Here is a 57,671-nt window from a genome sequence, read left to right as displayed (position 1 = left end):
GGATGCTCAACGCCGCCAGTAAAACTGGCCAAATAAACCCTCTCATTATTAGTCCTGCCTCCGATGAGCCTGATCTGTTTTGCCTCATTGCGCCCCCGGCGCCCTGGCGTTGAACATCAGCACCACATTGCCGTAGTAATCGCCTGAGCGATAACCACCCGCCGGCTCGATCGGGTCGATCTTTAACGCCACACGCTTGCCTCCGGCGGCCTCTTCCTCGGACAGCACCTGGCGCGGAGTGGCGTGCGAACTCAGCTCGACATCATTGAACGCGACCCGCAGATCGATCACTTCACCGGGCCGACCGTTCTCCAGGTACGGGTCGTAGGCCAGACGCGCTTCGATCGCGCTGCTGTCATGGTGCACATCGAAATTGCGCATCAGCCCGCTGAGGGTCGAGCGCTGATAGTCCCACTCAAGCCGCTGTGGCCGGTGAATCCAGCCCGGTTCTGCCGGAATGATATAGAACGGCCGGCTGGGAATGGTCAGGGACACTTCGAAGGTGTGCTCTTCGCGCGCGGCCCACGCCCCGGCGCCGGTCAGCGCAGTGGCGGCCAGCAGCGCGGCGGCGGTGCATTGCTTGATCATGTTGGTTACCCGATGCGTCAATGGAAAACAAACCTAGCGACTGGCGATCTTCATGGTTTTCTTCTCGCTGCCCTCGACCAGAAAGAAGCTGTACTGACGGCCCTTTTCCTTATCGAAGGCAAAGGTCTTGCCCGCCAGCACATGATGTTTGGTGGTCGCGCCGCAGTCGCTTTCCTTGCTCAGTGAGCAGCTCTTGAACTCATCGACAATCAGCACGGTGTTGCCATCGTTACGCAGTTCATAGCGTTTTTCGGTGTCATTGATGACGGTGGCAAAACGCGCGTCCTTCGGCCGCACAAAGAAGATCGTGCCGAAACCGGTCATCACGTTGACCCCGGCTGAAAGCGAGTTTTTGTAGTCTTCGCGCTCCTCGCTGCTGACCACGAAGTCGTCTTCCTTTTCCGGTACCACGGGGACGAAGCGCACGCGGAAATAGCGCTCGCGATCGCGCTCGCCCATGTACAGCAAACGCGTACCCTGCATGCCCTGCGCGGGCACGATCAGCCGCGCCGGACTGGCCATCACACCATTGCGTGAAGCGCCGTCGGCAGCGTTTTGCACGGGCACTTCCTGCGGCACGCCATCGGCGCCGTAGATGATCTCCAGCACATTGACCTTGACGAAGGCTGTAGCATCGCCGCTGTTGAATACGCGTTTCAGATAAGTACTTTTATCGGCGTCGAGATAGTCGTACACGGTGCCGACATTGATTTGCGGACCGGCCTGCGCCGTCAGGCAAAACACGCTGAGCACGCCCAGCAGAAAACCACGTTTCATCGCGTTCAACTCCATGAAAATCGAAAAGGGCCGGACTGGAGCGCTCACGCATCCGAGTCCCAGATAATGGTGATGTTGCCGCGCAGCCGGTCGTTCTTGCCGGGGCGCAGGAGAAAGTCGATGTCCCGGGGTTCCAGCTCGAAATGCAGCGCACCAGCCTTGCGTTCTACATACATGCTTGGCTGGAACGGCCCCCTCCAAGTGTTGAATTGCAGTGGAATTCTGTTGACCGGGGCGCCGGGGCCGCCGGGGCCGTCGATTCCCGCAGGCAAGGACATCGAGACCTTGACCGGAACGGAATCGCCCAAGGGGCTGGTGAGATAGCAGTAAGGCCCGCCCAGGGAACCACACAGCAGCATCACCTTGAAGCGCGAAGACGCCGAGATGAAGAACGGTTGGTCGCGGAAGATCCGCGACGGCTTGCGCCCGCTCTCGATCCACGGCGCCCATCCGCCTTCGGGTTCCAGCGAGACTTTATTGCCACCCGGCGGGAGATCGACTTTTAGGGTGTGCTGAACGTCCAGTACGAAGTCGAGGGTCAGGTTGTTGTCGTCCGGTTGGAAACTTTGCCCAAAATGGAAATCGCCGCCATTGCCCAGGCTGTAGTTCAGTGAGCCGGTGTACAGGCCCGATGACATTCCCAACGGATTGGGCGTGCGCAGTTCATAAGCGAAGTCGAGGGTATCGAAATACATTGACGGAATGGTCGCCAGGGTCTTTTTGACACAGTAGTCTTCGACGGGGGTTTTCCAGAAAAACCGGTAGGAGGCCGGGGAGAAAACGCCGACCCCGCTGTACCGGCAAGGGGGCGGCGCATACACCCAACTGCTGCCTTCCCACAGCCGTTGATGGCCGACCAATGGGTCGCTCACCCCGACCAGCTCGTGCGCCGGCTGACTCAAGACATAATTTGAGCCGACACCGGTGATGCGCACTTCAACGATTTCCGTTTCCATTGTGTCGGTGTTGGTCACCGTCAATCGCCGCCAGTTGGCGGGCACCCTTATGCCGACGCCCCAATTGGGCGGGAGGGTCAGTGTTGAGTTGAACCGTACCGGCACCTGAATGCTGAACATCGAGTTTTCCGCGCATTGATCCGGAAAAGTCGCGCAGTAACCACTGTTGGGGGTCTGGTTGACGAACACGTTCTTGCCCGGCTGCGAAGAGTCCGGCTGAAACAACGCGCGGATCTCCTGATTGATTGCCTGGACCGGCGACATGCTCAGCGCCAACACCAATGCGCAGCCGCCTGTAATTATCTTCATCGGATCAACCTGCTTTCTGTTCGGTGAGGTTAACGTCGGCCAGAGTGTCCGGCGTGCAGCGCAGATCGCCGATCATCAGCACGTTGTTTTCGCTGCGATGGCTGCCGGCATCGAGGCGGAACTGGCACAGCAACTGGTTGCCCTGACGCACTTCCAAAGTCGGCGAGCCGGCGTTCATTTCCATCGAGAAGAACCCGTCGACTTCGGTCACCCCACGGCTGGCGTGGTTGATCACGTGGTGGCCCTTGAGCGGCCGCCCTTGGCCATCCACCAGCCGGCCGAGCACGGTCAGGGTTTTCATCACGCGGACCTTGCGGTACTCCACGCCGCCCTTGTTCAGGTGATAGCGGCTGCGCGACGGTTCGATGGTCGCCGCCGGCACGTGATTGCCCTCGAAGTCGAAACTCACCGAACTGTTCTGGTACGCGGTAATCGGGATGAAATTGCGCCCCGGCTTCAACACCGCACCACCACCGGTGTAGTCGTCGGCGCGCAGGACGATGTCCTCGATGTCTGACTCGACGTCGACGATCAGCCCGGCGCCGCGTACCTCGGTCTGGCTGGTCATGAGCATCTGTTGCCCGCCGACCACCAGCGTGCTGTCGAGGTTGAGGCCGCCGGTGAAGTTGCCGTTATAGGAGGAGCGTTGAACGAAGCCGTCGCCGTTGACCGCATCGGTGCGGAAATTGGCCAGGCTGGATACGCCCACGCCATACGTGTCGGTGAGCGCGGTAAGCGAGACGTTTTGCAGGACGTGATCCTGAAAATCCTTGCGCCAGCCAAGGGACGCGTTGTTGTCACGCGTGCCGTCGCGGGCCGTGCGAGAGCCGATGCTGCCGGTGATCTGCTGGCCGGGGGCACCAAGCGCCATATTGATGCTCAGGTCCACCCCGCGATTGCGCGCATCGCCGCTGCTGAAACTGCCCGGCCGATCGAAAATCGACAGGCGCCAACTGGCATCGCTGCCCAGCACCATCGTGCGTTGGGTCCAGCCCAGATCGACGCCCATGCCTTCGACATTGCCCTCGCTGTGCGAGACCCGCACGTTGACCGAACTCTTGCTGCTGAGGCGATGGTTGAGCGCCAGCGAGGAATTGCTGGTCTGGCCGACGAACACATTGCGCGGGCGCACCCGGGTGCCATCCGGCAACGTGTCGTAGGTATTGGTGGTGTCGAGCCAGCTGCGGTTGTGGCTGACGACAAGACTGCCGGCGCCGTAGTTGTAGAGGCTTTGCAGGTCGAGACCGGTGCCGTAATCCTCGGTCTTGTAGACGTTGGCGTAGAGGCTGATGTGATTGGCCAGGGTCCAGTCGATGGACGTGCCGTATTGCAGTTTTTCGCGAATCTGCCGCGCCGACAATCCGAGAATCACCCGGGGATGCAGCAGGTAATTCACCGACGCGCCCGCCGTCGGGCTGCCGCTGGCCTGGGTGTCCCAGTTGCTCAGCAGTTTCTGTTCTTCGCCGGCGAAGACGTTGTAGCGCCAGCGCTCGTCGAGGTTGCGCCAGTTGTTGGGCTTGTACACCAACTCCTGAGTAGTGGAGGTGATCTGGCCGTCCTCGATCAGCCGGACTTCCACTTCATAAATGCCACCGGGCAGCGGCCGGGTGTCGAGGGTCTGCAAACCGGCCGGCACCGACTGCGTATTGATCAGCAGACCGTCGCGCCAGATCTCCACCGAGCCCTGGCGGTTGGCGGTGACATAAATCGGATAAACACTGGGCATCGGACTGTTGATGGCCAGGCTGTCGGAGCTGCCGTACATCACACCGACAGCGGTGTCGGGACTGCTGCCGAACGTGCGCGGCTGGCGCGTCAGCCCTTCGGAATTGGGGGTGAAATAGCCCAGGCGGAAAAAACTGCCTTGCAGTTCGCGCTGGGTGTGCAGCTCTTGAACGGAGTGATAAAGCTTGTCGTCCGGACCGCCGAGACGGGCCAATTGCAGATTCAGCGTCTGACTCCAGCTGCCCAGACTTGAGCTGGCTTCGAGGCCGAAACGCCCGCCGAGATCCTGATCCTGACCGCCATTGAGATTGAGCTGGTTACGCACCATCAAACCGTGACTGCCGCTTTCAGGCTGATCGTAGTAACGCTTGGCCTCAACATCGCGCTCGGCGTTTTCAGTGAGAATCGAGACCAGCGAGTTTTCCAGGTTGTAATGCACCGCCAGAAACTGGTCCGGGCAGGAACCGCTGCACGCACCCAAGGGCACGCCGGGTTTCAGATAGCTCGCCCATTTTTCCCGCTCGGCGGGGCCAAAACGATTTTCGCTGGTGTCAGTGAATTCGAGCAGGGTGATGCGATCGTCACGGGACAACACCACCATGGCCTCACCCAACGGTTGCTGATCGACTTCGACCCGTACCGCCAGAGGCACATCAAAGAAATGCTCTTCGAAATCCGCCGGCAAACCCTTGGCCTGCGCCAGCAGACTGCGGGGTGTAGTTCCGGTGGAGTTGGACGCCACGGCTGCGCTGGCACAAAACAACAGCGCAAGCGCAGCCGCGATGGGTGTCATCGGGAACATGAACTCGTACTCTGATTTACAAACAAGGAAAGTCCGCCGGGGCAAACACTACGGCCTGCCCCGTCGGTGAGCGTCACTTGTATAAGTGCACGCTTAGTGCCCGATCAATGCGATCAGTTACCACCAACCGGTGGCACGGCATCAAAGATCATCGCCACGGAACCGGTGTAATCACCCGGCTGGAAGTTGCTGCCACGGGCGGTGATTTTCAGCGGTGCGCGGTAGTTGACGTCGGACTCCGACTCACCCACAACCATTTGCGGAGTCAGAGTCAGTTCCTTGTTGTTAAGCATGACTTGCAGGTCGATCGAAGTGTTACCGGCGATCAGTTTCGGCTGGCTTTCCAGGCTGGCGTGTACCGAACCGTTGTTGTTACGCACATCGAAGAAACCATTGACGTCGCGCATCTTGCCGGTGGTCGGCTGATAGCTCATGTCCTGGTCCTTGTTGACCAGATCCGGATCGGTCGGCACCACATAGAAACCGTTGGTCGGCACATGCGCGACAAGGCTGATCGAGTGCGACGCTTCACCAGCGGCGAATGCGCCAGTGGAACCCAGAGCCAGAAGAGCCAGTGGAGCGGCGATTGCGAGTTTCTTGAACATCGTTATGTACCTGTTTTCTTGATAGGGGGATGAACATTGAAAGTTCAGGTAAATCATTGCTCGAGTTGAGCCAGATCAACTTGAACGTTCAACGCCTAGGCATCATCGACTGTTGCCTCCGGAAAGTAAGCAAGCAACTTCCGATAACCTCGTAGTTAAACAGCCCCATGACCCGCCAGAAAAAAGAACAAAATAACGATATTCCAAACAGTAACTGTAAGTTATCCCCTACAGACAGTTTAAATTAAAAAACCATACAGCAACTTCGCCCCGACAGTACGGCAACTTAGCGCCATTTAGAACATATACTCTACATCAATAGAGTGATGACTTTAACTTTCAAGTTATCGCCGACTTACATCCTGCTGAAAAATCAGCGCTTGCATTGGCGGGTCGGCTGCCGCTCGTCAGCCGAGGTCGCGGCGCGGGGAAAAACGTCTTGCGCAGAGATTAAGATATATCTTAAGTTGTATCTAAACACGACGAGAGAAGACTGAAATGAGAGACCATCATTCCCCCCACCGCGAACACGGCGACGGCCGTGACGGCTTCGAGAAGCGCCCCGGACGTGAGCGCGGCGGCCGTGGCCCCCGGGTGTTCGCCCCCGGTGATCTGAAACTGCTGTTGCTGGCGCTGGTCGCCGAACAGCCGTGCCACGGCTACGACCTGATCCGCCAGATCGAAGGCATGTTCGACGGTGCGTACAGCCCGAGCCCCGGGGTGATCTACCCGACCCTGACCTTTCTCGAAGAGAGCGAACTGATCACCGGCGACGCCGAGGGCGGCAAAAAACGTTACAGCGTCACCGAGGCCGGTCGTTTATCACTTAGCGAACAAGCGGTCGCGCTGGACGGTGTGCGTATGCGCATCGACGTCAGCAAACGCTCGTTGCGCGGCCATGACCGGCCGCCGGAAATCCACGAAGCCGTACACAACCTGCGCCATGCCCTGCAAATGCACCACGGCCGCTGGAGCGCCGCAGAAATCCTGCGCGTGCGTGACCTGCTCAACGACACCGCCAAAGCCATCGTCGACGGCCCTGCCGTTCAACCTGCCCCGGAGAAAGCCGAATGACTGCAGTCGATACCCAAACCATTCACCGCGTGATGCACGAAATCAAACGCCGCAAGCTTGAGGTGTTGCGTGTGGTCGATCTGACGCCGCGCATGCGCCGCATTACCCTCGGCGGGCCGGAGCTGGCCGGGTTTATCAGCCTCGGCACGGACGATCACGTCAAACTGCTGTTCCCGCAGAATGCCGAACAAGCCGCCGCGCTGGAGACCATGGTGCTCGGCGCCGGCAAGGACGATGGACCAAAACCGGAAATGCGTGATTACACGCCGCGTCGCTACGACCTCGATGCGCTGGAACTGGACATCGATTTTGTTCTGCACGGTGACGGCCCTGCTTCGACCTGGGCCGAGCAAGCCAAGCCAGGACAATTCCTGCACATCGGCGGCCCACGCGGCTCGATGATCGTCCCGGATATTTTCGACAGCTACTTGCTGATCGGTGATGAAACCGCCCTGCCCGCCATCGCTCGCCGCCTCGAAGGCCTGGCGGCCAACCGCAAGGCCTTGGTGGTGATCGAAGTGGAAAACGGCGCCGAACAGCAAGTGCTGGAGAGTGCAGCGCAGGTCAATGTGATCTGGGTGCTGCGTGAAGGTGGCAAGGACAACCTGCTGGCGACGGTCAAGCAATTGCAGGTGCCCACGGGCAATCTGTATGCCTGGGTCGCGACCGAAACGAAAGTTTCACGGCAGATCCGCCGGGTGCTGATTGATGAGCACGGGTTCGATGAGCAACTGATCAAAGCGGTCGGCTACTGGCGCGCCGAAGGCACCTCCGAAGAGGAGTAAATCCCCAGATCAAAAGATCGCAGCCTTCGGCAGCTCCTACATTGGAATGCGTACACCTGTAGGAGCTGCCGAAGGCTGCGATCTTTTGATTTTCATCGCCGTAATCGGTCCAAGCCAATGACCAACAACCCAATCAGCACAAATCCCACCAAAATCCCCCCGGCATTGAGCAGCACCTGTGGATAACCCAACACCGCCACGTCAATGAACGGATACGCATAGGCGCCGAGTAAATGCCCGCGCAGCAAGGCGTAGATGAAATACACCAGCGGATAGATCAGCCACACCGGCAGATGCCACAACCGCAGCGTGCCTTTCGGTACGCAGAGCCACCAATAAGCAAGAAACAGCAGCGGCATCACGTCGTGCAGCAACTCGTCAGCAATAAACTGCCAGCCTTGCGGGTGCCACAAATGCCGCAGCAAAAGGCTATAGGCAAGCCCGACCACAGCAATGCTCACGGTAATCCCGCTACTCACCCACGGCAGCAAAAACCAGCGGCGCGCGGCGGATTCACGCGCGGTCACGGCGCAGGTCAGCACCGTCGCCACCAGCGTGTTGGTCAGAATCGTGAAGTAGCTGAAAAAGCTCACCAGCCCGCCCAACAGGCTGGCGCCGACGCTTAAACGTGCGAAGAAAATCAGATAAAGCTGAATGCCCAACCCCGCCCAGCCCAATATGGCTGCGCAGGTGATCAGGCGGCGGCGCCAACAACCGGCATGCATTTCAGAGCGGTCGCTTGGTGCGCATCAATTTCACGTACAGACGCTCGACCTTCTCGCGCGCCCATGGCGTTTTACGCAGGAACGTCAGGCTCGACTTGATGCTCGGATCACTCTTGAAGCAGCGAATATCGATGCGCTCGGCCAGTCCCGACCATTCGTAATGGCTCACCAGTGCATTGAGGATCTGTTCAAGGGTGACGCCGTGCAGCGGATCGGGAGTTTGTTCGTTCATGCCAGGCCTTTGGGCGAAGTGAAAATGCGGAAGCCGCGCACCTTAGCCGAGGGGCTGACCGGGTGGAAGGCCTGACTTCAAATGTAGGCCAACCTGGAAAGATCGCAGGCCACGACCCGGCCCACAATGCGCCCGTTTGCCGCACTGTTACCGAATCCGAAACGCTGCATGTTCACAAAAGGCCTTTGTCTTTTTGTAACAGATCTTTATCCTGCCGCCCTTCCGCTGAATCGCTTCACTGCCTGCGACATATTGAAGCGCTCGAATTGCACCCCGAAAACACCAAAAAAAGACTGAGCCATGCCCGATTTTTCCTTCTCCCGAGACAGCGCTATCTCAACCTTGCGCAACCTTGGCGGCTTGACCGCCCTCGGCCTCGCCACTTGCGTTCAAGCGGCGCCCGCGTTCGACAGTGAATCACCGTACATGCTCGGTGACTGGAACGGCACGCGCACCGAACTCTCGGAAAAAGGCTACGACTTCAAGCTCGATTACACCGGCGAAATGGGCAGCAATCTGCACGGTGGCTACGACCACGACCGCACTGCGCGCTATAGCGATCAGTTCGGCCTGGGCACGCACCTGGATTTGCAAAAGATCCTCGGCTGGGACGACGCCGAATTTCAACTGACCATCACCAAGCGCAGCGGCAACAACATCAGCAACGACCGCATCAACGATCCGCGCGTTGGCGGCTTCACCTCGGCCCAGGAAGTCTGGGGCCGTGGCCAGACCACGCGCCTGACGCAGATGTGGTATCAGCAGAAGTTCTTCGATCAAAAACTCGACATCAAAGTCGGCCGTTTCGGCGAAGGCGAAGACTTCAACAGCTTCCCGTGCGACTTCCAGAACCTGGCGTTCTGCGGTTCGCAGGTCGGCAACTGGGTCGGCGGCATCTGGTACAACTGGCCGGTCAGCCAATGGGCGCTGCGCGTCAAATATCACCTGACCCCGGAGCTGTACGCACAGGTCGGCGCTTACGAGCAGAACCCGTCGAACCTCGATCGCGGCAACGGTTTCAAACTCAGCGGCAGCGGCACCCAGGGCGCGATCCTGCCGATCGAACTGGTGTGGACGCCGAAACTCAACGGCCTGCCGGGCGAATACCGCGCCGGTTACTACTACAGCAACGCCAACGCCAGCGACGTCTATAAAGACAGCCACGGCCAACCGGCGGCCCTGAGCGGCGAAGCCTATCGCAGCGCATCGAGCAAACACGGCGTGTGGCTGGGTATTCAGCAGCAGATCACCAGCATGGCCAGCGATAACAGTCGCGGCTTGAGCGTGTTCGCCAACGGCACGATGCACGACAAGAAAACCAACGCCATCGACAACTACGTGCAGGCCGGCATCACCTACAAAGGCCCGTTCGATGCGCGCGCCAAGGATGACATCGGCTTCGCCCTCGCCCGCGTGCACGTCAACCCGGCGTTTCGCAAAAATGCCGAAGCCAGCAACCGCGCCAACGCCGTGTACGACTACGACGATCCATCGTTCCTGCCGCCGCAAGACACCGAATACAGCGCCGAGCTGTATTACGGCGTGCACGTGACCAACTGGCTGACCGTACGCCCGAACCTGCAATACATCCGCCACCCGGGTGGCGTGGACAAGGTTGATGACGCCCTGATCGCGGGACTGAAGATCCAGTCGTCGTTCTAACCAACACCGCAAATCCCCTACACAAATGAATTTCGTTAGCTAGACAAGTTTTTATCTGAACCATGCCTGTGCCAAATCGTCATCTAAAGTGACTACAGCGCGGGACTACATAAACGTCACGGAGAATCACACTATGAGCACCGTAAGTGCTTCGAGTCGGGGCCGTCTGCTACCGAGCCTGCTCGGCATTCTGCTTCTACTGATGGGCCTGGCCATGTTGGCCGGTGGGGTCAAGCTGAGCATGCTCGGCGGCTCGCTGTACTACCTGCTGGCCGGTATCGGCATCGCGCTGTCCGGCATTCTGATGCTGATGCGCCGTCGCGCGGCGCTGGGCCTGTACGCCATCGTTTTGTTCGCCAGCACCGTTTGGGCGCTGTGGGAAGTCGGTCTGGACTGGTGGCAACTGGTGCCACGTCTGGCCCTGTGGTTCGTCCTCGGCTTCGTCATGCTGCTGCCGTGGTTCCGTCGTCCACTGCTGCTTAACGGCCCGGCGCCAATGGGCACTGGCGGTCTGACCGTCGCTGTGGTGCTGGCCGGCGTCACCGCTCTGGCCAGCCTGTTCACCCACCCGGGCGAAACCTTCGGCGAACTGGGCCGCGACACCGCGGACACCACCAGCACCGCGCCAGCCATGCCCGATGGCGACTGGCAGGCCTACGGCCGCACTGAATTCGGTGACCGTTACTCGCCGCTGAAGCAGATCACCCCGGCCAACGTCGGCAAGCTGCAAGAAGCCTGGCGCATCCAGACCGGCGACCTGCCGACCGCGGATGACCCGGTCGAGCTGACCAACGAAAACACCCCGCTGAAAGCCAACGGCATGATCTACGCCTGCACCGCGCACAGCAAAGTGTTGGCCCTGGACCCGGACACCGGCAAAGAACTGTGGCGCTTCGACCCGCAGATCAAGAGCCCGGTCGGCTTCAAAGGCTTCGCCCACATGACCTGCCGTGGCGTGTCGTACTACGACGAAGCCGCTTACGCCAAGTCTGAAAACGCCGCCTCGGCGGTGATTTCCGAAGCCGGCAAAGCCGTTGCTCAGGCCTGCCCGCGTCGTCTGTACCTGCCAACCGCTGATGCTCGCCTGATCGCACTGAATGCCGACACCGGCAAAATCTGCGAAGGCTTCGGCAACAAAGGCGTGGTTGACCTGACCCAAGGCATCGGCCCGTTCACCGCTGGCGGCTACTACTCCACCTCGCCGGCCGCGATCACTCGTGATCTGGTGATCATGGGCGGTCACGTGACCGACAACGAATCGACCAACGAGCCATCGGGCGTGATCCGCGCTTTCGACGTGCGCGACGGTCACCTCGTATGGAACTGGGACAGCGACAAGCCAGACGCCACCGAGCCTTTGGCACCGGGTGAAACCTACAGCCGCAACTCGGCGAACATGTGGTCGCTGGCCAGTGTCGACGAAAAACTCGGCATGGTTTACCTGCCACTGGGCAACCAGACCCCAGACCAGTGGGGCGCTGACCGCACCCCGGGCGCCGAGAAATTCAGCGCCGGCGTTGTAGCCCTGGACCTGGCCACCGGTAAAGTGCGCTGGAACTACCAGTTCACTCACCACGACCTGTGGGACATGGACGTTGGCAGCCAGCCAACCCTGCTCGACATGAAAACCGCCGATGGCGTGAAACCTGCGCTGATCGCCCCGACCAAGCAGGGCAGCCTGTACGTCCTCGACCGTCGTGACGGCACGCCGATCATTCCGATCAAGGAAATCCCGGTACCGCAAGGCGCCGTGAAAGGCGACCACACCGCACCGACCCAGGCCCGTTCGGACCTCAACCTGCTGGCCCCGGAACTGACCGAAAAAGCCATGTGGGGCGCGAGCCCGTTCGACCAGATGCTGTGCCGCATCCAGTTCAAGGAACTGCGTTATGAAGGCCAGTACACCCCGCCGTCGGAACAGGGCAGCCTGATCTACCCGGGTAACGTTGGTGTGTTCAACTGGGGCGGCGTCTCGGTCGACCCGGTTCGCCAAATGCTGTTCACCAGCCCGAACTACATGGCTTTCGTTTCGAAAATGGTGCCACGCGAGCAAGTCGCCGCCGGCAGCAAACGCGAAAGCGAGACCGCTGGCGTGCAGCCAAACACCGGCGCGCCGTACGCGGTGATCATGCACCCGTTCATGTCGCCATTCGGCGTACCGTGCCAGGCCCCGGCCTGGGGCTACGTTGCCGGTATCGACCTGACCACCGGCAAAGTCGTGTGGAAACGTAAAAACGGCACCAGCCGCGACAGCTCGCCCATCCCGATCGGCTTCACCCTGGGTGTGCCGAGCATGGGCGGTTCGATGGTCACGGCTGGCGGCGTCGGCTTCCTCAGCGGCACCCTCGACCAGTACCTGCGCGCGTACGACGTCAACTCCGGTAAAGAGTTGTGGAAATCGCGTCTGCCGGCTGGCGGCCAGGCAACTCCGATGACCTACACCGGCAAGGACGGCAAGCAATACGTGCTGTTGGTTGTCGGCGGTCACGGCTCACTGGGCACCAAAATGGGTGACTATGTGATTGCGTACAAACTGCCGGAATAAGTTTTAACGGCGGTAAAACAAAGGCGATGCCCCGCAAGGGACATCGCCTTTTTTGTGCACGCCATTCCTGAACCCACCACAAACCCTGTAGGAGTGAGCCTGCTCGCGAAGGCGGTATGTCAGTCAACATCTTCGGTGACTAATTTACCGCTATCGCGAGCAGGCTCACTCCTACAAAGGACGGTGTTCGTCCTACAGAAGCGCATTGTCAGCGAGAGTTTTCCGACAAGTCGCGTCGGTTGTGCCTCGGAAATCGGCTGGATAGGCTCGGGGGGTCGCTGCAAATTCAGCGGACGGGCGTCGCGGCCCGAGCAGTTCATTCGATTTGATGCATAATCGCCAGCCCAAACTGAAGCGCTCAGGTGCTTGTTGTCTGGTTTGATGGTGGCTGTGCGCGGGATACCTTCGGGTATGCCGAGATTGCCGAATGGCTCGGTCCGCGAACCCGCGTACAGCTGCCACCCTCCGTCGCGTCGCGGTGATTGAGAGTGACAGCCCCACTTATCATTCGGAGCTTCACCATGAAAAAGCCAACACCCAATCCGCCCGAAACCGAAGACACCACCCCCTACGAATTCCCCGGCTCAAAAAGATTCCACGAAGCCGCCGAACGCGCCCTCGACCACTACCTCAAACCCAACACCTTGACCCTGCGCTTTCACAAACCCAGCACCATGTTCCAGGTCGCCCCCGAGCAGGACAGCGAAAGCCTGCTGGTCCACGCCTGCGAATCGCTGGCCCAGGCCAGCGTGATGAGCAGCGACATCGCCGCCTACATCGACCTGCCGCAGCGGCGCACGATTCTGGCCATCCAGCAAATCATCATGCTCGCCGAACTGGCGGTGAACCGCGTGCTGGATAACCACGAAATCCCCAAAACCTGACAACTCACCTTGTGCAGGAACTGCCGCAGCTCCTGCACAAGGTGAGCGTTAGCCCATCTGACTCAAAACGCTTTCCCTCCAGTTTTCATCCGCTCCAATCGATCAATGATCAATTGCTCGGCGTGTTTGCGGGTCTCAAGCAACAAACTCTCTTCTGTCGCGCCATAGATCACCCGAAAATGCAGTCCCGGAGTGTCGGAGGAATATTCGCGAATGATGTAATCCTTGTACTTCGAATCTGTATAACTCACGGTTTGATTCCTTGAAGTCGATAGATTGGCATGCAGCATTCTGACGCCCAAGGGCGCCTGCTTAATCTCGGGGCGACTGCCAAATATGTCTACTGTCAGAAATTACAGAGGCTCAAGACTGGTTCGAAATAAACCGCAATGAATTTGATTTATGAGTGATGCGTCAGATTGAAGATGCCCCTCTAGAGGCATCGCCTTTTTTGTGCACGCCATTCCTGCATCCACAGGAGAACCCTGTGGGAGCGAGCTTGCTCGCGAAGGCGTCAGCACATTCAACATCTACGGTGCCTGACACACCGCTTTCGCGAGCAAGCTCGCTCCCACAGGTTGAAAAGTGTTTGTCTGTGGGAAATATGCTCGTCCTACAGACGTTGAAAGTGGCGCGGAGTTTTCCGACAAGTCGCGTCGGTTGTGCCTCGGAAATCGGCTGGATAGGCTCGGGGGGTCGCTGCAAATTCAGCGAACGGGCGTCGCGGCCCGACTTCTGGGGCATAATTGCCACCGCTTAACAGCAGCACCCCGAGTGCTTGTTTTATGGTGGCTGTACGCGGGATGCCTTCGGGTATGCCGAATGCCTCAGGTCGGTCCGCGAACCCGCGTACAGCTGCCACCCCTCTTTTTGCGTCGCGGCAATTAGAGGAATGGCCCAATTCCTGAGGAGCAACAAATGAAAAAGCCAACACCCAATCCGCCCGAAACCGAAGACACCACCCCCTACGAATTCCCCGGCTCAAAAAGATTCCACGAAGCCGCCGAACGCGCCCTCGACCACTACCTCAAACCCAACACCTTGACCCTGCGCTTTCACAAACCCAGCACCATGTTCCAGGTCGCCCCCGAGCAGGACAGCGAAAGCCTGCTGGTCCACGCCTGCGAATCCCTGGCCCAGGCCAGCGTGATGAGCAGCGACATCGCCGCCTACATCGACCTGCCGCAGCGGCGCACGATCCTGGCCATTCAGCAGATCATCATGCTCGCCGAACTGGCGGTGAACCGCGTGCTGGATAACCACGAAATATCTCAATCTCCACCACACAGCTAACCCTCTGTGGGAGCGAGCCTGCTCGCGAAGGCGTCAGCGCATTCGGCAGTTGGACTGACTGACACGGCGCTTTCGCGAGCAAGCCTGCCCCGCACTTGATCAATACCGTGCCTGCTATATAACTCCTATCAAGAAGGCTAATCGCGAACACGTATAAAAACCTGTCAGATATGACAGTTCACTGTCTTCACCCGTCCAATCAGACTTCCTTCTCCAACCAAAATCAGACGAAGGAAGCACTCCATGACTCATCCAAAGGCATCCCGAGCAGTTTGGGTAGACGGTATTCTCAACGTTAATGTAAAAGGCACCATTGGCGGTACGCCGGTCAATCTGACCAGCTTCTCGACAACCAGCATTTCCATCTCTGTCAGCGAGCTCGGCGGTTACAATTTTTCTTTCGAAGATAACCACGGCTCATCGAGCCGACGATCACTCTCCATCTCGCTTCGCAAACTGCTGGATCCTTCAATCGCTGACTACTTTGAATATGTCGTTACCGAACGAGGTATTCATCCTTATGACTATGAAGTGACATCCTCTTCCGGCATTTCTGTAAGTCAACTCAATAGCGGCCTGTACTTATACTCTCTCGATAATTTGCAACTTTCCGCCAAGGCAGTCCACGGTGATGAAACGCGTGAACTCACCGGTAGCGGATACTTTTTTCTCCAAGAGCTGACTTACCCTGTCTAACAAACAGGTCAGGATTTCACTCGTCGGGTTAAACGTGCGTCTGCCGTTCCGTCACAGGTCTAGGGCAGACGCATGCCGACGTGAAATACCGAGTCGAACCCAAGCTCCACATCGACAGACCAATACCCCCCCATACATATATACCACCTGCCCCCCACTGCCCCTCGCCATGCTGGCCGCTCACCCTCAGCATGGAAAAATGCCCATGAACCTCGCCACAACCCCCACCTCCGAAGAGGTCAAAAACGATCTCAACGCGATCGCCCATCACCTGTTCAATACATCAACCCCGCTCCTTCCCGAACAAAAACCGAGTACCGAACAGGCCTTTCTGAAACGCCTCGACGAACAACTGAAAACCTATCGCACCAGCTACCTGCAACGCAGCCGCGAGCTGTATCAGGCGCTGGAAAACAGCGATCTGCAAAGCGACGAAGGCAAACAACTGATCGCCACCCTGAAAGTCAGGCTGGCCACCCAACTGATCAACATGGATCAACGCGACCGGATCGACGATAAACCGGCGAAAACCTTCCTCAAATATGACGCGGGCTTCACCGCCATCGGCCACGAAGCCAGACAGGCCGTCACCGACCGCCTGCTGCACCCGCAAGCCGGCGAACTGCTGCAAAAACTCGATGCGGTGCCGATGCTGCGTCCGGCCATGTACGCGCTGCAGTTCAGCTATCAAGACACCACCGTTGAGCTGGCTGGCGCCTTTGTGGTCACGGAAAAGGACACTCGCCGAGTCAAGGACCTGCAGACCGACCAGAGCATGGGTTTCGCCCTGCTGTTTACCCCCACAAGAGGCATCGAATTCTTCAACTCCCTTGCTGATCTCGACAGCCAACTGCGCACATCGCTGAACCACCCCAGCGGTAGCGAGGAGTTCATGTCCATGTTGCCGACGCGCTATCACGCCGTGGGCGCAGCAGGGATCTGGCCGCTGCTGCTCGCGCCAATCGACAGCAGACCGTTGTTCGAACACACCTACGACGCGCTGATCGAAAAACGCACGCAGGATATCGAGCGCGCCTTGAGCTTCGCCGATAACCCGCAGCAAGACCTCAAACGATTGCTCACCGCGCTGGACCGCGCCATTGCCGCTGCCCTGCCGGATCTCACGCCGCGCCTGGCATTGCGTGCGCAAACCTTGTTCGAACGGCATCTGCGCTACAGCGCACCGGACTGGTTTCGAAGCGCCAGCACCGCGCAAAAAGACGCACTCGCGCAACATCTGCACAACTACCAGCAGGCACGGCAAGAACTGCTCGACTTGATGGAGCCGGCCGGCAGCCTGACGGCATTGGCCCGCCAGCAATGGCTGGAGCGTCTGAGCGAAGACCTGGAAATCGACGACCTCGAGCCGGCAAAGTTAAGCATTGCGACCGATCGCCGAGTGCCGGGCTACGGCGTTTATGTGCATCAATCCAGTCTGCTCGAGCTGTCCTTGCGCGGCCCGCACACCGGCGATGAATTACCGGGTTCGGAGTTTTTGAAGTACACCACCCTCACCTACGATGACGCGCCTTTGCCGCCAGACTACGCGGACGTGACGCCGGCGTGGCTGATCAGGCAAGCCGTGGAACTGCAGCCTCGGATTGACTTCAATCACTTGCAAAATGAGCTGCAGGCCAGGCCCGCAATCAAACCCGCCATCGAGCAGATGCTCGATAAACGTATCGTCGCCCTCGCTCACACGGCGGTGCTGCAAGGGCACTTGCTCGACAGTGACCTGCAACTGATCGAGCGCCTGCGTGACGGTAGCGATGCGCGCCTGCGCGCCGCCACCCTGTCGCTGCACGGCGCGCAGTTGCAGGATTTGTGGGTGCTGCGCCAGAACGATGACGGCGGCGCGCTCAAACGGCTGTTGCTGTGCACGCCACAGGCGCCGCGAGCGCAACAATTCCAGGCCTTCGACAGTGAGCGCGAATGCCAGACCCACCTGCTGGGCTGGGCCAAACACAGTGATGCCGCCGACAGCATGGCCGGCTACCTGATCAGCCGTGCGCCCATGCGCTTTCGCGCAAAGCTGCGCCACGTGTTGGCCGGGCTGAGTTTCAAACCTGAGGCGCTGGAGCATCAAAAGGTCACGTTCGCTCACACCGGCAGTCATCCCGATTGCCTGCGCGCGATGGCTGAACATGTGCTCGCCACTCGGATCGACGACTACGATTTCTGTACACCACTGTGGTATCGCTCCACCACGGCTGCCAACCGCCGAAAGCTGACGACCCTGAGTGAAGACGCCGAAGGCGCCTTGCGCGCGTTCAACAAGCATGCCTTGTCGGGCAGCCGCTTTCCGGCGTTCGATGACTACGTGCACGAGCAAGCCAAAATCAGCTTGAACCGCTTGCTCAAGCGCACCACCAACGATGTCGATCCGGATACCGTCTGGGCGTACTCGCCGAGTTCCGTCGTGCGCTCGTGGACGCCAAAACCTCTGAACTACACCACGCTGTATCGCGACGGCTACGCCGACGGCGTCGGTTTTCTCGATGAAAAATTTTCCCGCTCGGCGCGCTTCAGAGGCCCGCAGGGCATCGACCTCAGCAACCTGACCGCACAGAATGTCGCGCGCTCGGTCACCGGTGTGTGGATCGGCCAACGCTACATCGACAAGGTCAAGGCCGAACTGCAAGGTTCGACGAGCGAAGGCTACGACTTCAGACGCAACGCGACCCTGGCCATTACCCAGCGCCAGATGAAAAGCGCCGCGCTGGAATGCCAGCTGCAAGGCCATATCGCCAGCCGTGATCTGCAATGGCTGGAGCAGAGTATCGACAGCATGGCTGAGACGTCCGGCTCTATCCGCACGAAATATCCGCTCCACCGTTTGATGATCGACGGCGAGTGGGTACTCGATGCGTGGCTGTTCAGCCATGGCGACAACCCGGCCCTGCTCTACACCCCCGAGGCGCCTGACGGCGTCGCTTTCCGTGAAGCGCTGCTGTTCAATTACCTGCTTCAACAGCAGTCCGGCATGCTCGAATACCTGACGTTGCGCGTCGGCGTCAGCGCCCGGACCCGGGTTCGCACGCACCTTGAAAATATCAAGAAAGGGTTGCCCAAAGACCTCAATAAAACCACACCCAGCCCTGCACGTTACGACTCGACCCGCGCGGTCGCGGCGGTCAGTGATCTGCGCACCGTCCTTTACGACATGAGGCTGCAACGTCGTATCGACGACGTTAACGCCACCACCACCAGCCGTGCCGAGATGATCGCCGGTCTGGTCTGGACCAGTGTCGAATGGATCGCCGCCATTGCCACGGCGCCGTTCCCGCTGCTGAGCCTGAGCACCGGCCTGTTACTGGCTTTCAAGGACGCCATGCTCGCCCTGCATGCGTACCGTCAGGGTGACCACGGCGAAGCCTTCCAGCATCTGCTCGGCTATCTGTTCAACAGTGCCGGTGCGGTGCTGACCGACCTGCGTCCGACGCTGCGTTCACTGAAACTCGCGCGCCGGCCTTTGCGACAGAGCATCGCCAGCGCCCGCAACGAACAACAGAATGCAATGGCCGTGATCGATCAAGTGTCATCCGGCCCCGAACGGGATGAAATGAGTGCGGTGATTTTCAGAGGCCAGGTGTACTACATCCGGGAAAATGCCGACTCAATCGGTCGTCATGTGCTCTATCTGAACAATCCGGAGTTCGGCGATCCCCTCTCGAGCGGCATTCTCGCCGTGCGCAATGCCGATGGGGTGATGGTGCGCGCAGGCGTGCCCGGCGGTGCGCCGAAGTACGAGGCCGTGCCAGAGCCAGACGGTCCGCACAAGATCTATGGCGTCGAGCCCAAGTACCGCCAGCGCATCGAAGCGGTGATGAATCCGCAAACCCGGGAAACCATCCTCATCAGCAGTCAAGACTACATGGGCACCGATCCCCACTTGATCCTTGTCGGGGTCGTGGAAAATCTCGCCTCGACACGCACCGCTTACCTGAAGCAGGTCGAAAAGCTCAGCACAGACGCCGCGGCGCATTTCGCTGACCTTGCCGCGCTGCCAGCCCGCGCCGAAGTCCCGCCGATCGCCGACGACTTGTCATTTAAACAGTTGATCGCCAGTGACGCGGTCAAAGGGAAGAATCTGGTGATCGGCGCCCAGCCTGGTTCGATCGCCAGCAAACAACTGCTGATCAATCATCTGGACACCCTCGTTGAAAGTGGCTTCAAGCGACTTTACGTGGAATACCTGGCAGCGGATGTCTTCAACGCCAAGCTGGAAAAAATGAACAAGGGAAAATCATGGAGACACATCAAAAAACATCTTGAAGCCGTCGACCGTGCGCTGGGCCATGAGAAGGACGCGCCATTCTCTTACCTGGCACTGGTGCGTACCGCTCGCGAAAAGGGCTTGAAAATCCATGCGCTGGATGCTTCGACCAGCTACAAACTGGAAGGCGCTCTGGTACTGGACGACGTCTCGCCATTGACCCCTCGCAGCAACAGCCTGAGGAATTTCTATTCGCACAAGACGCTGGCCGCCGATATCTCCGACGCGTCTGAAGAGCGCTGGGTGATCCTCACCGAACAATCACGCATGTGCACCTTCGACAACACCCCCGGACTGGCCGACCTGCACGCGGCTGTCGCCGTGCGCGTGGAAGATGTCGCACAGGATCAGGCGGCACGCATCAGCCTCGATTCAGCCGGAGCAATCGCCGGGGATTCGGCCGCCAAGGGCGATTATCGCGTGCAGTGGCCGACGGCGTACAAGGCGCCTCAGCCCGTCTCCAGGCCGGCAGCGATTGCCCCCGTTGTCGAGCATTTCAGCGAGTACGATATCCCGCCCTCGATGCGCGACGATATTGCGCAAATGTTGCATCAACCCTACGCCATGGACTCACGCTATACCCCGACCGTACCGAAAGAACAACAGGCGCACGATGCGTTCATCGCCAACCGCAAACGTCTGGAGAAAAAGGCCAGGGACGCATTTACTCAGTACACGCCCCCCGAAGCGGCCACGCTGCCGACGCTCACCTCAGACACCACGTTCGAGGCGTTTTTGCAGCGGCTGGCCGACGGACGCTTGAACCTGCTGATCGGCGAGGCCCATAGCCACGTATCGAGCAAAGCGCTGCTGAAAAAGTACATGAAGGCGCTCAAGCAAGCCGGGTATGACACGCTCTACGTGGAACATCTGTTCACCGATTTGCACCAGGCCGATCTGGATACTTTTTTTCGGACACAGCGCATGCCGGACAGACTGAAGAATTACCTGCTCGTTCAGGACCGTGGCCAAATGCCGACCTATAACGGTAACGATACCTACACAGAGGTCCTCCAGGCGGCGGCCAAGTACAAAGTCCGTATCAGGGCCCTGGATTGCACGGCGTCTTACCACCTAAAGGGTGTGTTTAACGAAGATATCTCGCGAAACGAGATGTTCAGCTATTTCGCCACCCAAGTGATTGAAGCCGACCAACTGGCACACGGACCACATAAGTGGGTGGCCTTCATCGGCAATGCCCACACTAACTACAACCTGGGTGTGCCGGGTCTGGCGGATACCCTCTCGGCGGTCAGTCTCCACGTACGCGACAGCGCTCCGGAACTGGCCAGAGATATCCATCGCGGGACCTGGAGAGCGGTGGCCAGCGAGCGCGGAACCAATAGCCGGGCCTTGCGCAGCGATTTCCTGCTGGAAGTGGCCGTCGCCGGAAAGAAAAAACCAGCCCTGACGTCGGCCGTCGAGCGCAGCAAACTGACCCGGTCCGGGATGTTCATGATCGAAAATACGGATACGGGCGAGCTGCGCCTGGTGCATCAATCCAGGTCCGGCGACATCGTTGAGACACCGATTCAGGTCGATGACCACGGCTTGTTTTTCATTGATCGCTGGGAGAAAAAAGAGGAGCGTTTCAAATACCTGGGGACCTTGATCGATATGCTGGTCAGTGATCTGAAATTGACCGAGGTGAAATAACCGTCAGGTCTGACCTGCGCATTGCCAACAACCACCGGGCTTGACGGCCCGGTGGTTGTTTATGGCCCGGCGTTTTTCAGGTGGCGTTCAGATGCAAAACGAAGATCGCCCAGTGTAGAGAAACCCTGTCAAAACCCTGAACACACACGCAGAAACATCGCCCCCCATTGAAACCACCCAAGGCCTGCCCCATCTAAGACCCATACCCCATTGCGCAGGTGCCCCATGAGCGACCAGCAAGAATTCCCGGAAAACCCCGACGACTACACCGAAGCCGAACACATCGAACACACCTCCAGCGGCAAAGGCCTCGCCCTGCCCGGCCAGAACCTGCCGGACAAGGTCTACATCATCCCGATCCACAATCGCCCGTTCTTCCCGGCGCAAGTCCTGCCAGTCATCGTCAACGAAGAGCCCTGGGCTGAAACCCTCGAACTGGTCAGCAAATCCGAACACCATTCCCTGGCCCTGTTCTTCATGGACACGCCCCAGGAAGACCCGCGCCACTTCGACACCGGCGCCCTGCCGCAATACGGCACCCTGGTCAAAGTCCACCACGCCAGCCGCGAGAACGGCAAACTGCAATTCGTCGCCCAAGGCCTGAGCCGTGTGCGCATCAAGACCTGGCTGAAACACCACCGCCCGCCGTATCTGGTGGAGGTCGAATACCCGCACCAGCCCACCGAGCCGACCGACGAGGTCAAGGCTTACGGCATGGCGCTGATCAACGCGATCAAGGAACTGCTGCCGCTCAACCCGCTGTACAGCGAAGAGCTGAAAAACTACCTCAACCGCTTCAGCCCCAACGACCCGTCGCCGCTGACCGACTTCGCCGCCGCGCTGACCTCGGCCACCGGCCCCGAACTGCAAGAAGTGCTCGACTGCGTGCCGATGCTCAAGCGCATGGAAAAAGTCCTGCCGATGCTGCGCAAGGAAGTCGAAGTCGCGCGCTTGCAAAAAGAGATTTCGGCGGAAGTTAATCGCAAGATCGGCGAGCATCAGCGCGAGTTCTTCCTTAAAGAGCAACTCAAGGTCATCCAGCAGGAACTCGGCCTGACCAAGGACGACCGCAGCGCCGACCTTGAACAGTTCGAGCAACGTCTGGAAGGCAAAGTCCTGCCGGCGCAGGTGCAGAAACGCCTCGAAGAAGAAATGAACAAACTGTCGATCCTCGAGACCGGTTCGCCCGAGTACGCGGTGACCCGCAACTACCTCGACTGGGCGACCTCGGTGCCGTGGGGCGTCTACGGCGACGACAAACTCGACCTCAAGCACGCGCGCAAAGTCCTCGACAAACACCACGCCGGCCTCGACGACATCAAGGATCGCATCCTCGAATTCCTCGCCGTCGGTGCTTATAAAGGCGAAATCAGCGGTTCCATCGTGTTGCTGGTCGGCCCGCCGGGCGTGGGTAAAACCAGCGTTGGTAAATCCATCGCCGAATCCCTCGGCCGGCCGTTCTACCGCTTCAGCCTCGGCGGTATGCGCGACGAAGCCGAGATCAAGGGCCACCGTCGCACCTACATCGGCGCGCAGCCGGGCAAACTGGTGCAGGCGTTGAAAGACGTCGAGGTGATGAACCCGGTGATCATGCTCGACGAGATCGACAAGATGGGCCAGAGCTACCAGGGCGACCCGGCCTCGGCGCTGCTGGAAACCCTCGACCCGGAGCAGAACGTCGAATTCCTCGACCACTACCTCGACCTGCGCATGGACCTGTCGAAAGTCCTGTTCGTCTGCACCGCCAACACCCTCGATTCGATCCCCGGCCCACTGCTGGACCGGATGGAAGTGATTCGCCTGTCGGGCTACATCACTGAAGAGAAAGTCGCCATCGCCAAGCGTCACCTGTGGCCGAAATTGCTGGACAAGGCCGGCGTGTCCAAGGGCAGCCTGAGCATCAGCGACAGCGCGCTCAAAGCCTTGATCGACGGTTACGCCCGTGAAGCCGGCGTGCGCCAGTTGGAAAAACAAATGGGCAAACTGGTGCGCAAAGCGGTGATGAAGCTTATTGATGACCCGAAAGCGGTGATCAAGCTCGGCCCGAAAGACCTCGAAGCGTCACTCGGTCATCCGGTGTTCCGCAACGAGCAAGTGCTGTCCGGCACCGGTGTCATTACTGGCCTGGCCTGGACCAGCATGGGCGGCGCCACGTTGCCGATCGAAGCCACGCGGATTCACACGCTTAACCGTGGCTTCAAACTTACCGGGCAACTGGGCGATGTGATGAAGGAATCGGCGGAGATCGCCTACAGCTACGTCAGTTCGCACCTGAAACAGTTCGGCGGTGACGCGAAGTTCTTCGACGAAGCCTTCGTTCACCTGCACGTCCCCGAGGGTGCAACGCCGAAAGACGGCCCGAGCGCCGGCGTGACCATGGCCAGCGCCCTGCTCTCCCTCGCACGCAATCAACCGCCGAAGAAAGGCGTGGCGATGACCGGCGAACTGACCCTGACCGGGCATGTGCTGCCGATCGGCGGGGTGCGCGAGAAGGTGATCGCGGCGCGGCGGCAGAAGATTTTCGAGCTGATTCTGCCGGAACCGAACCGGGGCAACTTCGAGGAATTGCCGGATTATCTTAAGGAAGGGATTACTGTGCATTTTGCGAAGAAGTTTGCGGATGTGGCGAAAATATTGTTCTAACACGGTGCAACAAGGGCATTGTCTCAAGCGACAATGCCCTGTTTTCTATATAACAAAAAAAATGAACGTTATCGCAAGAAACGATAAAAACCTGTCAACTCTTACAGTAGCCCGTCACTACATCTCCCCTCAAACTTCCCTCTCGAATTTTCTGATTCAGGGGATCCATCATGTCAGAGCTATTGGAGGCTTCCGGTTATTTCATTGCAACACAGAACGGCAACAAGCTATTCGAAACCGAACGCATCACGATAGAGCACGGTGAAACATACATAACAATTCAAGGCTCTAAAGAACTGGGCTTTCCAAATGGAGAAGCAATCGACCTTACAATTGACTCGTCAACGCCTAACGGCGAGCACGAATTCAAGAGGGGTGAAAAACTACGAGAGGTTTTCTACCTCAACAGAAATGGAACACAATACGCCAATAAGGGAACCTTCAACTCCCATCTAGACAACACCAACCGGAAATATCGAATTAACTTTGATCTTTATTTTCACGGCCATACTGATCCTATCAAGGTCGAACTCGACGTTAGCGAATAACGGCGCCCCAGACTCACACTAACGTCGCCGCGTAGCTTTAGCCTGCGCGGCTTTGGTCACACTTTGTCTCATCTTCAGTTATGCTCGACGTTCGTCGTTAACGCCCGGAGCCGCTGACCCTATGTCCCCCACTCGCCTGTTTCTTCCCATCGCCCTCTCGTTGCTGGCCGCTTGCGCCACGCAACCGAAACACAACGTGACCGTGGAAAAACAAAGCGAATGCCCCGTGAAACTCACCAATGGGCAAAACCTGATCATCACACTGCCAAGCAACCCGACCACCGGTTATCGCTGGGCCATTCAGGATTCCGCCGGCGGTGTGTTGCGCGCCCTCAGCCCCGAGGTTTACAGCAATCCGGAAGATGCTGGCGTGGTCGGCGCGGCCGGGATTTCCACTTGGCGCTTCCAGGCCTTTGCCCCCGGCACCGGCCGCCTGCGCCTGACTTCGCAACAGCCATGGGCACCGGAAGTACTCCCGGTGGAAACCTTTGACTGCGCCATTTCGGTGAACTGATCGTGGGCTGGCTGATTCTGGCGCTGATGGGCGCGGTGACGTTTCTCTACGGTGTCAGCACCCACGCGGCGTTACTGTGTCTGTTGGTCAAACCGTTGCCGGTGCTGGCGCTGCTCGGCTGGTTGCACGATGCGCCGCCCAGCGACTATCGGCGCTGGATCAGTCTGGGTCTGATTTTCTCGCTGCTCGGTGATGTGTTGCTGGCGTGGCCGGGGGACCTGTTTGTATTCGGCCTCGGTGCGTTTCTGGTTGCGCATCTGGCTTATCTGAAAGCTTATCTGAGTGACTGCAAGCGTCTGGCGGTGTTGCCGTTGGTGCTCGCCCTCGGAGTTGGCGCGGTATTGCTGGGACTTCTGATTTCCAGCGGCTTAGGTCCGTTGCTGGTGCCGGTGGTTGTCTATGCCACGGCGATCAGCGCGATGCTCTGGCGCGCGCTTGCTCGTCTCGGCACCGATGTGCCGAAACGCTCGGCGTTGCTGGCGGCCGGTGGTGCAGTGGCATTCGTGTTCTCTGACAGCGTGATCGGTATCGACCGTTTCGTCGCCCCTTTCCACGCCGCCCCTTACGTCATCATCCTCAGCTACTGGCTGGGCCAATGGGGCATCGCCGCCTCCGCTTTCTCCCAGACTAAACGGATCTGATCGTTCCCACGCTCCGCGTGGGAATGCATCCTGTGACGCTCAGCGTCACTTACGCAGGGACGCAGAGCGTCCGGGGCGGCATTCCCACGCAGAGCGTGGGAACGATCACTGGCAAAAAAAGCGCTTTATCAGACAACCCAAGCATCCCCGCGCCACTTTGGCTAAAATGCCGGCCTTTTCCACCGACACCGCCGGAACCGCCGTGAGCAAAGAACCCGATCGTATTTTCGCCAAGCCTTTGGCCCAGGTGCCTGACTTCGCCTTCAATGAAGACGTGGTGCGAGTGTTCCCGGACATGATCAAGCGCTCGGTGCCGGGTTACCCGACCATCGTCGAAAACCTCGGCGTGCTCGCCGCGCAGTTCGCCCAGCCGAACAGCGTGCTCTACGACCTCGGCTCGTCCTTGGGCGCTGTCACTCAAGCCCTGCGTCGCCACGTGCGCACCGACGGTTGCCGGGTAATCGCTGTGGATAACTCGGCAGCGATGGTTGAGCGCTGCCGCGAATACCTCAACGGTCAGGACTCGATGTTCCAGGAGTTGCTGCCGGTCGAAGTGATCGAAGGTGACATTCTCGCCCTCGATTTCCAGCCAGCTTCGGTGGTGGCGCTGAACTTCACCCTGCAATTCATCGCCCCCGATCAGCGCACGGCGTTGCTCTCGCGCATTCGCCAATCGCTGCTGCCGGGCGGCGCGCTGATACTCTCGGAGAAGCTACGCTTCAACGATGCCGAAGAACACGCGCTGCTCACCGATCTGCATGTCGCCTTCAAACGCGCCAACGGCTACAGCGAACTGGAAATCGCCCAGAAGCGCAGCGCCATCGAAAACGTCATGAAGCCCGACAGCCTCGAAGAACACCGCGAACGCCTGCTGGCCGCCGGGTTCTCGAAAGTCGTGCCGTGGTTCCAGTGTCTTAACTTTGCCTCGTTGATTGCCTTGCCATGATTGATCTGTCCCCCCTCGCCCGCCGTCTGGCCGGCACCCCGCTGGCCGAATGGGCCAACACCCTGCAAGCGCAACTCGACAAGAAAATGGAGAAAGGTCACGGCGACCTGGAGCGCTGGCAAAGTGCGCTGGATGCCCTGCCGAAAATCCAGCCGAGCGAAGTCGACCTGCTCAACGGCCTGAAACTCGACACCGACTGCGACGAGGAAACCCGCGCGCAGATGCGTACCGCGCTGATGGGCCTGTCGCCCTGGCGCAAAGGCCCGTTTGATCTGTTTGGGGTGCACGTCGACACCGAATGGCGTTCGGACTGGAAGTGGTCGCGTGTCTCTCCGCACCTCGACTTGAAGGGCAAACGCATCCTCGATGTCGGTTGTGGCAACGGTTATTACATGTGGCGCATGCTCGGTGCCGGCGCGAACAGTGTGATCGGTGTTGACCCGAACTGGCTGTTCTTCTGCCAGTTCCAGGCCGTGCAGCGTTATCTGTCAGAACCCAATGCCTGGCACTTGCCCTTTCCGTTCGAAGACCTGCCGCCAAACCTAGAAGGCTTCGACACGGTATTTTCCATGGGCGTGTTCTACCACCGTCGCTCGCCGATCGAGCATTTGCTGGCGCTGAAGGATTGCCTGGTCAAGGGCGGCGAACTGGTGCTGGAAACGCTGGTGGTCGAAGGCGACAAGTATCAGGTGCTGGTGCCGGAAGATCGTTATGCGCAGATGCGTAATGTGTGGTTCCTGCCGTCGGTGCCGGCGCTGGAGTTGTGGCTGCGCCGTGCCGGGTTCACCGATATTCGTTGCGTGGACGTGAGCACAACCACGGTTGAAGAACAGCGCGGGACTGAGTGGATGAAGTATCAGTCGCTGAGCGACTTCCTTGATCCCGAGGACCACAGCAAAACCATCGAAGGATTGCCGGCGCCGATGCGCGCGGTGATTGTCGCTCGTAAATAATCAAATCGCCCAAACACCGCGGTGAGCCCACCCCTCACCCCAGCCCTCTCCCCAAGGAGAGGGAGCTGATCATTGAGCTTTTCAACACTTGAGTTCGACTCGGAATCTCAGGTCGACGGACCTCGCCCATCCATCTCGGTCAGTCCCCTCTCCCTCTGGGAGAGGGTTAGGGTGAGGGGCTTTTTGCTCGGCGAGCACGGAAGAATTCGGTCAGCACGGCGCCACACTCTTCGGCCAAAACCCCGCCTTCATACAGCACTCGATGGTTGAGAAAGCCCTGAGTGAAGAACTGCCCCTGACTCTGCACAATCCCCGCTTTCGGTTCCAGCGCGCCATACACCACCCGCGCCACCCGCGAATGCACGATCAGCCCGGCGCACATGCTGCACGGCTCCAGCGTCACATACAGCGTGCTACCCGGCAGACGATAGTTATCCACCGCCTGCGCGGCTTCGCGAATGGCGACCATTTCCGCGTGGGCACTCGGGTCGCTGGTGCTGATCGGGCAGTTGAAACCGCGACCGATGATCTCGCCGTCCTGCACCAGCACCGCGCCCACCGGCACTTCGCCGAGGGCCGCGCCTTGTGCGGCGAGAAGCAACGCTTCGCGCATGAAATCGCGATCACGGCTGCGGTCGATAATTGCCGCAGGGCGAATCTGGCGCATCACTTCACCTCGATGGCGGCCATCAGGCCGGTTTCCATGTGATCGATCACGTGACAGTGGAACATCCACACCCCCGGATTATCGGCCACCAGCGCCACTTGCGCGCGCTCGTTCTTGCCCAGCAGATAGGTGTCGGTGAAGTACGGAATGATCTTGTGCCGGTTCGACGCGATCACCTTGAAACTCATGCCGTGCAGGTGGATCGGGTGCTGATACTGGGTCATGTTCTTCAATTCGAAGATGTAGCTTTGCCCCAGTTTCAGACTGGCAATCGGCCGGTCGGCGCAGGTCTTGTCGGTGATGTCCCAGGCCTTGCCGTTGATCTGCCACAGGCTCGGCGGCTTGCCGTTGTCGACGTTGACCGATACCGAGCCGACCCACTCGAAATTGAAGTTGAGTTTCTCGGCATTGGCCAGGTCCGGCTCTGCCACCGGATTGGCCGGCAGCGCTTTCGGCCAGTCAGTCGGCGCATCGTTATTGGCCACTGAACGCAGCGTGCCCAGACGCACCGGGCCGTTGCGCAGCGACAACTCTTCACCCGCTGCCGGCGCCTTGATCGCCAGACAGATACGCATGCCCGGGCCCAGCCAGTATTCCTTGCCCAGCGGGCGCGGCTCGACCGGGTTGCCGTCCAGCGCATAGATCTGCGCTTCGACGCCGGGAATGTTGATGCGGTAAGTCAACGTGTTGTCGAGGTTGAGCAAACGCACGCGAGTGATCTGCCCGGCCGGCAGTTCGATCACCGGGGTCGGCACGCCGTTGATGGTCGACAACCGCCCCGCCGTGCCACCACGAGCCGCTTCACGGGGAATGCTGAACTCGACGAAATTGCCTTCGTCATCGATGTGCCAGTTCTTCAGGCTCAAAGTCTTTTCGTACTTGAAACCGGTCGGCTCGCGCTCTTCGATGATCAATGGCCCGACCAAGCCGCGCCCGAGCTCTTCGCTGCTGCTGACATGCGGGTGATACCAGTAGCTACCGGCATCCGGCACGCGGAATTTGTAATCGAAGTACTCGCCCGGCAACACCGGCAGCTGCGATACGTACGGCACACCGTCCATTTCCAGCGGCAGACGAATGCCATGCCAGTGAATGGTCGTCGCTACCGGCAAGTGGTTGATGAAGCGCACCCGCAGCCATTCACCCTGACGCACGCGCAACTCGGTGCCCGGCGCCGACGGCCCGAATGCCCAGGCCTCGGTCTTGTGCCCCGGCACCAGCTCGACGTCCAGCGGGGCGGCGATCAGCTCATAGTCGTGGCCCGCCTCGGCGTCGGCCATTTTCCCCAGCCAATACCGCGACGCGCCCCCCGCACCGACACCAACGACAACAAGACCGGCCAGGCCACTGAGGATTTGGCGACGGGTAAAGGACATGAACTCAACTACCTCACGTATCAGCGACAGGCCCTGAAAGCCTGCAAAAGGCGAATACGATACACCTGCGGTTGAGAAACAGTAAGGGCGACCTGAGGCCGCACATCAGCTGTCGGCTTAAGATCGCAGCCCGGTAATCAGGTGCACGACACCGTCCTCCAAGGGCATCACGCCCGCGACCCCGGCGGCGCTCAACGCCTGTTGATCGATACCCGACACATCACGCAATACAACCCGCACGCGCGTCAACGCCAGCGGTTGCTGTGACTGGAGGTTATCCACACCACCCAGCGCCGCGACGATCGCGGCGCTCAATCCGGCGCTCGGCTCGGCGAGGATTTCGGGTGCGTCCACCACCAGATCCGGGGTCAGGGCCTTCCAGAATGCCTTCTGCAATTTATCCAACATCTTCAGTTCTCCAGAACCCGTAAAGTATCGACGGTTGCCTCGTGAAAGAGCTGCAACGCCTCGCGCACCTGCCCGGCACTTTCCAGTCCGAGCACCTGTTGGGCGATGATCTGACAATCGGCCAGCTCGAGTTCGCGCACCGTCGCCTTGACCGGTGCAATCATCGGCACGCTCACCGACAGTTCATCCACGCCCAACCCGAGCAACAACGGCACCGCCAGACGTTCCGAGGCCATTGCCCCGCAGACTCCGACCCATTTGCCATGGGCGTGCGCGGCCTTCACAGTCATGGCGATCAGGCGCAATACCGAGGGATGAAAACTGTCCGCCTGACTGGCCAGACGCGGGTGATCGCGATCCATCGCCAGGGTGTATTGCGTCAGGTCATTGGTGCCGATCGAGAAAAAATCCACCAGCGGCGCAAACAGGTCCGCCATCAGCGCCGCGGCCGGCACCTCGATCATGATCCCCAGTTTCGGTCGTTGCGTCAGTCCCTGCGCGAGGATTTCCTCGTCGAGCATTTGCCGCGCCAGACGCAGCTCCGACAGTTGCGTGACCATCGGCAACATGATGTGCAAACGTGTCAGCTCGCAGCAGCCGAGCATGGCCCGGAACTGCTCACGCAATAACTGCGGGCGCTCCAGGCACAAACGAATGCCGCGCACGCCAAGGAACGGGTTGGTTTCGCTGTCCATCGGCACGTAGGCCAGCGGTTTGTCACCACCGACATCAAGGGTGCGCACCACCAGATTGTGCGCAGGTCCCACGCAGCGAGCGATGGCGCTGTAGGTCGCAGCCTGTTCGTCATGGCTCGGCGCGTGATTACGGCCCAGGTAAAGAAACTCAGAACGCAACAGGCCGACGCCCGCACCGCCGAGGGCCATGGCCTGCTCGGTTTCCGCTAGCGAGGCGACGTTGGCCGACACCTCGACGTGATGACCGTCACGGGTCCGCGCCGCGAGCGATGCGCTGGCCAACTCATGCTCATGGCGTTGACGCTGTTGCGCGTGCCGCGCCTGCCATTGACTGACGGCCGCAGGATCGGGACGCACATGCAATTCGCCCTTGTCGGCATCGAGCAACACCGGGGTCCCGTTGCTCAACGCCAACATCTGCACCGGCACCCCGCAGATCGACGGCAGACCACAGGCGCGCGCAAGAATCGCCACGTGACTGGTTGCGCCGCCGCCGACCGTGGCAAAACCCAGCACCTTGCTGGTATCGATGCCGGCGGTCTGCGACGGGGTCAGTTGATCGGCAATCAGAATGCTTCCAGGCGGCAGCTCCATTGCCTGCTCGCCAATGCCCAGCAATAGCTTGAGCACGCGGCGCCCGACATCGGTCAGGTCCGCCGCCCGTTCAGCCAGCAACGCACTGCCCAGTTGGCGAAACATCGCCGCGGTTTCTTCAGTGGCCGCGCGCCAGGCAAACGCCGCGCTTTTGCCGTCGCTGATCAACGCCTGGGCCTGATCGAGCAGCCCCGGATCTTCGAGCAGTTCCTGATGCGCCTTGAAGATCTCGGCCTCGGCCTCGCCAGCGGCGGTGTCGCGCAAATGCTGCAAGGCCAGATCGGCTTCGATCAGGGCATTGGCAAGGGCCTCGCGCTCGCCGTCTGCTCTGCCGCCGAACTCGCTGACGTCGAACACCGGCTCGCTGATCTGCACCACTTGGCCCAACGCCGAACCGGGTGACGCGCAGACGCCACGCAGCAGGGTCAGAACATCGGTTTCGACCAGCTCGACTGGCGCCACCGCCGTCACCGCTTCACCGCAGCCTTCAATCAGTAATCGAGTCAGCGCCTCGATTGCCGCGTCAGCATCTTCGCCCACCGCACTGACCTGCACGCTGTCGCCGCACGCGGTCTGCAACGCCATGATCGCCACCAGGGATTTGGCGTTGGCCTGAGCCTGCTGTTTATGCAGGTAAATCTTTGCCACGAAGCCCTTTGCCGCTTGCGCGAACACCGCTGCCGGGCGCGCGTGCAATCCGTTGGGATTGGGCAGTTTCAACGTTTGAGAGAACACGGCCTGACCTTCTGCCGCGCCAGCATCCACGCCACAAGCCTGAGTACGGGCGAGTTCAAGCAACGGCTGACCGGTTTCGACCCATCCGCTCGACGCGACCCGCCAGGTGAACGGTTCTCCGCTAACCACCAGCATCAATGTCATCAGGCTGCGCGCATGCCGGGCAATGTAATCGGCGTCGAACTCGATCAACGCTTGTCCGGCGGCAACCCGTTGCCCCTCTTCAACCAGGCGGGTGAAGCCTTGCCCGCCGAGGTTCACGGTATCAAGGCCGATGTGCATCAACACTTGTACGCCATGGTCATCGGTGATGCTCACGGCATGCCCGCTGGCCTGCACGTTGCTGACGATGCCGGCCAGAGGCGCACACAGGGTCGATGAAGTCGGGTCGATGCACAGACCGTCGCCGATCACGCGCCCGGAAAACACTGGATCGGGCACCTGCTCAAGCGCGATCAGGACACCGGACAAGGGAGCCAGCAATTGCAATGGTTGGGGTGTGGCCATGACGTCACCTGCAGTTTTGTTCTTTGAAGTGCCCATGGAGCGCGACGCTCCATCAGCATCGCTTATTTCCACCAGTATTCGACCTGCAATCCGACATTCGCACCGTGGCGAGCGCTACCGAAGGCGCCGGTGTCGGAGAGTGCCGAGCCTTTGGCCAGTTCGTTGGCCGCCCGTTTGGCCGCCTCGTTCCAGGTGGCGTACGTGTAATACAGCCGCACCTCGGGGCGCGCCCAGAACTCCGGGCCTTTCGGCGACCAGGTCGGGGCAAAGGTAAATTTGCTCAGTTTGCGCGTACCACCCGCAGCTTCGACTTGATCGTGACCCAGTTCGGTGACCAGTTTGAAGTGCTCGCTGAGCGCATAAGTCGGTCGCACCCCCAGCGAGATCCAGTTCTGGTCGACACCGTCCGGGCGGATGTCTTTCTGGTACACCGCTTCAATCTGGCCACCGAAGCGCGGCGTCACCTGCCAGTCGAAAAACTCGACGACCCGGTAACTTTTATTGCTGTCGTCCAGTTTGACGTTGCCGGTGTAACCCAGCCCGGTGCCCGGCCCTTCACCGTATTGCAGCGCCAGTTTGTTTTTGCCGCCGAGAAAATCCGTCTGCACGTGTTGCGTGGTGATCGCCCAGCCCCGGTGGGCATCGCGGCTGTCGGGTTTGTCGATATAACTCAAGCCGAACTCCAGCTCACCGCCAGGATTGGTCTTGAAACCGGCGACGTTGAAGTCGTGCCGATTGATGTAGTCCTTCTGGTACAGGTTGTCCTTGCGCGAGAAGGCGTAGCTGTATTTCAGATCGCCGATCAACACGTCTTCGACCCCGCCCCCCGTGGCGCTCTGGTTCCAGTAGTAGAAGTCGGAAATATGGATGTCATTGCGCTTGTAGTAACGGCGTCCGGCCCACAATGACCCCCCGTTGAGCGCGGGCATCGCCGACCACTGTGCGTAGGCCTGCGGCAAGCGGATCGAGCCATTGTCGTCTTTGAACGTGGGGCTGCGGTCGTAGCGGTTATACAGCGAGGCCATGCCGTCGACACTCAGTACCGAACCGTCGTCAAGGGTGTACAGGTCCTGCCGCAACTCGAGTTCGCCGTACTGCTCGCATTCGTTACCCAAGCGATATTTGGTCTGCGCACCCGGTAACTGGAAACACGACTGACCGCTGCTGTTGACCGACGTGCCGACACCGCTGCGCAGGTAGCCGCCAAACTCCAGCGCTTGTGACGTTGGCGGTAAGGCCAGGCAAAAACCTGCGACTGCAAGGCTGCGATTTATTGTTGTTTTCATAAGCCACCCCATTGTTTTTATTGTCTGGTTGCATGAATTCGGCGCGCAGAAATCCCCCGCGCAGTGCTCTGCGTGTTTTTTGAACGTTGTTTTTTTAGTTAAAGGTCAGGGATCGATCAGGTGCAGGACGAAGGACTCGTAAGGTCGCAACGTCACCTGGCGCTTGCGCAACGCGCCCTCCGGATAATTGCTGATCAACTGGCGCTGTCTCATCGATTCACTGATGACCGTCGACGGTAATTCCACTTCACAGGTCGTCCCGTAGAAGTTGTTCACCACCAACAACCGCTCGGCGCTGCCTTCACGCACATACGCCCAGACTTGCGGATGTTCAGGCAGCAATTGTTGGTACAGCCCGTCGGTGATCAACGGTTCGCTGCGGCGCAGCGCGATCAGACGGCGGTAGTGATGCAACACCGAGTCCGGATCGTCGAGCTGGTTTGCGACGTTGATCTGCGCAGCATTGGCCGGCACTCCGATCCACGGTTCGACACGGCTGAAACCGGCGTTTGGCCCGGCGTCCCAGTGCATCGGCGTGCGCCCGTTATCGCGGGATTTCTGCATGATCGCTGCCATGTTGTCGGTATCGCTGCTACCGGCCTCGCGCTTGAGGCGAAAAATATTCAGCGTCTCGACATCGCGATAGTGCTCGATCGATTCGAACCCCGGATTGGTCATGCCCAACTCTTCGCCCTGATACACGAACGGCGTGCCCTGCAGAAAGTGCAGTGCGGTGCCGAGCATCTTCGCCGAGCATTCGCGGTACTCGCCGTCGTTGCCGAAGCGCGAGACCACGCGCGGCTGATCGTGGTTACACCAGAACAGCGCGTTCCAGCCGCCCCCCGCCTGCATGCCGGTCTGCCAGTCGGACAGAATTTTCTTTAGCTGAAGGAAATCGAAGTCGGCGCGCACCCACTTCTGCAGGTTTGGATAATCGACTTTCAGGTGATGAAAGTTGAAGGTCATCGACAGTTCTTTCGACTGCGGATTCGAATAACGAATGCAGTGTTCGAGGCTGGTCGATGACATCTCGCCGACATTGATCAGGTCCTGCCCTTCGAAGACTTCGCGGTGCATCTGCTGCAAGTACGCGTGGACATTCGGCCCATCGGTATAGAAACCTCGGCCATCGCTGTTGTCTTCGGGGAAGTCCTTGGGCTTGGAGATCAGATTGATGACGTCCAGACGAAATCCACCCACGCCCTTGTCCCGCCAGAACTGCATCATCCGGAACACTTCAGCGCGCACCTTGGGATTATCCCAATTCAGGTCGGCCTGAGTGTGGTCGAACAGGTGCAGGTAATACTGACCGGTCTGGGCTTCGTACTCCCAGGCGGAACCGCCGAACTTGGATTCCCAGTTGTTCGGCTGATCACGCCAGATATAGAAGTCACGGTAAGGATTGTCGAGGCTACTGCGCGCCTGTTGAAACCAGACGTGCTCGATCGAGGTGTGATTGACCACGATGTCGAGCATCAGCTTGATCCCGCGCTTGCCCGCCTCGGCGATCAGCAATTCGCAGTCGGCCATGCTGCCGTAGCTCGGGTCGATGGCGTAGTAATCGCTGATGTCATAGCCGTTATCGCGTTGCGGCGAACGCAGAAATGGCGTTATCCATAAACAGTCGACGCCCAGCCACTTCAGGTAATCGAGTTTGGCGACGATACCGAGCAGATCACCCGTCGGGTTGCCGGCGTGACTATGAAAACTCTTCGGATAGATCTGGTAGATCACCGAACGCTGCCAGTCTTGCATGGCACAACTCCTTCAATAAGTCCGTGCGGCTCGCGCCCAGATTGAAATGCAATCAACTGTGGAAGCGAGCCTGCTCGCGAAAGCGATTGTTCAGGCAACCCGATAACCGGGCCGGACGATCTTCATGCTCAGTGCACAGGTCAGAACAAACGGCACGAGCATGGCAATCAGCATCCCCAGCACAAACATCGGGATGTACTGCGGAATGATCGAGATGAAACCCGGCAGTCCACCGACGCCGATGGCCGAGGCCTGAACCTTGTTCAGCGACAGGAACACGCAGCCCAGTGCCGAACCGGTCAGCGCGGCATAAAACGGAAACTTGTAGCGCAGGTTGACGCCGAACATCGCTGGCTCGGTGATACCGAAGTAGGCGGAGATTGCCGAAGTCGACGCCATGCTCTTGTCCCCTGCATTACGGGTCATCCAGAACACCGCCAGGGCGGCACTGCCCTGAGCGAGGTTGGACATGACGATCATCGGCCAGATAAAGGTACCGCCCTGGGTCGAGATCAATTGCAGGTCGACCGCGAGAAACATGTGGTGCATGCCGGTGATCACCAGCGGCGCATACAGCAGACCGAAAATCGCGCCACCCACCATTGGTGCCAGGTCAAACAGCATGACCAGCCCTTCGGTGATGAAGATGCCGATGTGGCGGGTCACCGGGCCAATCACGGCCAGCGCCAGTACGCCGGTAACGACGATGGTGGTGATCGGTACCACGAGTAACTGAATGGCGTTGGGCACGCGCGCGCGCAGCCATTTTTCGATGACGCTCATTACGTAAGCGGCCAGCAGAATCGGCAGGATCTGCCCCTGATAGCCGACCTTTTCCACCTGAAACAACCCGAGAATGTCGAAGTACGGCAGATGCTGCCCGTCCAGCCCGGCCACGGCCTTGCCGTAGTTCCAGGCGTTAAGCAGATCCGGGTGCACCAGCATCAGACCGAGGACGATGCCGAGGATCTCGCTGCCGCCGAAGCGCTTGGCCGCCGACCAGCCCACCAGCGCCGGCAGAAACACGAACGAGGTGTTGGCCATCAGATTGATCAGGCTCCACAGCCCATCCAGTTTCGGGTAGGCATCGAGCAGGGTCTGCCCGTCGATGAACATGCCTTTGGCACCCAGCAGATTGTTGATGCCCATCAGCAGGCCGGCAATGATCAGCGCCGGCAGAATCGGCATGAACACGTCGGAAAACACCCGCACCAGACGCTGCACGGCGTTGATCTTTTCAGTGCTTTTCTGTTTGACGTCAGCGATCGTCGACGCCGCGAGACCGGTCTGACGACGCAGTTCGGCATAGACCTTTTCCACTTCGCCCGGACCGATCACCACCTGATACAGGCCACCGGTAAAGAACGAGCCTTTGACCAGGTCGATCTGGTTGAGCATGGCACTATCGACCAGGCCCGGATCTTTCAGGGCCAGCCGCAACCGCGTGACGCAATGGGCGGCCTGTTCGAGGTTGTCGCTGCCGCCGAGGCTTTGCAGCAATTGCCTGGCGATGTTCGGATAGTCGTGGCTCATGCTAGTTCTTCCGCTATGGATTGTTGTTATTGGCAGCACGCCGAAGCGAAAAATACTCGTCTGTACGAGTTAATGCAACAACTCGTACAGACGAGTTTGTTTATGTATGTTCCTGCCAGACCGAAGGCGAATTTTCCTACCCTGCCTTAGGGTGATTTCCATCGCCCACATGGACAAAGCCCTACCCTGGCCTTAAGGTTCGAAGCTTTGAGTACAGTCGGCACCGAGCCTACCCATGAGCAAATACAACCAGATCTATAGCGATCTGCTGGCCAGCATCACGACTGAACGCCTGGAGCGCGGCGCCCGCCTGCCTTCCGAAACCGAACTGATGGACAGCTATCAGGCCAGCCGAGGCACGGTGCGCAAAGCCATTGAACTGCTTCAGGAACGCGGCTTTGCGCAGAAAATCCACGGCAAGGGCACCTTTGTGCTGTCGACCAACCCGATCGAGTTTCAGCTCGGCGGCATCGTCAGTTTCCAGGAAACCTATCCGCGCCTGGGCAACGATGTCAGCACCGAAGTGGTCGAACTGAGCCAGATCCCGCTCGAAGGCGCCCTGCTCGAACACATCCATGCCGAACCCGGCAGCCTCATCACCCGAATCAAACGTGTGCGGCGGATCGACGGTAAACGCGTGATCCTCGACATCAACCACTTTGTCAGCGAAGTGATTCCCGGCCTGTCCCTCGACATCGCCGAGCAATCTATCTACGCCCATATCGAGCAGACCCTGCAGCTACAGATTGCCTACGCCCAACGCACCATCGAAGCGGTGCCGCGCAGCAAGGATGATCAACTGCACCTGGACCTCGATGGCCAGAGCCATGTGATCGTGGTCAGCAACCAGACCTTCCTCCAGGACGGGCGTCAGTTCGAGTACACCGAATCACGGCACACCCTCGACAAGTTCTACTTTTCCGACGTGGCACGGCGCTGACCCAGGCACGTTTTCAACGATCATGTGCGGTACATATGTAGTGCACTCCCCTTGAGCGAATCGGCCATGCTCGGCCTTCATTTCTCAAGGATGGAGAAAGCATGTACGCCACCCAACCAAGCCCTCTGCCGAACGCGGCCGACAAGGCGGCTCTGAAGCGAATCGCCTATACCGTCGTGCAGAACTGCCCCGGCCTGCAGGACGCCGCCCATGAAGCGGCCCGTGATCTGCTGGAAGCCAAAGACCTGTCCGGCCTTGATCCGGATCAGGTTTATTTCCATCGCTTCAAGACGGCCCAGAGCAGCACCCGATCGTTTAGCGGCTGGGAGCACATCCGCGAAAAACCCTACGAATCGATGACCTTGACGCAGTTGGTGATTCATCGTTTTCGCGCCACCGACCAGGACAACGCCGATCTTCTCGATCTGTACGGTGGCTTCTACAGCGAAGGTCCGCAGGGCGAGAATTTCGACGAAAAAAACCAGGTGTGCCTGCACGGCAACGAGGTCCTGAAGGTGTTCTGGAACCTCGATTTCAGTGGGCACTACAGCGCTACGCTGACGGACTTCTGGAACAGCCACGGCGAGGATTTCCGCACCTTGGCCAAGTGCAATTTCCTCAGCCGTGCAGTGCAGGCGCTGGACCTTGGGCAACTCACCCGCAGTGACTTTCAATGGCTGGTGGACACAGTGGTGGGACCGGTCAGCTGGCCGGTCAACCTGAGCATGTTGCAAGCAAGCCACACAACAACGGGGAATGTGTTCGCCTTCGACATTGACGGGCATATCTCCACGCAATTGCTACGCTTCGTCGATTCTGCCGGTCGGCAAATTATCTATCTGCCGAGCGAGACCGCAGCGTTCGTGGTCAAGGAAACGCCGGCAGACCTGCATTGGTGGGTTCTGGATCAACTGAACGACGCCAAACGCCGCGCGACCTTCCTGGAGCATTTTGCCCTCGCCGATCGTCAGCACATGAGCGAGAACATGCCCGATCTGATGAATCGCTTGGTGGCTACCTGGGGCCGGGCCGACCATCACCTGATCAACCGCACAAACCAGGAACTGAGCGATGATGCATTCAGTTGGCTGCGTGACTCGACACGTCAGGCGATGTTTGCTGAAGCCCACCTGTCCCTGACGTCCAATGGCGATCTGCGCAAGAAACTGTGGATCGGTTATCTGAGTGCGGGCATCAAGGTATTTGCTCCGATGGCCACCGTCGGTTGGCCGCTGGCGTTACCGGTGATTGGCGCCACCCTTGCCAGCATGGGTCTGAATATCGATCAGGCGCAAAACGGCAAGACAAGGGCCGAACGCAAGGCCGGCGTGCTGGGTGCGGTTTTGAGTGGTATCAATCTGTTATTCAACCTTCCATTGCTGATCGGCACCGGGCCGATGCTGGAGGTTGGCGCCGAGGTCGAGGCGGCAGAAGCCACCGAAATGGCTGAGTACAGCGAAGCCTTGAATGCCTCTGCCGAAGCCGATTACCAAGAGCCGATCATGGTGCCGGATGATGCCGACATCCCCGGGCCAGATATTGATGAAACGATGCTGGTTCCGGCGCAGAACGCCCTACCGCCTCCGGTGCCCGAACGCTACCAATGCAACGAGTTGCTTGATGGCACAGCGCTCGGCGAAGAGTCGGGGAAATTCCAGGGTGTCTACCGCCTCGACTCGGATCCCCCCTATGCCATTCTGATGAATGACACGCCGTACTATGTCCGCTATTTCGCCAACGCTCGTGGCAGTGGCGACTGGGCAATCGTCGACCCTGAGCGCCCCAACCAGCTTGTCCACGCGCTGCCTGTCCGTCTCAATGGCGAAGGAGAATGGGAGCGCATGCCAGCCTTGGGTCTCAAGGGTGGCGGCCAGTGCATGGGCAAACAATGCGCTCCAGATCTCGAACTCGACACCTTCGAACCTGCCTCGCCCGAAACGCCCGTGCAACCGGCAGAAGAACCGCAACCCTCGACATCGCGGCCCCCACGCCCAGTGACCAGTGCCTTTGACATCGAACCGTCGGTACGCCGTTCGATAAAAGCCTGGGCGTTGAACCTCAACGAAACCCATGCCCGGTTGCAGCCCGACGGTGCCGGCGGCTTCGCTATGGACGATCCGTTCGAGTTGTATGCCGCCGGCAAACGCCAACTTCTGCAAAGTTCAGCCCGAGGTTTTTTCAAGAACCTGCCGTGGGTCATCCAGCCCACGCGCCCGGTGATACCCGAGATCAACCGGCTGATGCCACTGACCGATCTTGTCGATGGCGTTTTTGAAAGTGCCTCCGGGCTGGTGGTCGGAGAAACCCTCGATCGCATTGCCAGCATGGGTTTTCTGATTGAAAACATGCCGGCGCTGGCCCGACACGTGAAAACCCTTTATCTGCGCGGCCTGCTCAGTGACTTCGCTCAGGTTGAACTGAACCGCTACTTCACCAGCGGCAATATGACTGCGGATTTACACACTTACCTGAACAGCCTGGGCACCGATCCCGCCGGGCGATTCAACCCTTTGGAACTGGTCCAGGTCGCCCGAGCGAACGGGGTTCGGGTCCAGGCGATCGACTGCGCCGCTAGCTACAAAATGAAAACGCCGCTGCCCTCCGTCGACGAGCAAATGATGAGCACCTACCTGACAAACGACATCATGACCGGTGACGTCTACCTCAACAGCCCGGGAAAATGGATCGTAGTAACCGATGCTCACAGCACCAATACCTTCAGAGGACTGCTGGGCATCAGTGAACTGAAGGGGGGAATAGGCTTGCGAATCGATGAAGTCGGCGCCGGTGAAGAGCTGGGCGTGGATGTCGATCCGGGTATTGAAGTACCACGCGGCAGCTCGCCCGGTGGCACCGTCAGGCAAGGCAATCCAGATCTTCTGCGTGCCGATCTGCGCTTGAGAATGCCGGCACCCGAGGTGACCTGGACCGAAGAAACGCTAGAGAATGTCTTGCACAGGCGAGGTATGTATTTATTCGAAAAAGCAGGCGACAGCTACACGCTGATACACCGCAGCAAACAAGGCATGCTGCAACGCACACCGATCACTCGATCGAGTGACGGCAAGGTCTCCCTCCACCGACCTGCGTGGCAGCGGGTGAATGACATCGCATTCGCCAACCTGAAGGACATGTCTCAACGGTTGTCCGATACCGGGCTGATATTGCGTAGCCGGATCCCTGATTGAGGCTGATTGGTAGTAACCAATCTTCTGCCGAAGCAGCTTGTCACCGTTGAGACAGGCAACCACCTGACAAACAGAGACAACCTTACGTAGAATGCCGCCGTGGCTATGGAACACCTTCCTTCTAAACCTCCTATGACCTAGGGGTTTCGCTCTCCACACTGCGCCTGCTTCTTGCAGGCGTTTTTATATCTGCTGTAGACACGATGCTGCAGCTCGGCCATGACGGCGATCAAAGGAGAAACTCAAGTATGAATCAGGAGCTGTTCCTGCGTCGCCGCAGCAAAGTTCACGTCCCGATGGGCTCTGGCGGTGCTACGCGCGCCCAGGTCGCGTCGGCTGTCCAGGAAATCGCGGCGTTCCGATGCGTACTGTCAGAGTCTCTGATTGAGCAAATCGGCACGTTGTCAGCTACAGAACTGAAGTACTGGCTACGCGGAATTATCAGAGTGCTTCGACGGCAGACTGGTGCTCACGTGCATCACCGGCCGTTTTATCCTGACTTCCCAGAGCAGGTTCTGACGGCCTCCCAAGCGGAGTTGTACCTTAACGCCGTCATCCACTACCTCACGCTCTGGCGCTTACCAGCAACAGAACACGCTCGACCTCCGATGCTTGAAGGCAACTTCATATCCCGCGTTATCGAACCGGGAAGCGTCTCTGAATTCGAGTCACTGCTTGAGCCGCTGGTTTCATCGCGCACTTCGCTCTCTGAAGAAGAAACGGCCGATGTAGTCTGGTTTATTCGAGAGTACAAAAGCGATGTGTTCCGCTTGCTGCCTGAGACCATTCCGTTCCGGGAGATCCGTGCACAGGTTGGCGGCGCACTGATCCGGTATGTCGCCAGCGATGCAAGGGTGGACGCCTTCCTGCAACGAAACGTCGAGACCGCAACTGACGTGCTACGACTGGCAGTCGCGTTGAGTGGCGCAGATGTGTCGCTGACGACAGCTACGACACGCTTCAAAGCAATGAAGCGCTCGATGCGCCGTCTATTTTTGCGCCTGCTCGATAACATACCCAACGCCGCAGAAGACGTAATGCGCCATGCTGAGCGCTGGAAGCGTCTGGCCGAAGTACTACATCCCGGCGATTACGGCGATAAGTATCCTCGAGCCTTAGCCGCTATCACGGCAGCGCGCCGTAACGATCCGCCCGTCACATTTAACTCACGTGTCGAAACATTGCTGGCCCAGCGTGACATCACCGCGCTTACGCCCCTTTTACAAAGCCGTCCAGGTGAGTTCGCACGAAGACTGGATGTGACCCTGCGCCGCGCGACGGAAGCAGACTCGGTACTCGACGCGTTTGAGGCGGTTGCAGCACAAGTGTCCTCGCCTGTGCTGTTGCAGGTGTTGGCCCAGGCTAACGCCCCGCGCCCCTTGTCCCTGCGGGCGTTCACACCGAAAGGTTCATTCGCCAAAGTCTATGCCATCAGGGATCACCGAGAGCCTCTTTCATCTGAACTGTTGGCGCGCGCTGCTCGCATCTGCGAAGACGCTCTGGTAAATCGTTTTGCGCTGCTACCGCCATTAGGCCGCTGTTACGTCGATCCAGCATTACGCGAATACAAGGTGCCGCTGGCTCAGCGTGCCTCATCGAAGTCGCTGCGCACCCTCGTTCGGGGCAGTCGGCTGCCAATGCCCGACACACGTTTCATTCGACTGTTTCTGTGGTGGAAGAACGGTCGTGCCCGTACGGACATCGACTTGTCCGCCGCATTTTTCGACGCCAATTTCGTGTTCAAAGATACGGTCGCGTACTACAACCTGAAGGGTTACGGCGGCTACCACAGCGGCGACATCGTCGATGCGCCCGACGGGGCTTCGGAGTTCATCGACCTCGACCTTGATGTTCTGGTCGAGAAAGGTATCCGCTATGTCGTCACGTCCATTAACTCTTTTACTCAGCAGCCGTATTGCGATCTTCCGGAATGCTTCGCCGGATGGATGGCCCGCACTGACACGGCGTCGGGTGAAGTGTTCGAGCCACGCTCCGTGGTCGACCGCATCGATATCGCCTCCGACACAGTAATTTGTCTGCCATTCGTGATGGACCTGCAGGAACGACGCGTGGTCTGGGCCGATCTCGGGCTTACTTCATCTCCCCGGTGGAACAACGTCGACAAAAATCTTAGCGGGGTATCGTTGATGTTACGGGCCTTGGTGCATACACCACGGCCGGATCTGGAAACGCTGTTCGACTTACATGTTCGAGCGCGGGGAGAACGAGTGGATTCGCCGCAGCAGGCTGAGCAAGTGTTTGCGCTAGATAAAGGGCTGACGCCATTCGATACGGATCTGATTCGATCCCAGTATCTTTGATACCGGCAACAGGTGCCTGGAGGACGCCGGACAAACAGCCCTCCTCCATCACACCTACTCGATTATCAATAGGGGAGCAATATGCGGTAGCCGGGTAGTGCACTGCCCTTGAGCGAATCGGTCATGCTCAGTCTTTGTTTCTCAAGGATGAAGAACGCATGACCTCCCCCGAACGACGTCTCCTGCCAAACGCTGCGGACAAAACTGCCCTCAAAGCCATTGCTGCGACGATCGTGCAGACATGCCCGAGTCTGCTCGACGCTGCCCATCAAGTGGCCAACGAAATACTGGCGGACAACGGACTGTCCGGCCTCGATTCCGACCGTGTTTACTTCCACCGTTTCAAAACGGCGCAGAGCAGCACGCTGACCTTCACCGGTTGGGAACATTTGCTGGAAAAACCTTACGAAACGCTCACCCTCACACAGTTGGTGATCCATCGCTTTCGCGCGACCGATCAAGACAACGCAGATCTGCTTGGTCTTTACTGCGGGTTCTACTCGGATGGCCCGGAGGCAGAAAACTTCAATCAGAGCAATGAAGTCCGGTTGCTGGGCAGTGATGTGCTGAAGGCGTTCTGGGACGTCGACTTCAGCGCGCGCTACACAGGCCAACTGACGACTTTCTGGCAAACCTCGTCGGATAACTTCCGAGCCCTGGCAAAGTGCAACTTTCTCAGCCTGGCGGTGCAGGCGCTGCAACAGGGTGACCTTGACGGAACTGACTTTCAGCGCGTCGTCGACTCGGTAATCGGGCCCGTCACCTGGCCCGTTACCTTGCCAATGCTGCAAGCGTTACACCCGGTCGGTGCTGAAGTGCGGGCGCTGGATCTCGATGGCCACGTAGCCTCCAATGCACTGCGCCTGGTGGAAGACAGTGGCCGCCAGACCCTTTACTTGCCAGGCGAATCCCAGACATTCCTCTTGATGGAGAATGAAGCGGATCTGCATTGGTGGATGCTGGAGCAGATGAATTCAGAGGACAAGCGCACGGCTTTTCTCAAGCATTTCCCACTGGCTGACCGCAATCACTTGACCGAAAACCTCACCGATCTGATGAACCGCCTGGTGAGCACTTGGGGTCACAGCGATCATCAAATGATCAATCGCAGCAACGTCGCGATCAGCGGTGACGCATTCACTTGGTTGAGCGAGTCGACACGCACGGCCATGGTTGCCGAGGCGCACCTTGTGCTCACTTCCAACAGTCAATTGCGCAAAAAACTCTGGATCGGTTATTTGAGTGCCGGTCTGAAAGTATTCGGCCCGATGGCAGCGGTGGGCTGGCCTTTGGCGTTGCCTTTGATTGGCGCCAGCATCGCGAACATGGGATTGAACATTGATCAGGCCATCAACGGCACTAAGCCAACCGAACGCAAAGCCGGTGTTACCGGAGCAGTGCTCAATGCGATCGACATTGTGTTCAACGTTCCGTTTCTGATCAGCACGGGCGCGCAACTTGAAGTGGGCCCGCAGGTGGAGTTTGCCGAAGCGCAAGAAATGCTCGGGTTGGTCGAGTTCACTGCGCCTGACGCACCCTTCTTGCCGCCTGTGGATCAACCGCCAGTCGCGACGATTGATCCACAGGCGACCGTTGAGCTGGCAAACGAAATCGCCACCGGGACCACCATCGCATCCACCCGGCAGTTGGCCACGGCGGCTGCGCGCCAAGGTTGGTCTGTTCCAAAGATTCCTGCCAAATATCGATGCAACGAGCTACTTGCCCAGCGTTCTGCAGAGGCAGCTCCAGGCAAGTATGAGGGCATTTACCGCCTGGACAAGGAGCCGGGCTATGCCATCGAAATGGAGGGTGCGGCTTACTACGTGCGCTACTTTGCCGACTCCGAAGACACTGGCCACTGGGCCATCGTCAATCCCGAGCGACCCAATCAGTTCGCTTACTCGTTGCCAGTACGCTTGAGTACTAGCGGCAAGTGGGAACGCATACCCGCGTTGCGCCTCAGGGGAGGCGGCCAATGCGTGGGCAAGGCCTGTTTACTGGGCATTGACCTGCCCTCGTCCTCATCCTCGGCCCCAGCCTCATCAACCCCGTCAGCGGAGCTTCCCCTCGTTGAACCGGTTTCACCGGTTGCGCGACCACTGCGTCTGGTTACTGCCCTGAACGACATCGTTGAAATGGACATTGCGAAAATGAAAAGATGGGCAATGAACCTGCCCGAGACTTTCGACGAGTTCTCCAGTGCAACCAGCGGTCATCCATCAACTGCCGAAACGTATGAGGCTTATTTCCGCGACAGACGCACATCCCTGCTAAACAAGGCCAAAGAGTATTACTCGGAGATGAACTGGACCAACCTGCCCGCACGGCCAGTCATCCCGAAAATCGATCCCGAGATGCAGACGGCTGAGTTGATTGATCGCATCTTTGCCAATACCGATGGACTGGTCGTCGGCGAAACCCTTGATCGCATCGCCAGCATGCGGTTCATGATCGAAAACATGCCAGCATTCGCACGGCATATCGACACACTGTACGTACGTGGTTTGCTGAATGATTTTGCCCAGGCAGATCTCAACGACTTTTACCTGTCGGGAGAGATGTCAGAGGATCTTCGCGGCTACTTGTCCAACCTGGGTACCGACCCTGATGACCGATTCAACATGCTTGAACTGATCAAGGCTGCCCAGGCCAATGGCATCCGTAGCCATGGTCTTGAAGTCGCGCACAGTTACAAACTGAAAATACCGCTGACTTCGATCGAAGAGCAGATGATCCACGCCCGGCTCGCCTCTCAAATCATGTGGGGTGACGAGCTCCTCAACAGACCCGGAAAATGGGTTGCCCTGGTCGAGGCAACGAACACCAACGCGTTCAGAAATCTGCCAGGCATAAGCGAACTCAGGGGCGGCATCGGTTTACGCATTGAAGAAGCGGTGTCCAGCGAAGTGCCCGGCGTCAGTATCGACCCGGGACTGAAAGTCACTCGGGGCCCGTTTGATAACGGGGCAACGACGCGCAACTCATCCGATATTCTATTCGCCGATCTGCGCTTGCAGATCGAAACACCTGTGCCGCAATGGACTGAGGCAACAGAGAACACACTCCTCAATCGCAACGGCATGTTCATGCTCAAAAAAATGCAAAATACCTACATGCTCGTGCGTCGCGACAGCTCCAGCAATATCGTTCGAACAATAGTAAATTGCAGGAATGGTCAGTTTTACATCTGGGCACAGTCGATGCCCCGGATTAGCGGCATCATGTTCCGTAACCTCGGCGCTTTATCCCAGCGCCTGATAGAGATCGGCTTGACCCTGCAAAGTCGCTTACCCAACTAACCCGTTTTCAAGGCATGAAACGAAAAAACCCTTGGCTTCAGGCCAAGGGTTTTTCGTTAATCAACGAGTAGTGAGATCACTCCCACTCAATCGTCGCCGGCGGCTTGCTCGACACGTCGTAAGTGACGCGGGAGATGCCTTCGATTTCATTGATGATGCGGCCGGAAACGGTTTCCAGCAGTTCGTAAGGCAGGTGAGCCCAACGCGCGGTCATGAAGTCGATGGTTTCTACGGCACGCAGGGCCACGACCCAGGCGTAACGACGGCCATCGCCGACCACGCCAACCGATTTCACTGGCTGGAACACGACGAATGCCTGGCTGACCTTGTGGTACCAGTCAGCTTTGCGCAGTTCTTCGATGAAGATGTGGTCAGCGCGACGCAGCAGGTCGGCGTATTCCTTCTTCACTTCACCGAGGATGCGCACGCCCAGACCCGGGCCCGGGAACGGGTGACGGTAGACCATGTCGTACGGCAGGCCCAGTTCCAGGCCCAGACGACGAACTTCGTCCTTGAACAGTTCGCGCAGTGGCTCGACCAGTTTCAGGTTCATCTCTTCCGGCAGGCCGCCCACGTTGTGGTGCGACTTGATCACGTGGGCCTTGCCGCTTTTCGCGCCAGCCGATTCGATCACGTCCGGGTAGATGGTGCCCTGCGCGAGGTACTTGATGTTTTCCAGTTTGTTCGACTGGGCATCGAAGACGTCGATGAAGGTGCGACCGATGATCTTGCGCTTCTTCTCCGGATCGGCTTCGCCGGCCAGGTTGTTGAGGAACTGCTCCTCAGCGTTGGCGCGGATCACCTTGACGCCCATGTTCTCGGCGAACATGGCCATCACTTGCTCGCCTTCATGCAGACGCAGCAGGCCGTTGTCGACGAAGACGCAAGTCAGTTGGTCGCCGATGGCTTTGTGCAGCAGCGCGGCAACCACCGAGGAGTCAACGCCGCCGGACAGACCCAGCAATACGTTGTCGGTGCCGACTTGGGCGCGGATGTTGGCGATCGCGTCTTCAGCGATCTTCGACGGTGTCCACAGGGCTTCACAGCCGCAGATGTCGAGGACAAAACGCGACAGGATGCGACCGCCCTGTTTGGTGTGGGTCACTTCCGGGTGGAACTGCACGCCGTAGTAGCCACGGTCGTCGTTAAACATACCGGCGATCGGGCAGCTTGGGGTGCTGGCGAGGATGTGGAAGTCTTCCGGCATCTTGGTGACTTTGTCACCGTGGCTCATCCATACGTCGAGGCCGAACAGGCCGTCAGCGTCGATGTGGTCTTCGATGCCGTCGAGCAGGCGGCTCTTGCCGACCACGTCAACGCGGGCGTAACCGAACTCACGCAGCTCGGAACCTTCAACCTTACCGCCCAGTTGCTCAGCCATGGTCTGCATGCCGTAGCAGATACCGAAAACCGGTACGCCCAGATCGAACACTGCCTGCGGGCAACGCGGGCTGTCGGCGACGTGCACGGACTCGGGGCCGCCGGCGAGGATGACGCCTTTAGGAGCGAATTCGCGGATCGCCTCTTCGTCCATGTCGAACGGGTGCAGTTCGCAGTACACACCGATCTCGCGCACGCGGCGGGCAATCAGTTGGGTGTATTGCGAACCGAAGTCGAGGATCAGGATGCGGTGAGCGTGAATGTCGAGGGCCATGATTCAGTCTCGTCTAAGTAATTCAGAAACAGTCGTGATTCAGAAACAACTCGGGGCTGAATAAAACAGCCCCGGTTGCTTAACGATTTGCTTGAAGCATCAACCTACGCGGTAGTTTGGCGCTTCTTTGGTGATCTGCACGTCGTGAACGTGGGATTCGGCCATGCCGGCGCCGGTGATCCGCACGAATTCAGGCTTGGTGCGCATTTCTTCGATGTTGGCGCTACCGGTGTAGCCCATCGAGGAACGCAGACCGCCCATCAACTGGTGAATGATCGCGCTCAGGGTGCCTTTGTACGGCACACGGCCTTCGATGCCTTCCGGAACGAGTTTCTCGGCACCTGCCGAGGAGTCCTGGAAGTAACGGTCGGAGGAACCTTGAGCCTGGGACATGGCGCCCAGCGAACCCATGCCGCGATACGCCTTGTACGAACGGCCCTGGAACAGTTCGATTTCGCCCGGCGCTTCTTCAGTACCGGCGAACATCGAGCCCATCATCACGCAGGAAGCACCGGCTACGATGGCCTTGGACAGGTCACCGGAGAAACGGATGCCGCCGTCGGCGATCAACGGAACGCCAGTGCCTTCAAGGGCAGCAGCAACGTTGGCGATGGCACTGATTTGCGGGACGCCGACACCGGCGACAATACGGGTGGTGCAGATCGAGCCAGGGCCGATACCGACCTTGACTGCATCAGCGCCTGCTTCGGCCAGAGCCTTGGCAGCGGCGCCGGTGGCGATGTTGCCGCCGATCACCTGCACTTCAGGGAAGTTCTCTTTGACCCAGCGAACGCGGTCGATCACGCCTTTGGAGTGACCGTGGGCGGTATCAACCACCACCACGTCCACACCGGCATTGACCAGAGCAGCGACGCGGTCACCGGTGTCTTTACCGGTACCGACCGCAGCGCCCACGCGCAGACGACCTTGATCGTCCTTGCTGGCCAGCGGGTAGGCTTTGGCTTTTTCGATGTCTTTGACGGTCATCATGCCTTTGAGGGCAAACTTGTCGTCGACGATCAGAACTTTTTCCAGACGGTGCTTGTGCAGCAGCTCGCGGACTTCGTTCTTGTCGGCGCCTTCACGCACGGTGACCAGACGCTCTTTAGGCGTCATCACTTCACGTACGGTGGCTTCCAGACGGGTTTCGAAACGCACGTCACGGGAAGTGACGATGCCGACCAGGTCGCCATCGTGCAGGACCGGAACGCCGGAAATGTTGTGCATGCGGGTCAATTCGAACAGGTCACGCACCGTGGCATCAGCCTCGATGGTGATCGGATCCTTGACGACGCCGGCTTCGAACTTCTTGACCTTACGCACTTCGGCAGCTTGCTGCTCGATGGTCATGTTCTTGTGGATAATGCCGATGCCACCTTCCTGAGCCATGGCGATTGCCAGACGGGCTTCAGTGACGGTGTCCATTGCAGCAGAAACCAGAGGAATGTTCAGCTCGATGCCACGGGTAAGGCGGGTCTTGAGACTGACTTCGTTAGGAAGCACCTCGGAATAACCAGGCACTAAGAGAATGTCGTCGAATGTCAGAGCTTCTTGGCTGATACGCAGCATCGCGGGGGCTCCCGAGCGGGAAAATGGAAGCGCGCCATTATAGTCATCCACCCCCTGCTGTTCAATGTAAAACTCAGCTTAATATCAATGTTGCTGATGTACGGGAAATCCCCGCCGTTACAGCTCCACCTTGACCCAAGAGACAGGTTGATCGAGCCAATCGGCGAACTCATCGATAAAGCTCTGCTTGAAGCCCGCCTCCAGCCAGTTGTTGAAGATGAAACCGAGGTTGGAAAACCCGCACTCCTGCAGGTACAGGAAGCCGTTGATGTCGTCTTCGTGACCGCATTCCGGGCAGGTGAAGTTGTCGGTGCGCCCCGGCATCCAGTCTTCGAGGCTTTCAAACAGCGCTTCGCCGATCTCGCGACGACACTCGGCGCAACCGGCCTCTTCGAGAAAGCCCTTGGCCGGTGTGTAGATGCAGCGTTTGGTGACGATCTCCAGCCCGTTGATCGGCTCACCAAATGGTAGCGCTTGCGGGTGCAGGACCACGGCGCGGGCGCCATCGGCAATCGCGTAAGCCATGCGGTTGCCGGTGCGGCCACAGGTTGTCAGCTCTTCTTTGATGATGTTCTTGCGCACCAGCCAGCGCACGATCGCCCGGGCCCGGGGCTCGTGGACCGGCAGGGTGGAGATTTTCGGGACGATGATGCTTTGCGAATTCATGGTGCAAGCCTGCTGCAGATACCGAGGTTTACCCCTGTAGGAGTGAGCCTGCTCGCGATAGCGGTGGGTCAGACACATCAAGATCAACTGATACACCGCTATCGCGAGCAGGCTCACTCCTACAAGGGAATTGCGGCCGGCAGCTTAATCCCTGACGAAATCCGGTCAAGTGCTGAGGTAGCGCCCGATCAACGCAATCCCGCTCGCCAGCACCAGCCATGTCACCAGCCGCACAAACGCCTCGCGCGACAACTTCATGGTCAACCGCCGCCCGATCCACAGCCCCAGCGCCATGGCCGGCAACAGACACAGCGCCAGCATCAACAAGGGTAGCTCGGCATACACACCGGCGATGGCAAACAGGCTCAAACGCACCACCGTGCTGCAACTGATCAGCGCACTTTGCGTGGCCCGCGCGGCGTCTTTCGGCAGCCGACTATTCAAATAGATCGCATAGAGAAAGCCACCACTGCCAAACAACGCGCCGAACAACCCGCCCACTGTCCCCATCGGCACTGCCCAGGCCGCCGACAATTGCGTCGGCCGGGCTTTGACCCACAGGCTGTAAACCGCATAAGCGCTGATAAACAGGCCCATCAACAACAGCAACAGATCGGATTTCAGATTAAGCAGGAAAATCACTCCCAGCGTGCAGCCCAGCGCCATGCACGGCAGTAGCCGCAACAACTCCGGCTTGGCCACATCCCGCCGCGACGGCAGCAGGTTGCCGAACGCTGCAACGAAATCCAGTAGCACCAGCAGCGGCACAATCTTTGACAACGGCATGAACAGAAGCAGAATCGGCCCCGCCACCAATGCAGTGCCAAATCCGGCAATGCCGAACACGATGTAAGCCAATGCGATGCCCAACCCAATCACCGCCCAGCCGCCAGCGCCCCACGCCCATTCACTCAACAACCCCGCCACACTCATCGTTCCGCTTCCTTAATAAGCCTCAGATGACTTTAGCCAGCGCCGAGGGTTGCGACTAATATCTTCAAAGTCGCTCCCCCATCTCAAAAAGGCATACCTGGTGCTTTCAACCCGTCAACTGCGTTACTTCGTCGAAATCGCCGAATGTGGCAGCTTCAGTGCCGCCGCTGAACGTTTATTCGTTGCGCAATCGGCGCTGAGCCGGCAGATCAAGGACATGGAGACGCGCCTGCAGACCCCGCTGTTCGAACGCACCGCGCGCCAGCCTCGCCTCACAGCAGCGGGCGAAGCGTTTTTGCCGCGAGCCAGAAATCTGCTCAATGAGCTGAGCAAGGCCAGTGCCATGGCCACGGAAGTCGGCAACGGTCAGCTCGGCACCTTACGCCTCAGCCATTCCAGCACCGTGTCGATCAGCGGCCGTTTGCTCAGTGACATCGGCGCCTATCTGCAGCAACAACCCGGTGTGTCGCTGGACATCGGCAAGTTGTCTTCCGAGGCGCAACTGGAAGAGTTGGCCGAAGGACGCCTCGATGTCGGCCTGCTGCGCCTGCCAGTGTTGCGCCAGCGCGAAGGTGTTCAGATTGTGCCGCTGTTTACTGAACGGCTGCTGTTGGCAGTTCCGATGAATCATCGATTGGCCGAGGCTGAGCGTGTCGACCTGGCCCATCTGAAGGACGAGGCATTCATCTCGATCCCGCATCCGCAACGCGGCGGTCTGAGTTATCTGTGTGCTGAATTGTGCATGCGTCAGGGCTTCTTTCCGCGAGCGGCGCGGGTCATGTCCCGCAAGACCACCCAGCTCCAGCTGATTCAGGCCGGCTTCGGCATCGCCCTGCTGCCAGAATCCATGCAGGACATCGCCCCGAGCGGCGTACGATTTTTGCCGCTGGCCGATCCCGACTGCCAAAGCACCGTCGCCCTCGCCTATCGGCAGAATCCGACCCCGCTGATCCAACACTTCCTCCAGACCTTCACCAATCCCCTGTAGGAGTGAGCCTGCTCGCGATAGCAATCTGTCCATCACCTCCTCATTGCCTGACACACCGCTATCGCGAGCAGGCTCACTCCTACAGGGGATTTGTGGTGATTCATGGAGATTGATCAGCAAATGCCTTTAAACTGCGCCCCATGATTAAAGATCCCTTTGCAAGACTTGGCCTGGACCGTGAGGTCCTGACCGTCAGCCAGCTCAACGGCCGCGCGCGGGTGTTGCTTGAAGACGTGTTCAGCAACATCTGGGTCGAAGGCGAAATCTCCAACCTCGCCCGTCCGGCGTCCGGCCACATCTATTTCACCCTCAAGGACAGCGGCGCTCAGGTTCGATGCGCGTTGTTCCGGCAGAACGCGGCGCGCGTGCGTCAGGCGCTGAAGGATGGCCTGGCGGTGAAGGTGCGCGGCAAGGTCTCGCTGTTCGAGGGCCGTGGCGACTATCAACTGATTCTCGACACCGTGGAGCCTGCCGGTGACGGCGCGCTGCGTCTGGCCTTCGATGCGCTGAAGGAAAAGCTCAGCGCCGAAGGTCTGTTCAGTGCCGAACGCAAAGTGCCGTTGCCCGCGCATCCGCAGCGCATTGGTATCATCAGCTCGCCAACCGGCGCGGTAATTCGCGACATCATCAGCGTATTCCGCCGCCGTGCGCCGCAGGTGCAACTGACGCTGATTCCGACTGCCGTACAAGGCCGCGAAGCCACCGCGCAAATCGTCCGCGCGCTGAAAATGGCTGATGCCCGTGGTTTCGACGCACTGATCCTTGCCCGTGGCGGCGGCTCGCTGGAAGACCTCTGGTGCTTCAACGAAGAAGCCGTGGCCCGTGCCGTCGATGCCTGTGTGACGCCGATTGTCAGCGCCGTCGGTCACGAAACCGATGTGTCGATCAGTGATTTTGTCGCCGACGTGCGCGCCCCCACGCCGTCCGCAGCAGCTGAACTGCTCGCTCCTGATTCCAGCCATCTGATCCGTCAGGTCGAAAGCCTGCATCGCCGTCTGGTGATGCGCATGCGCGACCGTTTGATGCGTGATCGTCTGCGCCTGGAAGGCATGGCCCGTCGTTTGCGCCATCCCGGCGAACGTCTGCGCCAACAGGCCCAGCGCCTGGACGATCTGGACATGCGCATGCGCCGAGCGTTCGAGCGTCATCTCAATACCCGTCGCGAGCGCCTGATTCGTCTGGAGACCCGTCTCGCCGGGCAACATCCGGGACGGCAATTGGCGATGCTGCGCCAGCGACTCGACAGCCTCGCCGAACGCTTACCCCGGGCCATGCGCGAAGGCCTGAAAAACCGTCGTCTGCAATTGCACAGCCAGATGCAGACACTGCACGTGGTCAGCCCGCTGGCAACGCTCGGGCGCGGTTACAGCATTCTGCTGGATGAACGCGGCCATGCGATCCGCAACGCCGCGCAGACCCACACCGGCCAGCGCCTGAAAGCCAAACTCGGCGAAGGCGAACTGCAAGTGCGCGTCGAGGACAATCACCTGACGCCTGTCACTCTCTCTTTACTGGACTGATCCATGCCGCGCTTTCTCGCTCCACTGTTTTTGCTTTGCCTGACCGTCAATGCCCACGCCGACAGTTACATCACCCGGCTGCTGAACAAACCGGTGCCGGGCGGCGTCGCGGTGGTTGATCTGGGCGCAGCCGCGCATGCACCGAAAGCCACGTATCAAGGCAAACCGGTGCTGGTGGTCAAGGAACAGAACAACTGGCTGGCGATTGTCGGCGTACCGTTGACGGTGAAGCCTGGCGCGCAGCAGATCAGCAGTGGCGGGCGCAACCTGCCGTTCACCGTGGGCAACAAGAAATACCCGGAACAGCGCATCACCCTGAAGAACAAACAGCAAGTCAACCCGGATCAGTCGAACCTCAAGCGCATCGAGGGCGAACTGGCCGAGCAGATCAAGGCTTACCGCAGCTTCAGCCCGAACACACCGAGCAATCTGCTGCTGGACAAACCGGTCAACGGGCCGCTGTCGAGCAAGTTTGGCGTGCGTCGCTTCTTTAATGGTGAAGAACGCAATCCCCACGCGGGTCTCGACTTTGCCGTGCCAGCGGGCACGCCGATCAAGACCCCGGCGGCGGGCAAAGTGATCCTCACCGGCAACTACTTCTTCAACGGCAACACCGTGTTTGTCGACCATGGGCAGGGCTTTATCAGCATGTTCTGCCATATGTCGAAGATTGATGTGAAAGTCGGCGATCAACTGGCGCGAGGCGCAGTGGTCGGCAAGGTTGGCTCGACTGGTCGGGCGACCGGGCCGCACATGCACTGGAATGTCAGCCTGAATGATGCGCGGGTGGATCCGGCGATTTTCATTGGTGCATTTCAGCCTTAAAAAATAGAGCGAAGCTTATGGCCTCATCGCGAGCAGGCTCACTCCTACATTGGACCGGTGTTGTGAACACGATCAACTGTAGGAATGAGCCTGCTCGCGATGGCGGCTTATGCTGTACTCAAACACCTCTGCCCCCACACCCTCCGATTGCGCCCCAATCAAACCTCGCGCAAATATCACAACGATCAGCGATCTCCAGCGCAATAAAATCCCGCAAAAACCCGCTTTCCGAGTATTCCTCTCAATTTTTTTCGACTGCTTGCCATCCTCTCCCCTCGCGGTTAGGGTTGAAGGCATGAAAACCTCTCACACCCTCATTCAGCTTCGCCAGCACCGCAGCCTGTGCCTTGTCAGCGCACGACTGCCAGGCTGAATCGCGGCACCTCGTCCCACGCTTCTCCAAGAACATTCGTAACACCGGCAGGCCGCCTCTTTTCGGCCCAGACAATAAGGAATTTCCCGATGAGCATGCTCAAAGATCCGTCTTCGAAATACCGCGCGTTTCCCGTCATCAACCTGCCGGATCGCACCTGGCCGTCGAAAACCATCGACACCGCGCCGATCTGGTGCAGCTCCGACCTGCGTGACGGCAACCAGTCGCTGATCGAGCCGATGGACGCGGTGAAAAAGCTGCGCTTCTGGAAAACCCTGGTGCAGGTGGGCGTGAAGGAAATCGAAGCCTCGTTCCCGGCCGCTTCGCAAACCGACTTCGACTTCGTGCGTACCCTCATCGAAGAAGGCCACATCCCGGACGACACCACCATTCAGGTGCTGACCCAGGGCCGTGAAGATTTGATCGAGCGTACGTTCGAATCCCTGCGCGGTGCGAAAAAAGCCATCGTTCACCTGTACAACGCCACTTCGCCTTCTTTCCGTCGCATCGTCTTCAACCAGGACAAGGACGGCATCAAGGCCATTGCAGTCAACGCCGCCAAGCTGTTCGTCAAATACGCGGCGATGCAGCCGGACACCGAGTGGACTTTCGAATACTCGCCGGAAACCTTCAGTGCCACTGAGCTGGAGTTCGCCAAGGAAGTCTGTGACGCGGTGATCGAGGTGTGGAACCCGACGCCTGAGCACAAGATGATCCTCAATCTGCCGGCTACCGTTGAGTGCGCCACCCCGAACATCTACGCCGACCAGATCGAGTGGTTCGGCCGCAACATCAACCGTCGTGACAGCGTGATCATCAGCCTGCACACCCACAACGACCGTGGCACTGGCGTTGCGGCTACCGAGCTGGGCCTGATGGCCGGCGCAGATCGCGTCGAAGGCTGCTTGTTCGGCAACGGCGAACGTACCGGTAACGTCGACCTCGTCACCGTCGCCCTGAACATGTACACCCAGGGTCTTGACCCGCAGCTGGACTTCTCCGACATCGACGGCGTGCGCAAAGTGGTCGAGGAGTGCAACCAGATTCAGGTTCACCCGCGTCACCCGTACGTTGGCGACCTGGTGCACACCGCGTTCTCCGGCTCGCACCAGGATGCGATCCGCAAAGGCTTCTCCCAGCAGAAACCGGATGCACTGTGGGAAGTGCCGTACTTGCCGATCGACCCGGCCGACATTGGCCGCAGCTACGAGGCGGTGATTCGCGTCAACAGCCAGTCGGGCAAGGGCGGCATCGCTTACTTGCTGGAGCAGGAATACGGCATCAGCCTGCCTCGTCGCATGCAGATCGAGTTCAGCCAGGTCGTGCAGCGTGAAACCGATCGTCTGGGCCTGGAGATGACCGCCAAGCAGATCCATTCGCTGTTGATCAGCGAATACCTGCAAGCCAACACCCCGTATGCGCTGGTCAGCCATCGCCTGCAGGAAGAAAACGGCAACAGCGCCGTCGAAGTGGAAGTGGCAAGCAAAGGTCAGGGCGAAACCAACCTGCACTGGCGCGGCAAGGGCAATGGTGCGCTGGAAGCACTGGTCGCCGGTCTGCCGATTCCGGTGGAGATCATGGACTACAACGAACACGCGATCGGCGCGGGCACCAACGCCAAAGCAGCGGCGTACATCGAGCTGCGTGTGAACGGCGAACGTGCAGTGCACGGCGTGGGCATCGATGAAAACATCACCACGGCCAGCTTCAAGGCCCTGTTCAGCGCGCTGAACCGCTCGCTGAGCCAGCCTGAGGCGAAAGCCGCGTAATCGACTGCTGAAATGCAAAAGGCCCCGAAGTGAAAGCTTCGGGGCCTTTTTGTTGAAGATCAAAAGATCGCAGCCTTCGGCAGCTCCTACATTGGGATTTCGTACACCCTGTAGATACTCTGTTCACGGTCAAGCTTTTGCGAGGTCTTTTGCGCTAAAAAGCTTGGCCGTGTCGAAATCTTCTCCGGCTTGCATGCAGGCCCACAGGCCGGTCAGGTATTTGCGCATGACGGCG

General features: G+C 59.1%; 42 protein-coding genes and 1 pseudogene (1 of these 43 running past the window's edge). 22 read left to right on the top strand and 21 right to left on the bottom strand.

Annotated elements, in window-relative coordinates:
- The 6 genes from H8F23_RS04245 to H8F23_RS04220 form a co-directional block, all read right to left on the bottom strand.
- Window positions 1-46, bottom strand: the beginning of a protein-coding gene (locus H8F23_RS04245; protein WP_194933525.1) for a hypothetical protein. Its footprint begins 1,175 nt before the window's first position; only the first 46 of its 1,221 coding nucleotides appear in the window; the start codon lies at window positions 44-46; its stop codon lies off the left edge, out of view.
- Window positions 47-84: 38 nt separating this feature from the next.
- Entirely contained in the window at window positions 85-588 is a 504-nt protein-coding gene (locus tag H8F23_RS04240) for a CS1 type fimbrial major subunit (RefSeq protein ID WP_194933524.1), read from the bottom strand.
- Window positions 589-621: 33 nt separating this feature from the next.
- Window positions 622-1,365, bottom strand: a complete 744-nt coding sequence (locus tag H8F23_RS04235; protein ID WP_194933523.1) for a molecular chaperone — start codon at window positions 1,363-1,365, stop codon at window positions 622-624.
- Window positions 1,366-1,409: 44 nt separating this feature from the next.
- On the bottom strand, window positions 1,410-2,630 hold the full coding sequence (locus tag H8F23_RS04230; RefSeq protein ID WP_194933522.1) for a hypothetical protein: 1,221 nt from the start codon (window positions 2,628-2,630) through the stop codon (window positions 1,410-1,412).
- A 4-nt stretch (window positions 2,631-2,634) separates the two neighbouring features.
- Window positions 2,635-5,157: a CS1-pili formation C-terminal domain-containing protein gene (locus H8F23_RS04225; RefSeq protein ID WP_194933521.1), complete on the bottom strand. Its 2,523-nt coding sequence runs from the start codon at window positions 5,155-5,157 to the stop codon at window positions 2,635-2,637.
- Window positions 5,158-5,270: 113 nt separating this feature from the next.
- Complete coding sequence (locus tag H8F23_RS04220) at window positions 5,271-5,762, bottom strand: CS1 type fimbrial major subunit (RefSeq protein ID WP_194933520.1); 492 nt, start codon at window positions 5,760-5,762, stop codon at window positions 5,271-5,273.
- A gap of 498 nt (window positions 5,763-6,260) precedes the next feature.
- On the opposite strand from H8F23_RS04220, the gene H8F23_RS04215 reads away from it, so the two are divergent.
- Together H8F23_RS04215 and H8F23_RS04210 are read left to right on the top strand one after the other, a co-directional pair.
- Complete coding sequence (locus H8F23_RS04215; RefSeq protein ID WP_093430616.1) at window positions 6,261-6,836, top strand: PadR family transcriptional regulator; 576 nt, start codon at window positions 6,261-6,263, stop codon at window positions 6,834-6,836.
- Window positions 6,833-7,621 carry a siderophore-interacting protein gene (locus H8F23_RS04210; protein WP_194933519.1) on the top strand — a complete coding sequence of 263 codons (789 nt, stop codon included), beginning with the start codon at window positions 6,833-6,835 and terminating at the stop codon, window positions 7,619-7,621. The genes H8F23_RS04215 and H8F23_RS04210 overlap by 4 nt, the downstream gene beginning before the upstream one ends.
- Window positions 7,622-7,713: 92 nt before the next feature.
- Here the strand turns inward: H8F23_RS04210 and H8F23_RS04205 are convergent, their stop codons facing one another.
- Together H8F23_RS04205 and H8F23_RS04200 are read right to left on the bottom strand one after the other, a co-directional pair.
- The gene (locus H8F23_RS04205) at window positions 7,714-8,346 is read right to left on the bottom strand and encodes a Pr6Pr family membrane protein (protein ID WP_194933518.1); all 633 of its coding nucleotides are present in this window, start codon (window positions 8,344-8,346) and stop codon (window positions 7,714-7,716) included.
- Window position 8,347: 1 nt separating this feature from the next.
- A complete protein-coding gene (locus H8F23_RS04200; RefSeq protein ID WP_007916799.1) occupies window positions 8,348-8,578 on the bottom strand; it encodes a VF530 family protein in 231 nt (76 codons plus the stop codon).
- Window positions 8,579-8,878: 300 nt separating this feature from the next.
- Here H8F23_RS04200 and H8F23_RS04195 point away from each other — a divergent pair, with 300 nt between their 5' ends.
- The 3 genes from H8F23_RS04195 to H8F23_RS04185 all read left to right on the top strand — a co-directional run bounded on the left by H8F23_RS04195 (window position 8,879) and on the right by H8F23_RS04185 (window position 13,669).
- Window positions 8,879-10,240, top strand: coding sequence for a carbohydrate porin (locus H8F23_RS04195; protein WP_194933517.1), 1,362 nt, complete (start codon window positions 8,879-8,881; stop codon window positions 10,238-10,240).
- A 133-nt stretch (window positions 10,241-10,373) separates the two neighbouring features.
- A complete protein-coding gene (locus tag H8F23_RS04190; RefSeq protein ID WP_194933516.1) occupies window positions 10,374-12,785 on the top strand; it encodes a glucose/quinate/shikimate family membrane-bound PQQ-dependent dehydrogenase in 2,412 nt (803 codons plus the stop codon).
- A gap of 521 nt (window positions 12,786-13,306) precedes the next feature.
- Complete coding sequence (locus H8F23_RS04185) at window positions 13,307-13,669, top strand: DUF6124 family protein (protein ID WP_194933515.1); 363 nt, start codon at window positions 13,307-13,309, stop codon at window positions 13,667-13,669.
- Window positions 13,670-13,731: 62 nt separating this feature from the next.
- Here H8F23_RS04185 and H8F23_RS04180 read toward each other — a convergent pair whose 3' ends face one another.
- Entirely contained in the window at window positions 13,732-13,920 is a 189-nt protein-coding gene (locus H8F23_RS04180) for a hypothetical protein (RefSeq protein WP_194933514.1), read from the bottom strand.
- A 667-nt stretch (window positions 13,921-14,587) separates the two neighbouring features.
- Here H8F23_RS04180 and H8F23_RS04175 point away from each other — a divergent pair.
- From H8F23_RS04175 to cmoB, 9 genes are all read left to right on the top strand, one after another.
- Window positions 14,588-14,962 carry a DUF6124 family protein gene (locus tag H8F23_RS04175; protein WP_194933513.1) on the top strand — a complete coding sequence of 125 codons (375 nt, stop codon included), beginning with the start codon at window positions 14,588-14,590 and terminating at the stop codon, window positions 14,960-14,962.
- Window positions 14,963-15,205: 243 nt separating this feature from the next.
- Window positions 15,206-15,658: a hypothetical protein gene (locus tag H8F23_RS04170; RefSeq protein WP_194933512.1), complete on the top strand. Its 453-nt coding sequence runs from the start codon at window positions 15,206-15,208 to the stop codon at window positions 15,656-15,658.
- Between the two features lie 205 nt (window positions 15,659-15,863).
- Window positions 15,864-21,590 (top strand): membrane-targeted effector domain-containing toxin, encoded by a 5,727-nt coding sequence (locus H8F23_RS04165; protein WP_194933511.1) that lies wholly within the window; start codon window positions 15,864-15,866, stop codon window positions 21,588-21,590.
- A 225-nt stretch (window positions 21,591-21,815) separates the two neighbouring features.
- The gene (gene lon / locus H8F23_RS04160) at window positions 21,816-24,233 is read left to right on the top strand and encodes an endopeptidase La (RefSeq protein ID WP_228759114.1); all 2,418 of its coding nucleotides are present in this window, start codon (window positions 21,816-21,818) and stop codon (window positions 24,231-24,233) included.
- A 170-nt stretch (window positions 24,234-24,403) separates the two neighbouring features.
- Window positions 24,404-24,781, top strand: a complete 378-nt coding sequence (locus H8F23_RS04155; protein ID WP_194933510.1) for a hypothetical protein — start codon at window positions 24,404-24,406, stop codon at window positions 24,779-24,781.
- Window positions 24,782-24,902: 121 nt separating this feature from the next.
- Complete coding sequence (locus tag H8F23_RS04150; protein ID WP_194933509.1) at window positions 24,903-25,295, top strand: protease inhibitor I42 family protein; 393 nt, start codon at window positions 24,903-24,905, stop codon at window positions 25,293-25,295.
- Between the two features lie 2 nt (window positions 25,296-25,297).
- Entirely contained in the window at window positions 25,298-25,936 is a 639-nt protein-coding gene (locus H8F23_RS04145) for a lysoplasmalogenase (protein WP_194933508.1), read from the top strand.
- Window positions 25,937-26,102: 166 nt separating this feature from the next.
- Entirely contained in the window at window positions 26,103-26,882 is a 780-nt protein-coding gene (gene cmoA / locus H8F23_RS04140) for a carboxy-S-adenosyl-L-methionine synthase CmoA (RefSeq protein ID WP_175559565.1), read from the top strand.
- The gene (gene cmoB / locus H8F23_RS04135; protein WP_194933507.1) at window positions 26,879-27,835 is read left to right on the top strand and encodes a tRNA 5-methoxyuridine(34)/uridine 5-oxyacetic acid(34) synthase CmoB; all 957 of its coding nucleotides are present in this window, start codon (window positions 26,879-26,881) and stop codon (window positions 27,833-27,835) included. Before cmoA ends, cmoB begins: the two co-directional genes overlap by 4 nt.
- A gap of 166 nt (window positions 27,836-28,001) precedes the next feature.
- Here cmoB and tadA read toward each other — a convergent pair whose 3' ends face one another.
- The 7 genes from tadA to treP form a co-directional block, all read right to left on the bottom strand.
- On the bottom strand, window positions 28,002-28,502 hold the full coding sequence (tadA, locus tag H8F23_RS04130) for a tRNA adenosine(34) deaminase TadA (protein WP_095048334.1): 501 nt from the start codon (window positions 28,500-28,502) through the stop codon (window positions 28,002-28,004).
- Window positions 28,502-29,878: a multicopper oxidase family protein gene (locus tag H8F23_RS04125; protein WP_194933506.1), complete on the bottom strand. Its 1,377-nt coding sequence runs from the start codon at window positions 29,876-29,878 to the stop codon at window positions 28,502-28,504. The genes tadA and H8F23_RS04125 overlap by 1 nt, the downstream gene beginning before the upstream one ends.
- Before the next feature lie 117 nt (window positions 29,879-29,995).
- Window positions 29,996-30,286, bottom strand: a complete 291-nt coding sequence (locus H8F23_RS04120; RefSeq protein WP_194933505.1) for a PTS transporter subunit EIIB — start codon at window positions 30,284-30,286, stop codon at window positions 29,996-29,998.
- 2 nt (window positions 30,287-30,288) lie between these two features.
- Window positions 30,289-32,817, bottom strand: coding sequence for a phosphoenolpyruvate--protein phosphotransferase (ptsP, locus tag H8F23_RS04115; protein ID WP_194933504.1), 2,529 nt, complete (start codon window positions 32,815-32,817; stop codon window positions 30,289-30,291).
- A gap of 62 nt (window positions 32,818-32,879) precedes the next feature.
- Window positions 32,880-34,103, bottom strand: coding sequence for a maltoporin (locus H8F23_RS04110; RefSeq protein WP_194933503.1), 1,224 nt, complete (start codon window positions 34,101-34,103; stop codon window positions 32,880-32,882).
- Window positions 34,104-34,208: 105 nt separating this feature from the next.
- On the bottom strand, window positions 34,209-35,858 hold the full coding sequence (gene treC / locus H8F23_RS04105; protein WP_194933502.1) for an alpha,alpha-phosphotrehalase: 1,650 nt from the start codon (window positions 35,856-35,858) through the stop codon (window positions 34,209-34,211).
- A gap of 90 nt (window positions 35,859-35,948) precedes the next feature.
- Window positions 35,949-37,391, bottom strand: coding sequence for a PTS system trehalose-specific EIIBC component (gene treP / locus H8F23_RS04100; RefSeq protein WP_194933501.1), 1,443 nt, complete (start codon window positions 37,389-37,391; stop codon window positions 35,949-35,951).
- 235 nt (window positions 37,392-37,626) lie between these two features.
- Here treP and treR point away from each other — a divergent pair, with 235 nt between their 5' ends.
- The 4 genes from treR to H8F23_RS04080 all read left to right on the top strand — a co-directional run bounded on the left by treR (window position 37,627) and on the right by H8F23_RS04080 (window position 47,139).
- Window positions 37,627-38,331, top strand: a complete 705-nt coding sequence (treR, locus tag H8F23_RS04095; RefSeq protein WP_034156275.1) for a trehalose operon repressor — start codon at window positions 37,627-37,629, stop codon at window positions 38,329-38,331.
- 101 nt (window positions 38,332-38,432) lie between these two features.
- Window positions 38,433-41,519, top strand: a complete 3,087-nt coding sequence (locus tag H8F23_RS04090; RefSeq protein WP_194933500.1) for a membrane-targeted effector domain-containing toxin — start codon at window positions 38,433-38,435, stop codon at window positions 41,517-41,519.
- A 248-nt stretch (window positions 41,520-41,767) separates the two neighbouring features.
- Window positions 41,768-43,840, top strand: a complete 2,073-nt coding sequence (locus H8F23_RS04085; RefSeq protein ID WP_194933499.1) for a TerD family protein — start codon at window positions 41,768-41,770, stop codon at window positions 43,838-43,840.
- Between the two features lie 158 nt (window positions 43,841-43,998).
- Window positions 43,999-47,139 carry a membrane-targeted effector domain-containing toxin gene (locus H8F23_RS04080; RefSeq protein ID WP_194933498.1) on the top strand — a complete coding sequence of 1,047 codons (3,141 nt, stop codon included), beginning with the start codon at window positions 43,999-44,001 and terminating at the stop codon, window positions 47,137-47,139.
- A 76-nt stretch (window positions 47,140-47,215) separates the two neighbouring features.
- Here the strand turns inward: H8F23_RS04080 and guaA are convergent, their stop codons facing one another.
- From guaA to H8F23_RS04060, 4 genes are all read right to left on the bottom strand, one after another.
- Complete coding sequence (guaA, locus tag H8F23_RS04075; RefSeq protein ID WP_194933497.1) at window positions 47,216-48,793, bottom strand: glutamine-hydrolyzing GMP synthase; 1,578 nt, start codon at window positions 48,791-48,793, stop codon at window positions 47,216-47,218.
- 99 nt (window positions 48,794-48,892) lie between these two features.
- Window positions 48,893-50,362, bottom strand: coding sequence for an IMP dehydrogenase (gene guaB, locus H8F23_RS04070; protein WP_034156270.1), 1,470 nt, complete (start codon window positions 50,360-50,362; stop codon window positions 48,893-48,895).
- Window positions 50,363-50,479: 117 nt separating this feature from the next.
- Entirely contained in the window at window positions 50,480-51,028 is a 549-nt protein-coding gene (locus H8F23_RS04065) for a sugar ABC transporter ATPase (RefSeq protein WP_095048343.1), read from the bottom strand.
- Window positions 51,029-51,193: 165 nt separating this feature from the next.
- Window positions 51,194-51,961 carry a sulfite exporter TauE/SafE family protein gene (locus tag H8F23_RS04060; RefSeq protein ID WP_194933496.1) on the bottom strand — a complete coding sequence of 256 codons (768 nt, stop codon included), beginning with the start codon at window positions 51,959-51,961 and terminating at the stop codon, window positions 51,194-51,196.
- A gap of 100 nt (window positions 51,962-52,061) precedes the next feature.
- Here H8F23_RS04060 and H8F23_RS04055 point away from each other — a divergent pair, with 100 nt between their 5' ends.
- The 4 genes from H8F23_RS04055 (at window position 52,062) to leuA (ending at window position 57,436) form a co-directional block, all read left to right on the top strand.
- Window positions 52,062-52,949, top strand: a complete 888-nt coding sequence (locus H8F23_RS04055; RefSeq protein WP_194933495.1) for a LysR family transcriptional regulator — start codon at window positions 52,062-52,064, stop codon at window positions 52,947-52,949.
- A 140-nt stretch (window positions 52,950-53,089) separates the two neighbouring features.
- Window positions 53,090-54,469 carry an exodeoxyribonuclease VII large subunit gene (xseA, locus tag H8F23_RS04050; RefSeq protein ID WP_016984362.1) on the top strand — a complete coding sequence of 460 codons (1,380 nt, stop codon included), beginning with the start codon at window positions 53,090-53,092 and terminating at the stop codon, window positions 54,467-54,469.
- A gap of 3 nt (window positions 54,470-54,472) precedes the next feature.
- Window positions 54,473-55,294, top strand: a complete 822-nt coding sequence (locus H8F23_RS04045) for a peptidoglycan DD-metalloendopeptidase family protein (protein WP_194933494.1) — start codon at window positions 54,473-54,475, stop codon at window positions 55,292-55,294.
- A 462-nt stretch (window positions 55,295-55,756) separates the two neighbouring features.
- Window positions 55,757-57,436 carry a 2-isopropylmalate synthase gene (leuA, locus tag H8F23_RS04040; RefSeq protein ID WP_194933493.1) on the top strand — a complete coding sequence of 560 codons (1,680 nt, stop codon included), beginning with the start codon at window positions 55,757-55,759 and terminating at the stop codon, window positions 57,434-57,436.
- Between the two features lie 129 nt (window positions 57,437-57,565).
- On the opposite strand, the pseudogene H8F23_RS29440 reads toward leuA, so the two are convergent.
- Window positions 57,566-57,671 (bottom strand): annotated as a pseudogene (locus tag H8F23_RS29440) (IS110 family transposase); the annotation flags it as partial.

It is taken from the genome of Pseudomonas neuropathica, from assembly GCF_015461835.1.
GTDB lineage: Bacteria > Pseudomonadota > Gammaproteobacteria > Pseudomonadales > Pseudomonadaceae > Aquipseudomonas > Aquipseudomonas neuropathica.
This window is presented reverse-complemented; position numbering and strand designations above follow the sequence as displayed.

Bases quoted from the DNA above. Each gene is read 5' to 3' on its own strand.
- H8F23_RS04080 (WP_194933498.1), top strand. From the start codon at position 43,999: ATGACCTCCCCCGAACGACGTCTCCTGCCAAACGCTGCGGACAAAACT.
- H8F23_RS04220 (WP_194933520.1), bottom strand. From the start codon at position 5,762: ATGTTCAAGAAACTCGCAATCGCCGCTCCACTGGCTCTTCTGGCTCTG.
- cmoB (WP_194933507.1), top strand. From the start codon at position 26,879: ATGATTGATCTGTCCCCCCTCGCCCGCCGTCTGGCCGGCACCCCGCTG.
- H8F23_RS04150 (WP_194933509.1), top strand. From the start codon at position 24,903: ATGTCCCCCACTCGCCTGTTTCTTCCCATCGCCCTCTCGTTGCTGGCC.
- H8F23_RS04090 (WP_194933500.1), top strand. From the start codon at position 38,433: ATGTACGCCACCCAACCAAGCCCTCTGCCGAACGCGGCCGACAAGGCG.
- H8F23_RS04215 (WP_093430616.1), top strand. From the start codon at position 6,261: ATGAGAGACCATCATTCCCCCCACCGCGAACACGGCGACGGCCGTGAC.
- guaB (WP_034156270.1), bottom strand. From the start codon at position 50,362: ATGCTGCGTATCAGCCAAGAAGCTCTGACATTCGACGACATTCTCTTA.
- H8F23_RS04225 (WP_194933521.1), bottom strand. From the start codon at position 5,157: ATGTTCCCGATGACACCCATCGCGGCTGCGCTTGCGCTGTTGTTTTGT.
- treC (WP_194933502.1), bottom strand. From the start codon at position 35,858: ATGCAAGACTGGCAGCGTTCGGTGATCTACCAGATCTATCCGAAGAGT.
- lon (WP_228759114.1), top strand. From the start codon at position 21,816: ATGAGCGACCAGCAAGAATTCCCGGAAAACCCCGACGACTACACCGAA.
- H8F23_RS04200 (WP_007916799.1), bottom strand. From the start codon at position 8,578: ATGAACGAACAAACTCCCGATCCGCTGCACGGCGTCACCCTTGAACAG.
- xseA (WP_016984362.1), top strand. From the start codon at position 53,090: ATGATTAAAGATCCCTTTGCAAGACTTGGCCTGGACCGTGAGGTCCTG.
- guaA (WP_194933497.1), bottom strand. From the start codon at position 48,793: ATGGCCCTCGACATTCACGCTCACCGCATCCTGATCCTCGACTTCGGT.
- treP (WP_194933501.1), bottom strand. From the start codon at position 37,391: ATGAGCCACGACTATCCGAACATCGCCAGGCAATTGCTGCAAAGCCTC.
- H8F23_RS04170 (WP_194933512.1), top strand. From the start codon at position 15,206: ATGACTCATCCAAAGGCATCCCGAGCAGTTTGGGTAGACGGTATTCTC.
- H8F23_RS04060 (WP_194933496.1), bottom strand. From the start codon at position 51,961: ATGAGTGTGGCGGGGTTGTTGAGTGAATGGGCGTGGGGCGCTGGCGGC.
- H8F23_RS04240 (WP_194933524.1), bottom strand. From the start codon at position 588: ATGATCAAGCAATGCACCGCCGCCGCGCTGCTGGCCGCCACTGCGCTG.
- H8F23_RS04190 (WP_194933516.1), top strand. From the start codon at position 10,374: ATGAGCACCGTAAGTGCTTCGAGTCGGGGCCGTCTGCTACCGAGCCTG.
- H8F23_RS04065 (WP_095048343.1), bottom strand. From the start codon at position 51,028: ATGAATTCGCAAAGCATCATCGTCCCGAAAATCTCCACCCTGCCGGTC.
- tadA (WP_095048334.1), bottom strand. From the start codon at position 28,502: ATGCGCCAGATTCGCCCTGCGGCAATTATCGACCGCAGCCGTGATCGC.
- cmoA (WP_175559565.1), top strand. From the start codon at position 26,103: ATGCCGGCCTTTTCCACCGACACCGCCGGAACCGCCGTGAGCAAAGAA.
- H8F23_RS04085 (WP_194933499.1), top strand. From the start codon at position 41,768: ATGAATCAGGAGCTGTTCCTGCGTCGCCGCAGCAAAGTTCACGTCCCG.
- H8F23_RS04120 (WP_194933505.1), bottom strand. From the start codon at position 30,286: ATGTTGGATAAATTGCAGAAGGCATTCTGGAAGGCCCTGACCCCGGAT.
- treR (WP_034156275.1), top strand. From the start codon at position 37,627: ATGAGCAAATACAACCAGATCTATAGCGATCTGCTGGCCAGCATCACG.
- H8F23_RS04195 (WP_194933517.1), top strand. From the start codon at position 8,879: ATGCCCGATTTTTCCTTCTCCCGAGACAGCGCTATCTCAACCTTGCGC.
- ptsP (WP_194933504.1), bottom strand. From the start codon at position 32,817: ATGGCCACACCCCAACCATTGCAATTGCTGGCTCCCTTGTCCGGTGTC.
- H8F23_RS04185 (WP_194933515.1), top strand. From the start codon at position 13,307: ATGAAAAAGCCAACACCCAATCCGCCCGAAACCGAAGACACCACCCCC.
- leuA (WP_194933493.1), top strand. From the start codon at position 55,757: ATGAGCATGCTCAAAGATCCGTCTTCGAAATACCGCGCGTTTCCCGTC.
- H8F23_RS04230 (WP_194933522.1), bottom strand. From the start codon at position 2,630: ATGAAGATAATTACAGGCGGCTGCGCATTGGTGTTGGCGCTGAGCATG.
- H8F23_RS04175 (WP_194933513.1), top strand. From the start codon at position 14,588: ATGAAAAAGCCAACACCCAATCCGCCCGAAACCGAAGACACCACCCCC.
- H8F23_RS04155 (WP_194933510.1), top strand. From the start codon at position 24,404: ATGTCAGAGCTATTGGAGGCTTCCGGTTATTTCATTGCAACACAGAAC.
- H8F23_RS04165 (WP_194933511.1), top strand. From the start codon at position 15,864: ATGAACCTCGCCACAACCCCCACCTCCGAAGAGGTCAAAAACGATCTC.
- H8F23_RS04110 (WP_194933503.1), bottom strand. From the start codon at position 34,103: ATGAAAACAACAATAAATCGCAGCCTTGCAGTCGCAGGTTTTTGCCTG.
- H8F23_RS04045 (WP_194933494.1), top strand. From the start codon at position 54,473: ATGCCGCGCTTTCTCGCTCCACTGTTTTTGCTTTGCCTGACCGTCAAT.
- H8F23_RS04205 (WP_194933518.1), bottom strand. From the start codon at position 8,346: ATGCATGCCGGTTGTTGGCGCCGCCGCCTGATCACCTGCGCAGCCATA.
- H8F23_RS04235 (WP_194933523.1), bottom strand. From the start codon at position 1,365: ATGAAACGTGGTTTTCTGCTGGGCGTGCTCAGCGTGTTTTGCCTGACG.
- H8F23_RS04125 (WP_194933506.1), bottom strand. From the start codon at position 29,878: ATGTCCTTTACCCGTCGCCAAATCCTCAGTGGCCTGGCCGGTCTTGTT.
- H8F23_RS04210 (WP_194933519.1), top strand. From the start codon at position 6,833: ATGACTGCAGTCGATACCCAAACCATTCACCGCGTGATGCACGAAATC.